This is a genomic window from Nocardioides aurantiacus, from assembly GCF_003752505.1.
Classification (GTDB): Bacteria; Actinomycetota; Actinomycetes; order Propionibacteriales; family Nocardioidaceae; genus Marmoricola; species Marmoricola aurantiacus.
Map to the genome: position 1 here is coordinate 2,719,586 of NZ_RKHO01000001.1, position 55,703 is coordinate 2,775,288.

General features: G+C 68.3%; 58 protein-coding genes and 1 tRNA gene (2 of these 59 running past the window's edge). 27 read left to right on the plus strand and 32 right to left on the minus strand.

The genetic code is table 11. The annotated features are described in order from the left end of the window. From EDD33_RS13150 to EDD33_RS13160, 3 genes are all read right to left on the minus strand, one after another. Window positions 1-131 carry the start of a hypothetical protein gene (locus EDD33_RS13150; protein ID WP_123391407.1) on the minus strand. The gene continues 541 nt to the left of window position 1, outside the view, so the window shows 131 of its 672 coding nt (coding positions 1-131); the start codon lies at window positions 129-131; its stop codon lies beyond the left edge, outside the window. Beyond that, the gene (locus tag EDD33_RS13155; RefSeq protein WP_123391408.1) at window positions 128-1,144 is read right to left on the minus strand and encodes a PRC and DUF2382 domain-containing protein; all 1,017 of its coding nucleotides are present in this window, start codon (window positions 1,142-1,144) and stop codon (window positions 128-130) included. The genes EDD33_RS13150 and EDD33_RS13155 overlap by 4 nt, the downstream gene beginning before the upstream one ends. Before the next feature lie 61 nt (window positions 1,145-1,205). Next, on the minus strand, window positions 1,206-2,042 hold the full coding sequence (locus tag EDD33_RS13160) for a mechanosensitive ion channel family protein (protein ID WP_123391409.1): 837 nt from the start codon (window positions 2,040-2,042) through the stop codon (window positions 1,206-1,208). 274 nt (window positions 2,043-2,316) lie between these two features. Here EDD33_RS13160 and EDD33_RS13165 point away from each other — a divergent pair, with 274 nt between their 5' ends. The 3 genes from EDD33_RS13165 to EDD33_RS13175 all read left to right on the plus strand — a co-directional run bounded on the left by EDD33_RS13165 (window position 2,317) and on the right by EDD33_RS13175 (window position 4,372). Beyond that, window positions 2,317-3,900 (plus strand): phytoene desaturase family protein, encoded by a 1,584-nt coding sequence (locus EDD33_RS13165; RefSeq protein WP_123391411.1) that lies wholly within the window; start codon window positions 2,317-2,319, stop codon window positions 3,898-3,900. Window positions 3,901-3,939: 39 nt separating this feature from the next. After that, window positions 3,940-4,236, plus strand: a complete 297-nt coding sequence (locus EDD33_RS13170) for a putative quinol monooxygenase (protein ID WP_123391412.1) — start codon at window positions 3,940-3,942, stop codon at window positions 4,234-4,236. Window positions 4,237-4,299: 63 nt separating this feature from the next. Next, window positions 4,300-4,372: transfer RNA gene (locus EDD33_RS13175), tRNA-Lys, on the plus strand. A 12-nt stretch (window positions 4,373-4,384) separates the two neighbouring features. On the opposite strand, the gene EDD33_RS13180 is transcribed toward EDD33_RS13175, so the two are convergent. Both EDD33_RS13180 and EDD33_RS13185 read right to left on the minus strand, forming a co-directional pair. Further along, window positions 4,385-5,389: a tyrosine-type recombinase/integrase gene (locus EDD33_RS13180; RefSeq protein WP_246003507.1), complete on the minus strand. Its 1,005-nt coding sequence runs from the start codon at window positions 5,387-5,389 to the stop codon at window positions 4,385-4,387. Between the two features lie 228 nt (window positions 5,390-5,617). After that, on the minus strand, window positions 5,618-5,821 hold the full coding sequence (locus EDD33_RS13185; protein ID WP_123393408.1) for a helix-turn-helix transcriptional regulator: 204 nt from the start codon (window positions 5,819-5,821) through the stop codon (window positions 5,618-5,620). A 275-nt stretch (window positions 5,822-6,096) separates the two neighbouring features. Here EDD33_RS13185 and EDD33_RS13190 point away from each other — a divergent pair, with 275 nt between their 5' ends. The 5 genes from EDD33_RS13190 to EDD33_RS13210 all read left to right on the plus strand — a co-directional run bounded on the left by EDD33_RS13190 (window position 6,097) and on the right by EDD33_RS13210 (window position 9,608). Continuing rightward, window positions 6,097-6,477 carry an ArsR/SmtB family transcription factor gene (locus tag EDD33_RS13190; protein ID WP_211332705.1) on the plus strand — a complete coding sequence of 127 codons (381 nt, stop codon included), beginning with the start codon at window positions 6,097-6,099 and terminating at the stop codon, window positions 6,475-6,477. Next, entirely contained in the window at window positions 6,474-7,277 is an 804-nt protein-coding gene (locus EDD33_RS13195; protein WP_342773619.1) for a cation diffusion facilitator family transporter, read from the plus strand. Before EDD33_RS13190 ends, EDD33_RS13195 begins: the two co-directional genes overlap by 4 nt. After that, a complete protein-coding gene (locus EDD33_RS13200) occupies window positions 7,261-8,220 on the plus strand; it encodes a cation diffusion facilitator family transporter (RefSeq protein WP_425463851.1) in 960 nt (319 codons plus the stop codon). Before EDD33_RS13195 ends, EDD33_RS13200 begins: the two co-directional genes overlap by 17 nt. A 61-nt stretch (window positions 8,221-8,281) precedes the next feature. Beyond that, window positions 8,282-8,953 carry a DsbA family protein gene (locus EDD33_RS13205; RefSeq protein ID WP_123391417.1) on the plus strand — a complete coding sequence of 224 codons (672 nt, stop codon included), beginning with the start codon at window positions 8,282-8,284 and terminating at the stop codon, window positions 8,951-8,953. Further along, a complete protein-coding gene (locus EDD33_RS13210) occupies window positions 8,934-9,608 on the plus strand; it encodes a vitamin K epoxide reductase family protein (RefSeq protein ID WP_123391418.1) in 675 nt (224 codons plus the stop codon). The genes EDD33_RS13205 and EDD33_RS13210 overlap by 20 nt, the downstream gene beginning before the upstream one ends. Before the next feature lie 91 nt (window positions 9,609-9,699). Here EDD33_RS13210 and EDD33_RS13215 read toward each other — a convergent pair whose 3' ends face one another. From EDD33_RS13215 to EDD33_RS13235, 5 genes are read right to left on the minus strand one after another with little or no spacing between them, the layout of a single operon-like run. Beyond that, window positions 9,700-11,064 carry a replication initiator gene (locus EDD33_RS13215; protein ID WP_342773620.1) on the minus strand — a complete coding sequence of 455 codons (1,365 nt, stop codon included), beginning with the start codon at window positions 11,062-11,064 and terminating at the stop codon, window positions 9,700-9,702. Continuing rightward, the gene (locus tag EDD33_RS13220) at window positions 11,061-12,428 is read right to left on the minus strand and encodes an FtsK/SpoIIIE domain-containing protein (protein ID WP_123391420.1); all 1,368 of its coding nucleotides are present in this window, start codon (window positions 12,426-12,428) and stop codon (window positions 11,061-11,063) included. The genes EDD33_RS13215 and EDD33_RS13220 overlap by 4 nt, the downstream gene beginning before the upstream one ends. Then, window positions 12,425-12,685 (minus strand): hypothetical protein, encoded by a 261-nt coding sequence (locus tag EDD33_RS13225; protein ID WP_148077085.1) that lies wholly within the window; start codon window positions 12,683-12,685, stop codon window positions 12,425-12,427. The genes EDD33_RS13220 and EDD33_RS13225 overlap by 4 nt, the downstream gene beginning before the upstream one ends. Before the next feature lie 4 nt (window positions 12,686-12,689). Next, window positions 12,690-12,998 (minus strand): hypothetical protein, encoded by a 309-nt coding sequence (locus tag EDD33_RS13230; RefSeq protein ID WP_123391423.1) that lies wholly within the window; start codon window positions 12,996-12,998, stop codon window positions 12,690-12,692. Between the two features lies 1 nt (window position 12,999). Next, the gene (locus EDD33_RS13235) at window positions 13,000-13,431 is read right to left on the minus strand and encodes a plasmid replication, integration and excision activator (protein WP_123391424.1); all 432 of its coding nucleotides are present in this window, start codon (window positions 13,429-13,431) and stop codon (window positions 13,000-13,002) included. A 387-nt stretch (window positions 13,432-13,818) separates the two neighbouring features. Between EDD33_RS13235 and EDD33_RS13240 the strand changes: the two genes are divergently transcribed. Further along, on the plus strand, window positions 13,819-15,516 hold the full coding sequence (locus tag EDD33_RS13240; protein ID WP_123391425.1) for an AIPR family protein: 1,698 nt from the start codon (window positions 13,819-13,821) through the stop codon (window positions 15,514-15,516). A gap of 193 nt (window positions 15,517-15,709) precedes the next feature. On the opposite strand, the gene EDD33_RS13245 is transcribed toward EDD33_RS13240, so the two are convergent. After that, window positions 15,710-16,402: a DUF4145 domain-containing protein gene (locus tag EDD33_RS13245; protein WP_123391426.1), complete on the minus strand. Its 693-nt coding sequence runs from the start codon at window positions 16,400-16,402 to the stop codon at window positions 15,710-15,712. A 467-nt stretch (window positions 16,403-16,869) separates the two neighbouring features. Between EDD33_RS13245 and EDD33_RS13250 the strand changes: the two genes are divergently transcribed. Further along, entirely contained in the window at window positions 16,870-18,795 is a 1,926-nt protein-coding gene (locus EDD33_RS13250; protein ID WP_246003675.1) for an AAA family ATPase, read from the plus strand. 127 nt (window positions 18,796-18,922) lie between these two features. On the opposite strand, the gene EDD33_RS13255 is transcribed toward EDD33_RS13250, so the two are convergent. The 6 genes from EDD33_RS13255 to EDD33_RS13280 form a co-directional block, all read right to left on the minus strand. Continuing rightward, a complete protein-coding gene (locus tag EDD33_RS13255; RefSeq protein ID WP_148077086.1) occupies window positions 18,923-19,192 on the minus strand; it encodes a hypothetical protein in 270 nt (89 codons plus the stop codon). Further along, complete coding sequence (locus tag EDD33_RS13260) at window positions 19,189-20,610, minus strand: peptidoglycan DD-metalloendopeptidase family protein (protein WP_211332541.1); 1,422 nt, start codon at window positions 20,608-20,610, stop codon at window positions 19,189-19,191. Before EDD33_RS13260 ends, EDD33_RS13255 begins: the two co-directional genes overlap by 4 nt. 473 nt (window positions 20,611-21,083) lie before the next feature. Continuing rightward, the gene (locus EDD33_RS13265; RefSeq protein WP_123391431.1) at window positions 21,084-23,018 is read right to left on the minus strand and encodes a DMT family transporter; all 1,935 of its coding nucleotides are present in this window, start codon (window positions 23,016-23,018) and stop codon (window positions 21,084-21,086) included. Next, the gene (locus EDD33_RS13270; protein WP_123391432.1) at window positions 23,015-25,534 is read right to left on the minus strand and encodes an ATP-binding protein; all 2,520 of its coding nucleotides are present in this window, start codon (window positions 25,532-25,534) and stop codon (window positions 23,015-23,017) included. The genes EDD33_RS13265 and EDD33_RS13270 overlap by 4 nt, the downstream gene beginning before the upstream one ends. Next, the gene (locus EDD33_RS13275) at window positions 25,518-25,883 is read right to left on the minus strand and encodes a hypothetical protein (protein ID WP_148077088.1); all 366 of its coding nucleotides are present in this window, start codon (window positions 25,881-25,883) and stop codon (window positions 25,518-25,520) included. Before EDD33_RS13275 ends, EDD33_RS13270 begins: the two co-directional genes overlap by 17 nt. Before the next feature lie 9 nt (window positions 25,884-25,892). Beyond that, window positions 25,893-26,156 carry a hypothetical protein gene (locus EDD33_RS13280; RefSeq protein WP_123391434.1) on the minus strand — a complete coding sequence of 88 codons (264 nt, stop codon included), beginning with the start codon at window positions 26,154-26,156 and terminating at the stop codon, window positions 25,893-25,895. Window positions 26,157-26,593: 437 nt separating this feature from the next. On the opposite strand from EDD33_RS13280, the gene EDD33_RS13285 reads away from it, so the two are divergent. Next, window positions 26,594-27,349 (plus strand): MerR family transcriptional regulator, encoded by a 756-nt coding sequence (locus EDD33_RS13285; protein ID WP_123391435.1) that lies wholly within the window; start codon window positions 26,594-26,596, stop codon window positions 27,347-27,349. A gap of 12 nt (window positions 27,350-27,361) precedes the next feature. Then, window positions 27,362-27,835 (plus strand): NUDIX hydrolase, encoded by a 474-nt coding sequence (locus EDD33_RS13290; RefSeq protein ID WP_123391436.1) that lies wholly within the window; start codon window positions 27,362-27,364, stop codon window positions 27,833-27,835. Here EDD33_RS13290 and EDD33_RS13295 read toward each other — a convergent pair. The 4 genes from EDD33_RS13295 to EDD33_RS13310 form a co-directional block, all read right to left on the minus strand. Then, the gene (locus tag EDD33_RS13295; RefSeq protein WP_211332542.1) at window positions 27,823-28,374 is read right to left on the minus strand and encodes an HD domain-containing protein; all 552 of its coding nucleotides are present in this window, start codon (window positions 28,372-28,374) and stop codon (window positions 27,823-27,825) included. The two genes, EDD33_RS13290 and EDD33_RS13295, sit on opposite strands and share 13 nt — an antisense overlap. Window positions 28,375-28,422: 48 nt before the next feature. Then, window positions 28,423-28,968 (minus strand): TlpA disulfide reductase family protein, encoded by a 546-nt coding sequence (locus EDD33_RS13300; protein ID WP_123391437.1) that lies wholly within the window; start codon window positions 28,966-28,968, stop codon window positions 28,423-28,425. Between the two features lie 216 nt (window positions 28,969-29,184). Beyond that, window positions 29,185-30,153, minus strand: a complete 969-nt coding sequence (locus EDD33_RS13305) for a M56 family metallopeptidase (protein ID WP_170169818.1) — start codon at window positions 30,151-30,153, stop codon at window positions 29,185-29,187. Between the two features lie 26 nt (window positions 30,154-30,179). Further along, on the minus strand, window positions 30,180-30,563 hold the full coding sequence (locus EDD33_RS13310) for a BlaI/MecI/CopY family transcriptional regulator (protein ID WP_123391440.1): 384 nt from the start codon (window positions 30,561-30,563) through the stop codon (window positions 30,180-30,182). A gap of 115 nt (window positions 30,564-30,678) precedes the next feature. Between EDD33_RS13310 and EDD33_RS13315 the strand changes: the two genes are divergently transcribed. The 6 genes from EDD33_RS13315 to ccsB all read left to right on the plus strand — a co-directional run bounded on the left by EDD33_RS13315 (window position 30,679) and on the right by ccsB (window position 36,649). After that, the gene (locus EDD33_RS13315) at window positions 30,679-31,335 is read left to right on the plus strand and encodes a thioredoxin-like domain-containing protein (RefSeq protein WP_123391441.1); all 657 of its coding nucleotides are present in this window, start codon (window positions 30,679-30,681) and stop codon (window positions 31,333-31,335) included. Between the two features lie 98 nt (window positions 31,336-31,433). Further along, window positions 31,434-32,018, plus strand: coding sequence for a DUF305 domain-containing protein (locus EDD33_RS13320; RefSeq protein WP_211332543.1), 585 nt, complete (start codon window positions 31,434-31,436; stop codon window positions 32,016-32,018). 129 nt (window positions 32,019-32,147) lie between these two features. Then, window positions 32,148-32,750, plus strand: a complete 603-nt coding sequence (locus EDD33_RS13325) for a copper resistance CopC family protein (protein ID WP_170169819.1) — start codon at window positions 32,148-32,150, stop codon at window positions 32,748-32,750. Beyond that, window positions 32,747-34,756, plus strand: a complete 2,010-nt coding sequence (locus tag EDD33_RS13330; RefSeq protein WP_123391443.1) for a bifunctional copper resistance protein CopD/cytochrome c oxidase assembly protein — start codon at window positions 32,747-32,749, stop codon at window positions 34,754-34,756. Before EDD33_RS13325 ends, EDD33_RS13330 begins: the two co-directional genes overlap by 4 nt. Continuing rightward, window positions 34,753-35,520, plus strand: coding sequence for a M23 family metallopeptidase (locus EDD33_RS19800; RefSeq protein WP_170169820.1), 768 nt, complete (start codon window positions 34,753-34,755; stop codon window positions 35,518-35,520). The genes EDD33_RS13330 and EDD33_RS19800 overlap by 4 nt, the downstream gene beginning before the upstream one ends. Before the next feature lie 79 nt (window positions 35,521-35,599). Beyond that, the gene (ccsB, locus tag EDD33_RS13340) at window positions 35,600-36,649 is read left to right on the plus strand and encodes a c-type cytochrome biogenesis protein CcsB (protein ID WP_123391446.1); all 1,050 of its coding nucleotides are present in this window, start codon (window positions 35,600-35,602) and stop codon (window positions 36,647-36,649) included. A gap of 145 nt (window positions 36,650-36,794) precedes the next feature. Here ccsB and EDD33_RS13345 read toward each other — a convergent pair whose 3' ends face one another. The 4 genes from EDD33_RS13345 to EDD33_RS13360 all read right to left on the minus strand — a co-directional run bounded on the left by EDD33_RS13345 (window position 36,795) and on the right by EDD33_RS13360 (window position 39,228). Then, complete coding sequence (locus EDD33_RS13345; protein ID WP_123391447.1) at window positions 36,795-37,868, minus strand: cation diffusion facilitator family transporter; 1,074 nt, start codon at window positions 37,866-37,868, stop codon at window positions 36,795-36,797. Next, window positions 37,868-38,236, minus strand: a complete 369-nt coding sequence (locus EDD33_RS13350; RefSeq protein ID WP_246003508.1) for an ArsR/SmtB family transcription factor — start codon at window positions 38,234-38,236, stop codon at window positions 37,868-37,870. Before EDD33_RS13350 ends, EDD33_RS13345 begins: the two co-directional genes overlap by 1 nt. Window positions 38,237-38,314: 78 nt before the next feature. Further along, a complete protein-coding gene (locus EDD33_RS13355; RefSeq protein ID WP_246003509.1) occupies window positions 38,315-38,944 on the minus strand; it encodes a maleylpyruvate isomerase family mycothiol-dependent enzyme in 630 nt (209 codons plus the stop codon). 68 nt (window positions 38,945-39,012) lie between these two features. Continuing rightward, window positions 39,013-39,228, minus strand: coding sequence for a hypothetical protein (locus EDD33_RS13360; protein WP_123391448.1), 216 nt, complete (start codon window positions 39,226-39,228; stop codon window positions 39,013-39,015). A gap of 62 nt (window positions 39,229-39,290) precedes the next feature. Here EDD33_RS13360 and EDD33_RS13365 point away from each other — a divergent pair, with 62 nt between their 5' ends. The 4 genes from EDD33_RS13365 (at window position 39,291) to EDD33_RS13380 (ending at window position 43,371) form a co-directional block, all read left to right on the plus strand. Continuing rightward, a complete protein-coding gene (locus tag EDD33_RS13365) occupies window positions 39,291-39,791 on the plus strand; it encodes a hypothetical protein (RefSeq protein ID WP_170169821.1) in 501 nt (166 codons plus the stop codon). Window positions 39,792-39,894: 103 nt separating this feature from the next. Then, window positions 39,895-40,449: a DUF305 domain-containing protein gene (locus tag EDD33_RS13370; RefSeq protein ID WP_123391450.1), complete on the plus strand. Its 555-nt coding sequence runs from the start codon at window positions 39,895-39,897 to the stop codon at window positions 40,447-40,449. 212 nt (window positions 40,450-40,661) lie between these two features. Then, window positions 40,662-40,907 carry a DUF2933 domain-containing protein gene (locus tag EDD33_RS13375; RefSeq protein WP_123391451.1) on the plus strand — a complete coding sequence of 82 codons (246 nt, stop codon included), beginning with the start codon at window positions 40,662-40,664 and terminating at the stop codon, window positions 40,905-40,907. Window positions 40,908-41,007: 100 nt separating this feature from the next. Then, window positions 41,008-43,371, plus strand: coding sequence for a heavy metal translocating P-type ATPase (locus EDD33_RS13380; protein WP_246003510.1), 2,364 nt, complete (start codon window positions 41,008-41,010; stop codon window positions 43,369-43,371). Between the two features lie 224 nt (window positions 43,372-43,595). Here EDD33_RS13380 and EDD33_RS13385 read toward each other — a convergent pair whose 3' ends face one another. The 5 genes from EDD33_RS13385 to EDD33_RS13405 all read right to left on the minus strand — a co-directional run bounded on the left by EDD33_RS13385 (window position 43,596) and on the right by EDD33_RS13405 (window position 47,480). Beyond that, the gene (locus tag EDD33_RS13385; RefSeq protein WP_123391454.1) at window positions 43,596-44,255 is read right to left on the minus strand and encodes a hypothetical protein; all 660 of its coding nucleotides are present in this window, start codon (window positions 44,253-44,255) and stop codon (window positions 43,596-43,598) included. A 6-nt stretch (window positions 44,256-44,261) separates the two neighbouring features. Continuing rightward, complete coding sequence (locus EDD33_RS13390) at window positions 44,262-45,002, minus strand: ATP-grasp domain-containing protein (RefSeq protein WP_123391455.1); 741 nt, start codon at window positions 45,000-45,002, stop codon at window positions 44,262-44,264. Window positions 45,003-45,004: 2 nt separating this feature from the next. After that, window positions 45,005-45,427, minus strand: a complete 423-nt coding sequence (locus EDD33_RS13395) for a glycoside hydrolase family 18 protein (protein WP_123391456.1) — start codon at window positions 45,425-45,427, stop codon at window positions 45,005-45,007. Between the two features lie 737 nt (window positions 45,428-46,164). Next, complete coding sequence (locus tag EDD33_RS13400; RefSeq protein ID WP_148077091.1) at window positions 46,165-47,094, minus strand: M56 family metallopeptidase; 930 nt, start codon at window positions 47,092-47,094, stop codon at window positions 46,165-46,167. Window positions 47,095-47,102: 8 nt separating this feature from the next. Then, the gene (locus EDD33_RS13405; protein WP_123391458.1) at window positions 47,103-47,480 is read right to left on the minus strand and encodes a BlaI/MecI/CopY family transcriptional regulator; all 378 of its coding nucleotides are present in this window, start codon (window positions 47,478-47,480) and stop codon (window positions 47,103-47,105) included. Window positions 47,481-47,547: 67 nt separating this feature from the next. Here EDD33_RS13405 and EDD33_RS13410 point away from each other — a divergent pair, with 67 nt between their 5' ends. Further along, window positions 47,548-48,303 (plus strand): N-acetyltransferase, encoded by a 756-nt coding sequence (locus tag EDD33_RS13410; RefSeq protein WP_148077092.1) that lies wholly within the window; start codon window positions 47,548-47,550, stop codon window positions 48,301-48,303. A 1,013-nt stretch (window positions 48,304-49,316) separates the two neighbouring features. Here EDD33_RS13410 and EDD33_RS20090 read toward each other — a convergent pair. Next, the gene (locus EDD33_RS20090) at window positions 49,317-49,460 is read right to left on the minus strand and encodes a hypothetical protein (protein ID WP_170169823.1); all 144 of its coding nucleotides are present in this window, start codon (window positions 49,458-49,460) and stop codon (window positions 49,317-49,319) included. 71 nt (window positions 49,461-49,531) lie between these two features. Beyond that, window positions 49,532-49,990, minus strand: coding sequence for a hypothetical protein (locus tag EDD33_RS13420; RefSeq protein ID WP_123391462.1), 459 nt, complete (start codon window positions 49,988-49,990; stop codon window positions 49,532-49,534). Window positions 49,991-50,132: 142 nt separating this feature from the next. Between EDD33_RS13420 and EDD33_RS13425 the strand changes: the two genes are divergently transcribed. The 4 genes in view from EDD33_RS13425 to EDD33_RS13440 are tightly spaced (at most 50 nt apart) and all read left to right on the plus strand, a layout consistent with a single transcriptional unit that may run on beyond the window. Beyond that, window positions 50,133-51,143, plus strand: a complete 1,011-nt coding sequence (locus EDD33_RS13425) for an iron ABC transporter substrate-binding protein (protein WP_123391463.1) — start codon at window positions 50,133-50,135, stop codon at window positions 51,141-51,143. 50 nt (window positions 51,144-51,193) lie between these two features. Beyond that, window positions 51,194-52,699 carry an ABC transporter permease gene (locus tag EDD33_RS13430; protein WP_246003511.1) on the plus strand — a complete coding sequence of 502 codons (1,506 nt, stop codon included), beginning with the start codon at window positions 51,194-51,196 and terminating at the stop codon, window positions 52,697-52,699. After that, on the plus strand, window positions 52,696-53,721 hold the full coding sequence (locus EDD33_RS13435) for an ABC transporter ATP-binding protein (protein WP_123391464.1): 1,026 nt from the start codon (window positions 52,696-52,698) through the stop codon (window positions 53,719-53,721). Before EDD33_RS13430 ends, EDD33_RS13435 begins: the two co-directional genes overlap by 4 nt. After that, on the plus strand, window positions 53,718-55,703 hold the 5' portion of the coding sequence (locus tag EDD33_RS13440) for an AMP-binding protein (RefSeq protein ID WP_123391465.1). 600 nt of this gene lie beyond the right edge of the window; 1,986 of the gene's 2,586 nt are visible here — the first part of the coding sequence; it begins with the start codon at window positions 53,718-53,720; its stop codon lies beyond the right edge, outside the window. Before EDD33_RS13435 ends, EDD33_RS13440 begins: the two co-directional genes overlap by 4 nt.

Below are 55,703 nucleotides of genomic sequence, written 5' to 3' on the forward strand. Positions count from 1 at the left end.
ACCTCCTTGCGGTCGGGGGTGACGACGTCGCGGTCCCGCGAGCGGTCGGGGTGACCCGGGTCGCGGTCGGCGTCGAGGGTGTGGGCCCCGTCGTCGTCGCGGCCGGAGGTGGTGCGGTGGGAGTCCCTCATCGACGGTCCTCGCCCTCGCCCGTGGTGCCGCGCGTGCCGGCGGCGTCGGTGTCGATCTGCTCCTTGCGGACCTGCTCGTCGACGGTCTGGTCCTCGGTCACCGTCTCCTTGCCGAGGCGCACGCGCTCGACGGGGACGGTCTCCTTGTCGACGACGACGCGCTCCTGCTTCAGCTCGACCTCGTGCTCCTCCTCGGTGATGCCACCACCGGAGACGGCGTCGCCGCGGTTGGCGTCGGTGATCGGCTCGCGCTCGACCCGCACCTCCTCGTGGCTCACGGGCACGGTCTGGGTGACGTTCTCGGTCACGACGTACTTGCGCAGCCGCGCCTTGCCGGCGGACTCGGTCTGCTTGCCGACCTGGACGCGCTCCTCGGAGCGGGTCATGGCGTCGTCGGTGTTCGGACCGGAGGTGTCGTGGCCGGCACCGCGGGTGTCGTCACGGATGCCGTCGTGGTCACGGATGCCGTCGTGGTCACGGATGCCGTCGTGGTCACGGATGCCGTCGTGGTCACGGACCCCGTCGTGGTCACGGACGCCGTCGCGGTCGCCGTCGTGGTCGCGGCCCACGGCGCCGCCCGCGACACCGGCGGCGGTGCCGGTCGTACGGGTGGTGTCGGTGTCGTGACGGGTGTCGTGACCGGTGTCGCGACCCGTGGTGCGACCGGTGGTGGTGCCGGAGTCGTCGCCGACGCTGGAGACGCCGTAGTAGGTGAAGAGCTCCTGCTCCTGCTCCACGTCGAGGTGGCCGTTCTCGTCGTCGACGCGGGGGGCGTCCTTGACCTTGTCCTTGTCGTGGGGCACGACGATGTCGTCACCCTGGACCTCGGCGCCCGACAGCGGCACGAAGCTCTCGGCGCCGCCGAAGAGACCGGTCTTGACGGTGACCCACTCGGGGCGGCCCGACTCGTCGTCGAGGAAGACCTGCGAGATGGACCCGATCTTCGAGCCGTCCCGGCTGGTCACGTTGCCCTTGTTCTTCAGCAGGTTCTGGGCCTGGTCGGTGCTGATCATGTGGTTCTCCCTGGTGGTGGTGCGGATGGATGGGTGGTGCGGGTGGTGCGGGTGGTGCGGGTCAGTACCGGGGACGCCCGTCGGCGTCGTCGGCGGGACCGTCGTACGGCTCGGAGTAGGTCTCGGTGGGTGCAGCGTCGACGAAGCCCGTGGAGGACCCGCCGTTCGTGCCGCGGTCGGAGACCTGGTCGCGGGCCCGCTGGGCCTGCTCACGCACGCTCGGGGCGGACGCGGCGTGCTCGCGCAGGCGGGGCGCCTCGGCCTCGGCGTTGCTGAGGTAGCGCTCCCACCGGTGCTGCATCGGCTTGATGAGCCCGCCGCCCGCACCGACGATGATCACGCCGGCGACGGTCGCGAGGATGGCGACGAGGACCGGGGTGGTGACCGTGGTGGCGACGCCGACCTGGTCGAGCGCGGCGATGACGCCGAGGAACAGGATGAAGACGCTCGCGGCGTTGGCGAGGAACGTGCCGTAGGACAGCCCGCCGAGCGTGTTCTGGATGAGGCCCTTGACCGCGGCGGCGACCGCAGCGGCGACCACGACGATCACGATGGCGACCACGAGGCTGGGCAGGAAGGTGATGATCTGCGTCAGCAGGTCGGAGATCGGGTTGGGGCCGAAGACGCCGAACGCCATCTGGAGCACGAACAGCACCAGGGCGTAGTAGACGATCTTGGCGACGATGTCGCTGGCGTCCAGCGAGGACTGGGCCAGCGCGCGCTTCACGCCGCCCCGCTCGACGGCGCGGTCGAAGCCGACCTTCTCGAGCAGGCCGGAGAGGGCCTTGCTGATCAGCTTGGCCACGATCAGGCCGATGACCAGGATCAGCAGGAAGGCGACGAGCTTGGGGACGAACTCGGCGATCGTGCTGAGTCCGTCGTTGAGTGCGGTCTTCATGGATCTCCTTGCGGGGGTGCGACCTGCCCGGGGGCAGGACGACGCGACCTACCGGCACGGTCTGTGCGCGACAGGTTGACCCGGGGCCGGCGGGCGACCGGCGCAGCGGGATCGAGGGGGTGTGAAGGACTCGCCAGGCCCGTGACCTGCGGCTCGTGCGAGTTGGTGCTCCCCCCGGTGCCCGACGGCGTACGACGTAAACCTGGGGTCACCTGGGATTCGAGACTCGGTGTCCCACCCAGGGATCCCCTCCCTCGCCGGTAGGTTGCCGACCATGGGAGCGCAGCGATCGACGTACGACGTGGTGGTGGTCGGGGGCGGGCACAACGGACTGACCGCCGCGGCCTACCTGGCCGGCGAGGGCCTCTCGGTCCTGGTCCTCGAGCGGCTGGGCCACACCGGCGGGGCGGCGGTGAGCGCGCAGGCGTTCCCCGGCCTCGGCGCCCGGCTCTCGCGCTACTCCTACCTGGTCTCGCTGATGCCCGAGCAGGTGGCGCGCGACCTCGACCTGCCGCTGGAGCTGCGCTCGCGCCGCACCGCGTCGTACTCCCCCACGGTGCGCGGCGGCCGCCCCGTGGGCCTCTTTGTCGAGCACGAGGAGGGCGAGGCGACGCGACGCTCGTTCGCCGAGCTGACCGGCGGCGAGGAGGAGTACGCCGCGTGGCAGCGCTTCTACCGCGAGGTGGGCGACCTCGCCCGCGTCGTCGCCCCGACCCTCACCGAGCCGCTGCCGACCGCGCGCGCGCTCCGCGAGCAGGTGGACCCCGCAGTCTGGGACGACATCGTCGCCCGGCCGCTGGGCGAGGCGATCGAGCAGCGCTTCGCCGACGACCTGGTGCGCGGGGTCGTGGCCACCGACGCCCTCATCGGGACCTTCGCCTCGCTCAGCGACCCGTCGCTGGTGCAGAACCGGTGCTTCCTCTACCACCTGATCGGCAACGGCACCGGCGAGTGGAAGGTGCCGGTCGGCGGGATGGGCGCGGTCACCACCGCCCTGGCCCGCACGGCGACCGCACGGGGCGCCGAGATCCTGACCAGCGCCGGCGTCAGCGCGATCCGTCCCGGCACCGAGGGCGCCGCTTCCGAGGTGGTCTTCCACGACGGCGAGCGTGAGCACGTCGTGACCGCCGGCCGGGTGCTGGCGAACGTGGCGCCGTGGGTGCTGCGCATCCTGCTCGGCGAGGAGGACACCTCCGGTGACAAGCCCTCGGGCGCGCAGCTGAAGATCAACTTCCTGCTCTCCCGGCTCCCCCGGCTGCGCACCGGCCACGACGCCGTCGAGGCGTTCGCCGGCACGCTGCACGTCGCGGAGGAGTACTCCGCCCTCGAGCGCTCCTGGGCCGAGGCAGCCGCCGGCGAGGTGCCGTCCTCTCCCCCGGGCGAGTTCTACTGCCACTCGCTCACCGACCCCTCGATCCTCGGCGAGGACCTCGCCGGCCGGGGCGTCCACACGCTCACCTACTTCGGGCTGCACATGCCGACGCCGCTGTTCGAGACCGACCGGGCGGCCGCACGCGAGGAGGCCGTACGCCGCGCGATCGCCGCGGTCGACGTGCACCTGGACGAGCCGCTGATGGACTGCGTGCTGCGCGGGCCCGACGGGCAGCCGTGCCTGGAGGCGAAGGTGCCGCAGGACGTCGAGGACGACCTGGCCATGCCCGGCGGCCACATCTTCCACGGCGACCTGGAGTGGCCCTGGGCCCCCGACCGCGCCGCGCTCGACACCCCCGCCCAGCGCTGGGGCGTGGCCACCGAGCACGACGCGGTGCTGCTGTGCGGCTCCGGTGCACGCCGCGGCGGAGCGGTCAGCGGGCTCGGCGGCCACAACGCCGCCCGGGCGGTGCTCGAGGAGCGCTAGGTTGAGGCTCCCCTCACCCCCCTCACTCCGGGAGCACCCATGAGCGTCCACGTCGTCGCCGTCATCACCGCCCGGCCCGGAGCCGAGGACGCGGTCCGCGCCGCGCTCGAGGCGCTCGTGCCCCCGACCCGCGCCGAGGCCGGGTGCCTGGCCTACGAGCTGTCGGAGTCGCTGGCCAGCCCCGGCACCTTCGTCACCGTCGAGGAGTGGAGCGACCCCTCCGACCTCGACACCCACCTCGCCACCGACCACGTCCAGGCCGCCCTGGGTGCCGTCGGCGAGCAGCTGGCCGCCCCTCCCGCCATCCACCCGCTGCGCCCGATCCCGGTCGGCTGAGCACCGGGGACCACCCGTTTTGCTGGGCGGCCCCCCGGGTTGGTAACGTTCCTCTCGCTTCACGCGCCAGTAGCTCAATTGGCAGAGCAGCTGACTCTTAATCAGCGGGTTCGGGGTTCAAGTCCCTGCTGGCGCACAAAGACCAAGGTCAGGTCCCTCCGGGGACCTGGCCTTCGTCGTTCCCCATTGTTTTGCCATTACTTACGCCCAGCGGAGCGATGTCCCGTAACCCGGCCTCCAGCGCGAGGGCCGCCGGGGATCCCACCGATCGCCGCGCCAGGTAGACGTCCTGGGTCATCGAGATGCGGCTGTGGCCGAGGTGGTCTGCGATCAACCGGGCCGAGAGCGCCGCCTCGTCGAGGATGGTTGCGGCCGTCTTGCGGAACGTGTGCGAGGTGACCCAGGGCATCCCGGCGGCTTCCCGCGCCTCGCGCAGCTCGCGACGGACGTTGGCAGGATCGCGGAAGCCACCGAAGATGTCAGGAAACAGCGGCTGGTCCAGGCGAGCCCCGGTCATGAACCGCCGCTGCAGCACGGCTACTGCCGAAGGCGGCAGGTCGAGCAGCCGCTCCCCCGCGCTGGTCTTGGTGCCCTTGCGGAGCAATCCCTCGCCGCGTACCCGGACCAGGGTGCTCGTCACATGGACCGTGCCCGCCTGCAAGTCGACGTCGGACCACACCGTGGCCAGCGCCTCGCCGATGCGCACCCCGGTGGCGAGCATGAAGAACACCAGCTCAGGCAGGTCTCGACGGCGGGCTTTGGCATCATCGACCAGCCACGTCAGCAGCTGCACGCGCTCCTGCTCCCCCAGCGCTCGAGGCTGGCGGCGCGCCCCGCTTTCCACACGCTCGACCTCGCGTACCGGGTTGGCGACCACGGCCCCATGGCGGACGGCCTGACCCATGACGCCCGAGATGACCGACCGAGCCGTCTTGGCCGTGGCCGGACTGATGTTCGTCTTGATGCCAAAGATCACCTTGTCAGCCAGCGGGGTGGTGATCTCGCCCAGACGAACCTCGCCCATCGCCGGCAGCACGTGGAGCCTCAGCTGCCGGCGGTAAATCTCGACGGTGGAGGGAGACCTGCGACCGTCGGCCACCATCGACTCGACCTTCTCGAGCCAGAGGTCGGCCGCCTCAGCGAAGCGCGACATGCCAGTGAGGTCGCCCCGACGTCCCGCTTGCGAGCGCTGCTGCAGCTTGGTGCGAAGCGCCTGAGACGCCTGGGTGGACGTCCTACCGCTGGCTTCGACCAGACGAGTCACTCCGTCGAAGTCTCGGTAGTACGCCCGCGCGCGGAACCGATTGGTGCCCTTCCCTCCGACGGGCTCCGTCCTGATGAGGCCTGACGACCCCAGTGGCAGCGGTTTCCGGCCCATGACTCACGACGCGCGCGACGACTGCTCGGCAACCCACGCGCGCACCTCCTCCGGTCGGTAGCGCACCTTGTTTCCCAGGCGGTATCCCGGCGGTCCGTAGCCCCGGCTGCGCCAGCCGTACATCGTGGCGACCGCCAGACCGAGGTATGCAGCGGCCTGATTCACGGACCACAACGGCTCGAACCGGCTCGGTGACTCGGTCGGCATGAACAACACCCCTCAACGGCTCGACACCGGGTTACATCACCCGGAAGTCATGGAACCGCTCCGCCTGCGACCATCACACCCCCAGACGAAGACGTCTGGACGCGTCCGTCACAGATCACCAGGAGCATGGGCAGGTCCAGTGTGCCCGCTTGCCGACGTGGCAACAGCCGGACCGAGCGCGGCGGCTGCTCGGGTGCGCAAAGGGTCCGAGACCGAGCCATCGAGCATGTCCACTTGCTCATAGAACGCCGCCTCGATAACATCGCCGCATGTCGATGACAACTACCTCCCGGCAGCAACATGCAATCGGCGAGGCGGCAGCACTGAACCCCGCGGCATGCCTGTTCCACGGCTTCAGCGACCCCCACCGGCTTGCCATTCTCCAGCACCTGAGCCTGGGTGAGCACCGGGTCGTGGACCTGGTCGCTCACCTGGGGCTCGCACAAAGCACCGTGTCGAAGCACCTGGCCTGCTTGAAGGACTGCGGACTCGTGTCGTCCCGGCCGCAGGGTCGGGCGTCGATGTTCTCCCTCAATCACACCGACGCACTCATGGACCTCTTGTCCGCGGCCGAGCGGCTGCTCGCCCTGACCGGGGACGCGGTCACATTGTGCGCCAACCACGGCACCACGTCGCACGGGGACGAGGTCCAGTGACGGCCGCGCAGGTGCGCGCGGCGACGCCACTCACCGCAACGGAACGAGCGCGGCTCGGTCGCCGGGCGCAATTACTCGCCGGGGCGTCGGTGACGTACAACGTCATCGAGGCTGTGGTTGCCATCACCGCCGGCGTGGTCGCTGGTTCCGTCGCCCTGGTCGGGTTCGGTCTGGACTCGATCGTGGAGGTGTCGAGCGGTCTCATCATCCTGTGGCAGTTCCGACACAAGATGCCTGAGACGCGGGAGAAGCAGGCGCTTCGCCTGATGGCATTCTCGTTCTTCGCTCTCGCCGCCTACGTCACGCTCGAGTCAGTCCGGGCGCTACTGGGCGACGGAGAGCCGGACGTGTCCCGGGTCGGCATCGTCCTGGCCGCCGCGTCGCTGGTCATCATGCCGTTCCTCTCGTGGGCACAACGACGGACCGGACGCGCACTGAGCTCCGGCGCGGTCATCGCCGACTCCACCCAGACGCTGCTCTGCACCTACCTGTCGGCAGTCCTCCTTCTCGGACTGGTGCTGAACGCCACCCTGGGCTGGTCCTGGGCTGACCCGATCGCGGGTTTGGTCATCGCCGCTGTCGCGGTCAAGGAGGGCCGTGAGGCGTGGCGCGGAGAAGCGTGCGGCTGCGGTGCCCCGGGCGGGCTCGCTAGCGAGGAGGACGGCTGCGGTTGCGGCGACGGATGCAGCGACTCCTGCTGCGCGCTCCCGTCGTACACGGATGCCCTCGGCTCTGCAACAGCTCACCAGGGTCAGCCGCTGCTGACCACCACCCAGACCCTCGATGGAGAAGACCGATGACCGCTGCCTTGCTGTTGAACGCCTGGATCGTGGCCTGATGGGCGCCGGCCACAGCCACGGTGGCGGGCACGCGAGTGGTCGGCATCGGTGGCGGCTCGCGGTCGCGTTCGGCCTCGTGGCCACGTTCTTCGTGGTCGAGCTGACCTTCGGACTCCTCTCGGGGTCACTGGCGCTGCTCTCTGATGCTGGGCACATGGCGGCCGACGTGGTCGCCCTCGGTGCCGCCCTGGTGGCGACCCGCATCGCGACGCGGAAGGACACGACCGGGCGGCGGACCTACGGCTCGTACCGGGCCGAGGTGTTCGCCTCGGGGCTCACGGTCCTGCTGATGCTCGGCGTGGCTGTGTACGTGGTCATCGAGGCCATCGGGCGTATCGGTGAGACCGTCACGGTCGAGACCGGACCCATGATGATCGTCGGCGGCATCGGCCTGCTGATCAACATCATCTCGATGGTGCTGCTGCGCGGCGGGGCCTCGGAGAGCATCAACGTCAAGGGCGCCTACCTCGAAGTGGTCGCCGACGCTGCCGGGTCCGTCGGCGTCATCGTCGCGGGACTCCTCGTCGTCCTCACCGGCGAGGGCTTCTGGGACACCGTGGTTGCGCTCGCCATCGGCGCGTTCGTCGCCGTCCGCGCCGTCATGCTCGGGCGCGAGGTCCTCGCCATCCTCGGCCAGCACGTCCCCGCCGGGACCGACGTCGACGACGTCACGACCGACCTGTGCGCCATCGATGGCATCGCCAGTGTCCACGATCTGCACATCTGGACCCTCACCTCTGGCATGCACGTCGCCACCGCACACCTGGTCGCGGACTCCGTCGAAGTGGGGCCGTCGGTGTTGAACGAGGCCCGTACGGTCCTCAGCAGAGACCACGGCATCGAGCATGCCACCCTCCAAGTCGAACCCTCAGCACAGCCCGGCTGTGACGCCCTCGACTGGTGAACCTGCCGACGACCCACCGCCGACGAGCAACTGGAGACCTCCGTTGAGCAAGCAAGCCAAGATGTCTGTCGCCATCTTCGCGGCGTTCGCGCTCGTCGTGGTCGGACTTCTGGCCGTGGTCGGCAGCCGCGACACTCCGGCCAAGCCCGCCCCGGCGGCCGGCTCCGCAGAAGGAACCGGCACGGCTCCAGGCGACGGAGGGGCGCAGCTGGTGCGCGCCGACAGCCACGTCCTGGGCGAGAAGGCCGGCACCGGGGTGGAGTTCGTGGAGTTCCTCGACTTCGAGTGCGAGGGGTGTCGTGCCGCCTATCCGGCGGTCGAGCAGCTGCGGGAGGACTACGCCGGGCGGGTGACGTTCGTGGCTCGCTACTTCCCGATGCCGGGCCACTTCAACGCCGAACGTGCCGCCCGCACCGTTGAAGCAGCCGCCCAGCAGGGCCAGTTCGAAGCGATGTACTCGCGCATGTACGAGACCCAGGAGCAGTGGGGCGAGCAGCAGGTGCCGCTCGACGACCTCTTCCGAGGGTTTGCCGAGGACCTCGGCCTCGACATGACCAAGTTCGACCGCGACTACGCCGACCCCGCGACCGCCGCGCGCATCAAGAAGGACCAGGCCGACGGCCTCGCCCTCGGCGTCCAGGGCACACCCACGTTCTTCATCAACGGCCAGCAGATCCAGCCCCGCGACTACACCGACCTCACCGACGCGCTCGATGTCGCCCTCGCCGAGTAGCGCGGCAGACGCGGCTCAGCACACCCGGACAGCCCACGGTCACGCCCCCGACAGGTCGCCCCTACGGGAACCGTTCCCGCGACTCCTGCCGTGGCTCCTCCTCGTCGGAGGCCTGCTCGGTGCCGGCGCAGCGTTCGTCCTCACGGTCGAGAAGATCGCGCTCATCACCGATCCGGAGTTCATCCCCTCCTGCAGCCTCAACCCGGTCCTCAACTGTGGGTCGATCATGAAGACCGACCAGGCCGAACTGCTTGGGTTCCCCAATCCGCTGATCGGGCTCGCCACCTTTCCCGTCCTTGCCGCCACCGGGGCGCTGCTCCTGGCCCGAGTCCGGCTACCGCGCTGGTACTGGCTCGGACTCCAAGCTGGGGCCACGCTTGCCGTGGTGTTCGTCGGCTGGCTCATCTTCCAGAGCCTCTACCGCATCGGCGCCCTCTGCCCGTACTGCATGGTCGTCTGGGCCATCGTCATCCCTGTGTTCTGGTACCTCACCCTGTCCAACCTCGCTACCGGGCGCCTCGGGGTCGCTGGCACCGGCACGCCGATCCGGATGCTCGTCACGAACCACGCCGTCGCACTCACCCTGATCACCACCGTGATCGCCGCCCTGGTCACGCACAGGTTCTGGGACTACTGGTCGTCACTCATCACCTGACTGATGCCTCGCCGCACGTTGGACTCGAGGTGGTTCGGCGGCGTACCAATGCTCCAGACCTCGTCGTGGAGAGGCTGCCGCGTTCGTCGTGCTACGCGGCGACTGGTCCCGCCCTGGGGTGAGGAAGCGACGTCGCAAGTCCACGCCCGACGTAGACGAAGCTCGAGACGACCTCAAATCCCGCAGGCACCGCATCCTCAGCCAACAGACGCACGTCCCAGGCCGACGCGTCCTCGCTGCGTCCACCTCGATGTAGTCGCCGGGCGAGTCGCAACTGACCGAACGTCACGGAATAGGCCCGCGACTTGGTGATCGGGTGTCCCCGGTAGCCCAGCGTGGCGAGGCATCGGCGCATGCGGGCGTAGTCCTCGTGCTCCCGGCTCAGCCTGTAGGCGGTGCGGACGATGTTTACGGCATGAGGACGAGCACCGGCTGCGCGAGCCTGGCCCGGAGTCGCCACCCGGGCGGGGAGCCCGAAGTCCTCGGTGGTCTTGGTCAGGTACTTCGCGAGGTACGCCGCCACCTGCTCCGGGTGGACGACGCGTCCACACCGATCGGAGTCTCTGGCTGCGGTGTCGACGATCGAGCGCAGGTCGACCTGCGTTCCCCAGGCCAGTCGTCTCGTGGCTCCGTCTCGCAGCGGCTCGGAGTCGATCGCCACACGGCTGGCGGCAATGACGACGGCGTGCTCCAGCTCGGCGGTCCCCAGGTGCAGTCCGCACGCCGGGCCGTCGGGGCCCTCGGGGCCGTCGAGACGGATGGGCGCGTGGAGGTGCACGACTCCACGGGCCTGGAACTCGACCACCTTCGAGTACGAGATGCGGCAGGCCTTGCGAAACTCAGCAACCCGGAGATCGACCGCCTTGGCGAGCTCGCGCTGCAGCGCGATGCAGAAACGTCTCCAGAGCTCCGGGGCGTGCCACTGCCACAGCACATGCCCGACGTAGTCGTAGCAGTCCTCGCACAGTGGCTCCCCCAGTTGTCTGTCGTCTCTGGCGTGCCGCCGGGTGCACCACAAGGGCCGGTCGTGCGGGCACCTCGGCCGGTCGCGGCGCGCGCGGCAGGTACCGCCTCCGCGGGCGCCGTGCACCGGACCGAAAGAGGGCGCGGTCAACGTGAGGAAGGTGCAGGGGCGTCTGGCGACATCGGCGGGCACCCCCTTGCCGCCGGCGAGGCCGCACAGCAGCAGGTGCCAGGCGTCGCCCTTGTACTCCCGAGAACAACTCGGGCACAATCGCGCCCGCCGGTCGCCGCACCGCACGTACACCTGACCATCGAGCTCGTTGGCCGAGTCGTAGAGCGTCGTGACCTCCCCGGTGCGGGTGTCGACCAGGTTGCGCTGCCCGCGCAGTCGCACGGGTTGCACACATCCGCGCGCGCGGCGCTCGGCGTCGAGCCGGTATGCCTCGCGGTGCCTTGACGCGACAAGCGCCGCGGGCGGACCCGACCGCGTCATCTCGTCTCCGTTGCACGGCCAGGACGTCGGTTTCGTCCCGCGCTCTCGACGCGCACCGGGAGCACGGACAGCGTCGTCGGCGTCGCGAACTCTGCGGCCGTCTCGCGGATCAGGTCGTCCGACGCGTAGCCGGCCCGCACCTTGACCGGCGGCCCCCCGGACTCCGGCACGACGTAACCCGTGCCGGGCAGTTCGCGTGACAGGCGGTGGCAGTGGGCACCCGCCTGCACTGCTGCCTCACCCAGGACCATGGTCGACTCCGAGTCGTCCTTGAGCCGAAGGCCCACCATCTGCGTGAACAGCCCCCGTGTTGGTACGACGTCCTTGCGCGGGTCCTGCAAGCAGGCCAGCACGACGAACCCGGGCGCCCTCCCCTGCGAGAGCAGGATGCTCAGCGCCACCTCGCCGCGACGTTGGAGCTCCCGATCCGTCGAGTACGCCGTCAGGGCCGCCAGCTCGTCGATGACGACGACGTGAAGTGGCTCGGTCTCGGATGCCTGGTGGCTGCGGACGCGGCCGGCATATTGACGGGTCCTCGCCTGTAGCCAGTCGACCAGCAGCTCGAGCGATGCGACGGCCTCCGCCTGGGATGTCGCGAGCGTCGTGAAGAAGCCGCGACCCATCAGGATCTCCATGCCGCCCTTGAGGTCGATGCCATGCAGCTGGACGCGGCCGTCTCTCACGGCCGGGGCGAGGCCGAAGACGAACGACCACAGGACCGACCCCTTCCCGGACCCGGAGCACCCGGCAACCAGGGTGTGGGGGCCGATGGGGAGGGCCCAGTCGGACCCGTCCCACTGCCGTCCCACGATCACCGCATCGTCCGAACCGTGCGCGGGAACGTTCGCAGCAAAGGGGAGGTCCAGGACGTCAGCGAAGGCCAACGAGATGCGGACGTCGCGGACGCCGTCGGGCTCGATCCGGATCTGCGTGGCTCCCACGCAGGAGCGCAGGGCTTCGGCCCTCTCCTCGAACTCGGTGACGGTCTGGCCGCTCGCCAGCCGTGACCGGATCACCAGCCGTGGCCAGCGGGCCAGGACTCGGAGCAGTGGCCGATCGTTCGTGAGCCCACATGCGTCCAGGGACTCCCCCCAGCATCGTCTGACAGCGCCTGCTCGGCAACGCCCGACGACGGGCCCAGCCGCGCGCCAGTAGCCGAGCGGCCAGCGGAGCATCCAGATCCGCACCGAGATCGCCACGGATGCCGCCAGAGCGACCGTCACGGGCGCGAGAGCCCATGCAATCCACGCCAGGGCAAGAGCAACGACGACGTGGCCGGGGAACCGCCCTGTCAACCGGGTCAGGAGAACCACCCAGAAGCGGGCCTCGGACCACGCCGTCGCTGCCGTCTTGGGGAGGGTCATGCCACGCGGTGCTCGCCGGTCCGGAACCGGCCCACCGTGGCGTCGAGGATGTCGATGCCCTCACCGAGGGTCGACCGAGCGACCCCCAGCACCTCGTGCAGGTCCGGGTCCGGAGCGTCAGCGAGACCACGACACAGTCGAGCCAGCTCGTCGTACGCCCCCTTCAAAGACGCGGACCACCGTGCCAGCTCGGCCACGGCCTCGTCGTCCGACGAGGCGTCGAGGAAGCGGAACCACTCGTGCTGTGAACCGGCCACCACGTCACTCACCCCCGGCGACGACCACGGTGAGGACGAGTCCCGCCGTCTCTGCGGTCCACCCGGTGGGGCTCTGGCTGATGAACTCGACCTCGTCCTCGCCGTACAGCAGCCGCCGGCGCAGCTTGCGCTTGGGCATCTCGCCGTCGACGTGAACGGTCACGGCCGGCAGCCCACCGCCCTCGGTGGGCGGAACCACCTCGATCCGGGCGACGTCCTGCTGGCGGCCCAGGAGGTCCGCGACCCGTCCAAGCACATCGGCGAGGTCACCGAGCACCCAGCTGCCCCACTCCACGTCCCAGCCCACCGACATGTCAGGCCACCGCCTTGTCGGCCCGCTGTGACGAGCCGCCGGCAGCGGGTGCGCTCGGCGTCGTCACCTCCGACGCACGCAGGGACCACGCGATGCGGGAGAAGTTGCCACTGTCCTCGACGTACGCCGTCGCGGTCATGCCCGTGAAGCGCACCGGCCGGAACGGCAGCTCGCCCTCGTGGCGCTCGAGCACCGGCATCACCTTGGCGCTGACCTTGACGGTCATCGTGCGGTTGTTCTTCCGGGCGTCCGGGTCGGCGTCCACGACGTCGACCGCCCAGACGGGGAAGCCCGAGTCGGGGTCGGCCGCCTGGACGGCGTTCTCGCGGGTGGATCGGTCGTAGTCACGGACCGGCGAGATCTCGCCGACCATGTAGGCACCGAGCGGGAAGACGATGTCGAACTCGACGGGCAGCTTGCGCGGAATGGCCATGGTTCCTCCTGGGGTCGATTGCTGACTGCAAATCAACCGGGATGCGCAGGACACTCACACCACCTGTTCGGGACGCGACGAAACGTCTCGCATCGCCCCAGCGGAGCGTGCTGCGCACGCCCATCCCGCCCACAAAGACGTTGCATTGCGACTTCAGGCTCGTCGGCCGCTCGCCCGAGGGCCTGGATGCCCCCCTTCCCCCCCGGAACTGGCGGGCGAAGAGGGCCCTTCTCGTCGCGCGCACGCTCACGGCTGATCGTGACTCTGCGTAACCTTGGTTTGTTGGCTCCTCCAGGCTCGAGGCGGCTTATGTTTACGCCTCAGGAGATCGACCCGCGCACGTGACTGGGATCAATTCATTCTTACCCGCCCTTTGAGAGGACTGAAGTGGAGCTGCAAGAGCGTCAGGTTCGTAGGCGGCTGGAGGAAGACTTCGAATCCCACATCGACCTGTCCGACTATCAGCAGCATTCGGAGAGTGAACAGGCAAAGGCACGCACCACTCGGGCCTTGGCGGCCTTGACCGTGGCGGCGCGCGCAATGGTCTCTGTTGACGAGGCGTGCGCATCCGTGGTCGATGAGAGTAATGACCAGGGAATCGATGCGATCGGGATTTCGGCCGCGCGTCGTGAGGTTTACGTCGTTCAGACCAAGACGTCCGTTGGTGGCCCCAGTCCGACCGAAGTTATGAAGTTCGTGCACGGCATTCGCTGCCTTCTCGACTGGGATTGGGATGCGTTGGGCCCAAAGGCTCGTCGGCGTCGCGGTGAGATAGAAGAGGTGCTTGCCGATGCTCGAGTCATAGCCATCTTTAGTTACTTAGGCGCGCAAGGACCAAACGAGGATGCGTCTCGCCTGAGCAATCAGTTGACCGAAGACGTAAACGCGGCGGGCGATATCCTCGAGTTTCACTATGAAGGTCTGCGAGAGAACTTCGAACGCAGGAACATTGCCAGCGGCCTGTCGTCACCTGACTCCGAGCTGACTTTTGACCGGTGGATCACAATGAGCGACTACAGGTCGGAGATCATGGGAATAGTTTCCGGTGAGCAGCTAGCAACTCTGACAGAACAATTTAGTGAACTACTGTTTGATAAAAACATCCGCGCGATCCTTCGGTCCACCGAAACAAACGAAGTTCTCGACGAAACCCTACGCGACTCGCCGTCAGACTTCTGGTACTACAATAACGGCATTACCATTGTTGCAAACTCGATCGGGTGCTCTCGCACCAATCCGAGGTCCTCTAACGAGACCTTCTCGTTGAAAGGCTTAAGCGTCGTCAATGGGGCACAGACTTGCGGTGCCCTTTCGCGAGCATTCCGCAGTAACTTGCCGTTAGATGACGTTCATGTCACGGTCCGCGTCATCTCGACCGCAGAGCACCCCGAGGACTTTGAGAAACAGGTCACCCGCTACACCAATACCCAGAACCAAGTCAGCAACCGCGAGTTTGTCGCGTTGGATCCATATCAGCAGGAGCTGAGTGACCTCCTCTTGGCTGAAAAGGTTCAGTACTCGTTCCGCACCGGACAGGCGCTCGACGACGAAGAGTATGACTTTGCGTTCGATCTCGAGGAGGCCACCCGAGCGCTGAGCTGCTGGTCTGGCGTGGCCAACGCGACGCGAGCCAAGCGCGAGATCGGTCGCATGTGGGCAGACCTCAGTGCAAGTCCGTATCTCGAACTTTTTCCTCGTGATTTGAATGCGGCGATCATGTACAACTCTGTGCGCTTTTGGCGCTCATTCCGTGACTCGTACAATTCCGCCGGCCGAGAGCGGGAGCATCGGGCGAAGAATATCGTCAAGAACTCTGAGTTCATGGCGTCTGCGCTCTTTATGCAGTGGGCGCGGGGAAATGCCGCCGAGTTTACGAACATCGACTGGGATGTTGCAGCTTTCATGGCTGGTTGCACGGATCAGGTTCGTGTCCTAGCGGAGTGCGTAGTTGCACGTCACGAACGGGAGAATCCAGGCGGCTTTGCTATGTCGTTCTTCAAGAACCAGCAAAAGGTCGAAACTTTTGCTCGGGCGGTCCGTGCTGATTTTCTGCAGGAGCTCCAGTCGTCGTCGGGCACCTCTTAGACCTTCTGCCAGCCTTCGGGGCGTGCGTTGCTCCTCCAACGCAGCGATATGACATTCCTCGGCAGCGCCCGGGTAGGGCTGCCTGCGGCTGCGCTTTCCCATCGAACGGCGAAGTTAGACAGAGAACAGGCCTCCAATGCAACTAGCGTGCCATGGTGTCGAGTCAGAGCCGGATCTAAATACCCTGGGCGGGCTAGTCATCTCCGAGCAACCCCTGGTCGCGGAGCAATTGCGCAGGCATCTCGTACTCGTGTCTGATTAGATGCCGGACGAACTTGCTCAGCCCCACCGCTTCCGCACCTGTGACATCGTCGTAATCCTCAGGGTGAGCGCCTTCGTTACCCAGTTGGTTCAGATGGTCTGCCCACTCCCAAAGGGACTTGTGGAGGTCGCCGTCGGCCTTCATGTGTTTGAGAGCGCTCTTGAGGTGACGCTCGCCCCGCGCTTTCTCGCTCCCCTTGTCTTTTACGAACAGGCTCAGTGAAGACCGGAACATCACAGCAGCGGCACGGAAAGCGTTGATGCTCAGGCATCTCATTCCCTCGTCGTAGGCAGAAGCCACGCCCACATTTACCTGCCTGTCGAGAACCCCGGCTCCGGGCGGTGGGTACCAGTGCAAGCCCTGTCCAGCGGGATCGGTGACACTGAGAACGGCGTTTCCACACCCGTCGCAGCGCAGTATTGCGCAGACGTGGGTGGCCTTGTAACCAGCATGATGATCGGTTGGGATCGAGCGCAACCATCTTTGGCTGTCCTCAATCTTGAAGTTGGACACACGTCCGCACCAGGGGCAGGGGCCGCTGGGGTCGTACTCGGTCGGGAGGCTGTCAGGGTCGGTACGGTGCTGGGTGCTTCCGACGAACACGTTCCGGGACTGTGATGCCATGGGTACATCGTGTCAGGAGGTGCCGACAGCCCTCGCCGGTTTATTCGTCCGAGGCCACGGGGCCAGGATCAGGAGCCCACGGACTGCCATTGGTGTTGTACTAGCTCCGCCCATGAAGTGGGATTGAGTCATGGATACGAGCGCATGGTCGCAGCGACGTGCGTCTTGCTCGTGCCTATGCGTCACACCACCGCCTGTTCGGGCCCCCGGGACAGGCTCACCCCGCGTGTCAGGACCCGACTGCCGCCGGTGCTTACGCACGTCCGGACGCGCAATCCGGACCAGCTCTGAATCTGGACCGACTTGAACGGTGTTCTCGTCTTTCGGGTTCGGCGATTGCGACACGCCTACCGTCGTCGTTCGAACAACGCCGTCTGTGTTTGTCCCCCCCGCTCGGGCAGTATGACCTCACTCCGGCGATGTCGGAACCGAGGGCGTGAAGCGCTAGGGAGATTGCAGTGAAGCGGATGCGCTGTCGCAGGATCATGTTTGAGGGCTACAAGCGGCTAGCCGACACCTCATGCAATGTCAGCCCTTACCTCCTTGCGTTCGTGGGCCAGAACGAGTCCGGCAAGTCTTCTGTGCTTACCGGGCTGGAGTGGCTCAGTGAGGACGACGAAACCCCTCTGTCGAGCCTCGACAAGTCGCGCGTGAAGCGGAAGGACGCCGGATGGATTGTGGGAGCTGAGTTCGTCCTCGGCGACGATGAGTTAGAAATTCTGGAGCCTCTCGGCTTCGACCACACGCCCACCGGTGTCAGCCTGTTCAAGCAGGCGAACGGATCGCTAACTATGGTGTTCGACAACCCTCGCCGGCCGAAGCGTGACCCAGCTCCCTTCCTGGAAGCGGCTGAGGGGCTGAGGCGTGCGCGAGAGCGGCTTGCTAAGCAAATCTCAGCTACAGACGCGCAGTACAGCGACGAGAAGCGCCAGGATGGTCCCACTACGTGGATTGATCGGATCGCAGAGCGGCTGGATGCTCCTGACAGTGAGTGGGATTCCGACGATCAGGCGGCGACCGAAGCGCTGCACGACTGGCTTGCAGAGACGCCCGCGGGCAGGAAGAACCCCCGCGATTCGAAGGCAGCCAGCCTCATTCGTTCCGCCGCCATGATCGGCAGCCGCGAACACCCGAACGATGTAGGGATCGACTTGCTGCGCGAGCGAGTACCTGCCTTCTTGCTCTTCCGCGAGGACGACCGGATCCTGCCAACGGTTACACCAGTTGACCGACAGAGCCGCTCGCACATGCCGTCGGCGGTTGCGAACCTTCTCGCGGTCGCCGGGGTCGACATCACCGCGGTTTGGAGGGCCCACTCCGACCAGGACTCAGGTGAGAAGAAGACGCTGCTGGACCTTGGCAACCGACGACTCGACTCGTTCTTCGGACAGGCGTGGAACCAGTCCAACATCTCCGTGAACATCGATGTCGACGAGACAGGGCTGCGCACCCATGTCGTCGACATGGACACGAGGCGCTTCACGAGGATCGAGGAGCGCAGCGAAGGTCTACGCGCGTTTGTGACGCTGGCTCTGTTTCTCGGATCGCAAGCGTTGGAGATCCCTCCGATCCTCCTTATCGACGAGGCCGAACTGCACCTTCACTCAGACGCCCAGGCCGACCTGGTGGGCGGACTTCTAAAGCAGATCAACGCGACTCAGGTCTGGTACACGACGCACTCGCCCGCGTGCCTACCCAGCGACCTTGGCACCGGTATCCGCCTGCTCGAACGGCACGACGAGAAGAGCGAGATCAAGACTCATTTCTGGACTAACAATGAGCCTGGTTTTGGGCCGCTCCTCTACGCCATGGGGGCGGGCGCTGCCGCCTTCTCGCGGTGTCGCCGGGCTGTGCTCGGCGAAGGAGCGTCCGAGATGATCCTGCTGCCAACCCTCATTCGAGCCGCGACCGGGTTAGATGACCTCGCCTATCAGGTGGCACCAGGGCTTTCGCACGCCCAAGGCCACGGCTTTGATGTCGAAGAGGTGGCTGCGCGGGTCATTTACCTGACTGACGGCGACAAGGCGGGGTCTGCCTACCTGACCGTCCTGCGGGCTCGCGACGTTCCCGAGGCCCGCCTCAAGTCGTTGCCAAGGGGCACCTCAATCGAGGACCTGCTCGACCGCGACTTTCTCCTGGAGGTCATCGACGCCGTGCTTCCACTTGGCGCACCGCGTCCAACAGCCCGAGCCTTCAAGGCATCCCAAACGGCAGGGCGCTCCATCACACAGTGGTCGAAGGCCAACCACGTTGCGCTTGGCAAGGTAGCGATTGCCTATGAGGTGGTGGGTCGCGCTCCCGACATCCGACTTGCTCCGGGAGCTCCCGAGACGTTGCAAGCCCTGCACGCTGAGTTCATGGATGCGTTCGAGGCTGGCGAACGAACCAGTTGAGCCCGGCGGGTCCGAGGCCCCACGTCCGCTCGATGGTCCGCGTCCAGTACTTGCCGCGCGCGTCATTTCACCGCGTGGGTGACGCGCTCTGTAGCGTTCCGCCGACCAAACATCTGCGCCGTGGACATCAGTCGACCCATACAAGTCGAAGCGGGTAAGCCGTCCGCATAGGCGGGTAGCCAGTGAACATCCAGCGGAAGTAGTCCTCCTCTGTTGCGACCTCGACCACCGGACCGTCTTCCTGCATCAATACCTCGCTGAGTGCGCGGACGTCGTAGACGAACCCGTCGGGCAGCGACAGGATCACACGCCTCCCACGCAACGTTCTTGCCTCTGCGGCTGGACGCGGCGCACGGGCCGGTGGGCGGCCGAAGTAGGGCAGCTGTTCGTCGCTCACGACGTCCGCCCCAGACCGACTCGGGCGACCACGAGCGGGTGGTCGCTGACCTGGCTGCGACTCGTAGCCCAGTCGACCGTGTAGCCGAGCCAGCGCGCATGTCGGTTGCCGAAGATCCAGTCGATGCCTAGACGCTTGGGCAGCCGACACTCTGTGGCATGCGAACCACCTGCCGGCGTCGACAGCACCTGCCCCTTCGTCAGGCCGCAGAACGCCGGGATGCGTTCGTTCATGTCTCCCAAGAGAAACGCCGGCACGTCGTACCGGTCAGTGACGGCTCGCATGGTGGCGAGCTCGCGCCGTACGGCCTCGGCCCGGTGGCGAGGCGCGGCAGGGCCGCCGATGCTCGCGGCGTTGTGCACGCTGAAGAAGATGGCCTCTTGGCCCGATGCGACATGACGCAAGCGCACTAGAGGCATGTCCTTGATGCGCCCCTTCCACGACGGCACCGGCACCGTATCGGCGCTGACGAAGGTCCACCGGTCACGGCGCCAGGCGACGGAGATCTCGGTGCTGCTGGGCGGCACGTAGATCGCGTACCTGTCCCCCGCCGTTCTGGTCAGCACGTCGTACTGCGCACGTTGCAGCTCCTGGAACCCCACGACGTCGACCTCGTAGCTGTCGAGCATCCCTATGGCCCGGCTCATCCGACTGACTCCGGACGCCCAGTGCGCCTTGTTGCCGCGGGGCCCGGTGTGCGAGTGACCCAGGACGTTGAAGCTGGCGAGCACGAAGTCGGAACCACCGGTCGCGGGACGTGCGGCGACGGACTGCACCTGGGGGGCCGTCTCACCCACGTGGCGGCTCAGCCACTCGCTGGGGTCAACGGGGTCCTCGTAGATCGACCCACCCCGCGGGTGCACCTCGAAGTGCAGGTGGCAGCCGGTCGAGTTGCCGAGCGTGCCCACCTCGCCGATCTGCTGCCCCGCGCGTACGACGGCCCCGTCCGACACCAGCACGCGCTGCATGTGCGCGTACCAGGTCGTCAGCGCCCCCTCCCCCGTGCTCACCTTCACCAGCCATCGTCCGGCCCACCCCTGGTCGGTCTCGATCACCACCCGACCCGAGGTGGCGGCCAGCACCGGCGTCCCGCAGGACAGGGAGAAGTCCGTTCCGGTGTGACCACGTGCCCACCTCCCACCGCTCGACCCGAAGTTGCGACGGTCGCTACCAGCAGTGCGGGTGGACACCGGTGTCGTGACCCGCCCGTCGACGACGTCGGTCGTCGAGCAGTCGGCGCTCGTGGTGGCCGCGTTCGACACGTCCGCGCCACCCAGCTGCCCGATGAGACGGACGGCAAGCGCCTCGTCGTCGGCGTACGCATCGGGGTACGCCGAGCGCTGCACGGCCTGCGCGGCGCGGGTCACCGGCATGGCCTGCCACCCCGGCACCTGCCGCAGCTTCTCGTAGAACTTCACCGCCGACGTGGCGGGATCCATGAGCTCGGACATCGACCCCCACCACGGCCACTGCTGCTGGAACAGCCCGATGGAACCGTGGTCGCTCCCCACGGCCTGGTGCGGGAGCTCGAGCGATCGCCCGACGCCGCGCTGGTCGGCACTGAGATCTCCCCCGAGCCCATCGTTGGCGTAGTTGAGGAACCGCGACTCCTGCGACGCGGTGGCGAGCGCGACGACCTGGCCTCGCTGACTGATGCCCATCCGGCGCCCGACAGCCACGATGGTCGCGGCGTTGCGGGTCTGCTCCGGGGAGAGTCCGGCGGCGGGTGCACTGCTGCCCACCTCGGCCGAGACCTGCGTCAGGTCACCGCAGCCACCCTGGGCGACCTCGCTCCTCCCGCCCGTCATGGCCGCCACCATGAGCAGCGGCGGGCCCAGCAGCAGTCCCGTCGCCAGCGCAGTGCCTGCGGTCCACCTCATCCCAGCCCCGGTCACCGAGCACCTGCCTGGTTGTCCGCTCCCTCGTGTTCGTGCTTCTCCGTGGGGCGGTAGATCGGGTAGACGGCCTCGCCGTCGTACCACTCGGGCTCGATCGGGGGCGGCGGCACTCCTCGCGACATGGGCCGCGGCACGAAGCCCTCGGGCAGCTCGCGGACCGGGGGTGAGGCCGATGGAGCGTCAAGCACGCCCGCCACTCGTGCGGTGCTGCGAGCGGGAGGTCGCGGCTGCTCCGTCGGGGCGCGTGTGTCAGGTGCCCGTCGCGACGTCGCGGCAGCCGCGTCATCGGTTAACTTCCGCTGGGCCGGGACCACCGGGGGTGCGGACATGGCCTCGGCTCGTGGCACTGGGTCGTCCGCAGTGTCCTTCGCACCAGAGCTCGCAGCGGCCGCAGCAGCCCCGGCCGACGCACCACCGGTGAGCGCAGCGGTCGAGGCCACGACGAGCTGCCTGCCCCGCTGCTTGGCGCGCCGTCCCACGCGGCCGAACGAGTCATTGACCGACCCGAGGTGGTTTCCATTGGGGTTGACCATCGAGCCGAGACGCCGGAACGGTCGTAGCGCCTGCCACATCACGAAGGTGAACAGCGGCATCAGCACCAGACCGAGCCAGGCCGGCGATCCGCTGCCAGGGTTGAACAGGATGCCGAGCACCGCGACGGTCACGCCCGCGCCGACACCGAAGAGGATCGCGTTGACGACGGCGGCCGCCACCGTGCGACCGATGCCCGTCACGAGGCCGCTCGCGGCCGGGAAGAGCCCCAGTACGGCGAAGGCCGGGAAGAGCATGACGGCCAGGCGCACGATCATGAAGCAGCCCAGCATGAGCAGCGCCGCCAGCAGCAGGAACGGCAGCGACAGGCAGGTGGCGACCGCGGAGAGCAGCGCATAACCCACGCGGGTCTCCGACCTCGTCCCACGCAGGTTCTCGTAGGCCTCGGGGTCGCGCTCCTTGATCTGGTCGGCGACCTCCATCCAGCGTTCCTGCTTCGCCTCGAAGATCTCCTTCGCACGCTCGGGGTCGCTCTCTGCCGCCGCCGCCTCGCGCCAGGTCAACGCCTGCGCCTTGAACAGGTCGGGCCCGAACTTCACCGCCGTGGCGCTGTCGGCGTCACCCAACGTCCCCGCGAGCCACGCGCGGTACATGATCGTCTCCTGCACCTGGGAGGCCACGGCCATGCCCGGGTCAGTGGTCGTCGGGTCCCCGTCGAGTCGGCCCACCACTTCGCCCACGGTGGAGGTCACGGTCGCGTCGGCGACCTGCCCCGCGGCCACCGGCCACCGGAACAGCACCGTGGCGAGCACCAGGACCAGCAGGGCCCAGGCGGCGGCCGTCGCCGTCGACGAGAACGCCCGTCGCCGGGCCATGGCGATCATCGACAGGCCCAGGACGCCGAGGACGACCGGCGCCCAGTTGGCGAAGAGGCTGTCGTGGAGCGCGGTCGACACCCGCGCCACCACAGGGTCGAACCCGCCGAGGAAGGACGGCTTGAAGGCCACCTGGGTCAGCGAGCCCGTGAGGGCCGTCAGGGCGACCGGGATCTGCGTCACCCAGTTGCTGACTGCCGTGCCGATGACAGCGTCGGGCTGTCGCAGGGCGTCGGGTCCGCAGCCGAGGTCGTAGGTGTGCCAGCGGAGTCCGGCATACCCGTACTGCTCGAAGATCGTGGTGCTCGAGCCCTCCGCGAACGGATCCGCGGCAGGAGGCAGTTGCGCCGGCTCACGGGTGAAGAGGCCGGCCACCCCCATGCCCGGAGATTCAGGCGACGGAGCGTCCTTGCAATCGCTCACGCCCGGCAGGTCGGGCAGTGGCACCTGCGGCAGCAGCGGGTCAGGAACCGCGGGGTCGTCGACGGCGGAGGCCGGCGCACCGCCGAGCACCAGCAGACCGACGATCACCAGTACGGCGCACCGCAGCAGCCGCCTCATGCCACCCGCTCCGAGGCCCGTGCTCCCGGCCCGTCGCGACCGGCAGTGGTGTTGAGGGCACCCAGAAGACCGGGGTTGGCGGACAGGTCGACGCCGACCTTGTCGACGTTGCCGTCCACGTCGCGCATCACGAACTCACGGTTGGCCTGGCCGCCTCGTCCCGACGAGAGCGAGGCAAGTGCCCGTTCGTAGCCGACCCCCGTCGAGACACGGAGCATCCGCAACGCGTCGCGCGCCGCCTCCTCGTCCTCGATGCGTCCGACGAACGCGGCCGACATGAAGTTGGCGACGTCCATCCCGAGCACGTCGGCCGGGTTCTGCGACGACGCCAGGACGCAGGTGTTCCACTTCCGCGAGTCGCGGCCCAGACGGGTGAACAGCGCGCGACCGGCCGACCACTCCCCCAGGAAGTGGGTCTCGTCCAGCGCGACGAGCTTGCGACTCTGCATGTCGCGCCCGTAGACGGCGCGCGTCGCGTACCAGGCCGCGAGGTGCAGCAGGGGCACCGCCATCTGCTCCGACGTCGACCAGTGCTCGCGCGGAACGGTCCGGGGCGGCAGGACCAGGCCCGGCATCGTCAGCACCGTCAAGGTCGCCTGCATGCGTGCCGCCGTCGGCTCGACTCCGGGGAAGAAGAGTCGGGACAACGGGAGCTCCGCCATGTCGCGCAGGTAGTTGGCGACGACACGACCGTGCGGGTCCTCCAACGACTCGAGGATGCGGACCACGTCCCACAGCGACGACGACCGCTCACCTCCGGTCGCGCGGACCGCGTCGGAGACCACCAGCGACGTCTGGGGCAACGCGTTGACCGATGGCGGAAGGAGCATCTTGATGACGTCCATCGCCAGCAGCTTGCGGTCCTGGGAGGCCATCACCACTGCCTCGTGGAACGCCTCCTCGGTCGCGAAGCCCTCGCGTTGCGGGGCAGCCACCACGTCGAACGGGTTGAGCGTCCCGTTGGCTGCTGCGGTCAGGTCGATGTGCTCGCCGTGCTCCGCCAGCTCGGGCAGGTCCACCAGGCGCGACAGCGGACCCGACGGGTCGAGCACGACCGACGGGATGCCGCGGCGGGCTGCCTCGTAGGTCAGCTGGCCGAGCAGCACGCTCTTGCCCGCTCCGAGACCACCCACGACCGGGACGAGCCCGGAGGTCTCGCGCACCTCGGTCGCGTAGTGCGTGTCGAACATGACCGCTCGCCGCGATGCTCCGGTGGTGCAGCCGATGTAGGGGCCGCGGCGGTCGCCGAGGCGGCTCGAAGCAGTCGGAACTCCCGCCGCGACGTACATGGCCGGCAGCCGACGACGGTGCGCTGCCGTCGAGACCGGCTCCCCCGGGATGAACTCCCGCAGCAGGCCGTACTGGCCGCGCGGGTGCTCGATGGTGACCCGACGCGAGCGGTACGACGTGACGACCTGGCGCGCTCGCTCGAGGCAGGCCTCCTCCGTCGGGCCGGTGACTGCGAGCCGGAACCACCCGTGCACCCGGGCTGCGGTGACGTCCGCACCGCGGGTCATCTGGTCCTCGACCTGGCGGGCCTGGTCGGCCTGTCGCCCCAGGGCGAGTGGCTCGTCGAGGTCGTGCTCGGAGTAGTGCCGCTGCATGTCGCGGACGACGAGGAGCTTGCGCTGGATCGCACGCCGCGCCTCCACCCCGGAGAGCACGTCGAACTGGCACGACCACTCGACGGGGAACGGGAGCCGGTCGGTGTGCGACAGCCAGGGGTCCAGTGCCGGGTCGGGCGCGTCGATCTCCTCGAGTCGGCCCACCGACAGCACGGCGGCATGGCGCACGGTGGGCTCGCGCATCCCGCGGCTGGTCAGTCGGATCGTCCGGTCGAGCGGGCCGGCGGCGTACTCGATCTCGTCCTCGAACGCGTGCAGGTCGTCGGCATCCCAGTCGGTGCCCGAGGACGGGCTCAGCACAGCAGGAGCCGGCATGCCCACACCGACGGAGCGACGTACCAGCCACTCCATCTCGGATGCGGTCGCCGGCCTGCCGTCGAGCCCGGGCAGCCCCACGGTCTCGGTGACCTGCTCGCGCTTGGTCAGCAGGCGGGCGTGCTCGACGTTGCCGGGGTGGCGCCACAGGGCGCCGATCATCCGGTGGGTGGCCGCCCGGTTGCCCAGCCGGACCCCGAGGAACACGTCCTTGTCGCCCAGCGTCTGGTGGCGCAGGTGCTTCTGCATCGTCACCATGTGTTCCGACCACGGCTCGACGCCGTCGGTCCCCAGCGGGGCGGGCGTGAGGTCGTGAAGCTTCCGCGCCCAGTCGGCGGCGGGGTACGGCCGCGAGGTCACGCGGAGGTGGATGCGGTGACCGGCCAGCCAGGCCAGCCCGTCACCTATGCCGTACAGCAGCTGCTCCCGCTGCCGGTCCGATCTGAACGCCCACGGCTGCGTCGGCAACACGAACCAGGCCCACGCTTCGTGCGCCGTGAAGCACAGGTTGTCCTCGATGTTCCGCAGCGCGAGCACCGACCGCGTCGCGGGATCGGACTCAGGACGCCGCAGCATGGTGGCTCCTCGAACGAATCTGGGTGGCAGAGACCCGGACGGGCCGACCTGCCTTGCGGGCGCGAGGCGTACGCATCTCGATGCGCACTAGGTGGACGACGCTCGCGAGCGGACGCTCGTGGTCGATCACCCCGGTCAGGGCATACGTCGCCAGGATGGTCAGCACCACCTCCCACACCGGAGGGATGCTGATGCTCATCGGCAGCACAGCCTCGACCAACAGCACGGTGACGAACAGCGTCAGCCAGATGCCGTACGCCGAGTAGCGGGCCGACCACGGCAGGGTCATGCCCTGCGGGCCGAGCCACACCGCGTCGACGCGGTAGACCTCGTCGTCGGGACGGATCACCACGACGGCTCAGCCCCGGAAGACGAAGGTCGCGATGTTGCCGGCGAACCCGTAGAACAACGCCGCGCCGGCGATGACGACGCACCCCAGCATGATGTTGGTGACGGTCATGGCGTTCTGACTCATCTGACCCTTGCGTGCGCTGGCGATGATGCCGATCCCGACGACCAGCAAGACGAGCGGGATGATGTTCTGCACCGCCCACTGCACGACGCCTTCGGAGTTGAAGTCTGGCGCGGCCATGACGGTGATCTGGGCAAGCAAGGTGTTCATCGGATGACCTCCCGAGAAGGCCCGACGAGACAGCAGCGACGAGGCCGCCTCTCCCGAACGAGCGCGGTGTGACTGAAGTAGTGGCACAGCAACACAAGTCGCCCTGAAGCGGAAGATGGGATTCCACAACCTGTGGACAACGACGTCCGTAGGCGGGTCACAGAAGTGATTTGAGCGCATTCCTGTTGCCGCTTGTTAAGCATTTTCCGAATTCGCGTGTCGTGCATTCGCCAATCAGAACGTGCCGGTCAGCACGCCGGGACCACTCGCTCAGGACGTCTCCAAAGCGTCCATTACGAAACCCGGTATGCCGTCGCCGTCACGTTATCGAGCCCGTGGCGAGACAGTTGTCCACAATTCGTCGCTACCCCTGGCGCGGGACGTCTGCGGACGTCTACTTTCTCGAAAACGTCCCAGGACGTACTCGGGAGAATCCAATGAGCAATGAACGACTCCGCACCCAGATGTCGACGCGCCGGGTGACCACCCTCGACGTCGCGACCGCCCTCCAGGTCGACCCCAAGACCGTCGAGCGCTGGGTCGCCACGGGCCGCGTCCCGCACCAACGGCACCGGCTGGCGACAGCTGAGCTGCTGGGAGTGGAGGAGACCTACCTGTGGCCGCAGCTGCTCGCCGGCGACGGCAACCGGGGTTCCGGCACCTCAGAAGTGGTGGCCGTCTACCCGCATCGAGGCGCGGTGCCCGGTGAGCTGTGGGACCGTCTCGTCGACCAGGCCCAGTCCGACGTGAGCGTCCTCGTCTACTCCGGTCTCTTCCTGCTGGACACGCACCCCGACCTGCCACGCAGCCTTGCGACGCGCGCTGCGCGCGGCATGCGCGCTCGCTTCCTCTACGGGGACCCCGACTCCCCCACCGTCGCGTGGCGGGGTGAGGAAGAGGGCATTGGCGAGAACCTCGCCGCCCGGATCCGACTCGCCCTCACCTACATGGGACCCGCCATGGGTGTTGACGGCATCGAGATCCGGCAGCACGAGAGCATCCTCTACAACTCGCTCTACCGTTTTGATGACGAGCTGCTGGTCAACACCCACGTGATGGGCTCACCCGCACCGTCCAACCCTGTCCTCCACCTCCGTCGCGTCGAGGGCGGGCATCTCTTTGACCACTACCTGCGGTCCTTCGAGCGGGTGTGGGTCGAAGCCGCACCCGTCGAGCGAGCAACAGCATCGTGACAGCCTGATCCCATGGGCAAGCGTGTCGACTACATCAACGATCCGGCGGCTCCGCGGGCCAATAGCGTCGTGCCGTCAGTCGTGGCCATCGTCCAGGACGAGGAGGGCCGGGTGCTGCTGATCCACAAGACCGACAACGACCTGTGGGCGCTACCGGGCGGCGGCCACGAGGTTGGCGAGTCCATCGCCGACACCGTCATCCGAGAGGTCAAGGAAGAGACGGGGTACGACGTCGAGGTCGACGACCTGGTCGGCACCTACACCGACCCGGGGCACGTGATGGCCTACGAAGACGGCGAGGTGCGCCAGCAGTTCTCGATCGCCTTCCGTGCCCACGTGGTCGGTGGGGGCGCTCGGACCAGCAGCGAGAGCAGGGCAGTCGAGTGGGTCGCGCCCGGGCAGGTAGCCGAGCTGGCCATGCACCCGTCCATGGCCATGCGACTGCGGCACGGCCTGGAAGACGCCCCCGCCCCCTACATCGGTTGACCTATGTCCGCGGACGCTCGGGATGTAGCCCGCTCGAGGTACGCACGGCTCCGCAGGACGGAACGGTGCACGGCATGCCCCGAGGGGTAGCGCGCGAAGATCTCGGACAGCCGCTCCTCTACCGAGATTGCCGCGCCGTCGGGCGATGTCGTGAGGTCAGCCAGGATCAGCAGATCGAGCAGACGCTGCGGTGGCCGGTCGAAGGCTGCCAGCTCGTCGGCCAGACCGCGCTCGTCCGCTTCGTACTCCGCGCCGGTGTGGAACGCGACCAGGCAGACGACCATCGCGGGGAAGCCGAGTGTCCTGAGGTGCATGGCGCCGTCGATGGCATGCATGCCGGTCTGCCGCAGCTCCGGGTCGTACCCGATGTCGTGAACCAGTGCTGCCGGGACCAGATGGCGGCCGGGGTCGGACGTGGCGCGTCGCACCTCTTGCGCCCGTCGAGCCACAGCAAGTGTGTGATCCAACCTGGGTGGCATCGAGCGCAAGTGCGTCGCAGCCAGGCCGAGAGCCCAGCCTGCCAGCTCCGTGGGCGACATGCTCTTACCGTACGAGAGCGCCGCGATGCGATGCACCGAGAACCCGCCTCAGCGCCGCACGTCCTCCACCAGGTCGACCAACGTGCGACGGCTCGGGACCTCCCCCAGGATGCTGGCTGCGACTCGGCCCTTCTCGTCGAGCACGACCGTGCTGGGAATCGCACTGGGGTTCAGCGTGCCGGCAAATGCCAGCAATGTACGACCCGACGGGTCGAAGAGGGAGGGATAGGGCACGTCGTACCGACGCTGGAATGCCAGCCCCTGGTCCTGGCTTGCGTCCCGCGTATTGATCCCGATGAAGGCGACGTCCTGCTTCCCGAGCTCACGGGCTGCATCTCTCAAGATGGGAGCTTCCTTGCGACACGGCGGGCACCAGGAGCCCCAGACGTTCAGGACGATGACGCGCCCCTTGTAGTCGTCGAGCGCCAGTTGCTTGCCTTCCAGCGTTTGACCCTCGACCGCGCCAGGTGTCGTGCGCTCCGCCACGGGCAGGCGGGTGATGATGCCCCGTCCATCGACATACCCCTTGTCACCCGTGGTCGGCGCCTCCGCGCACGCCGAGAGCGCCAGGGGGGCGAGTAGCCACAGCCCCATCAGGGCGAGCAGATTACGTGTCCCAAATCGTCGGGGGCCCGAGGCTGAACTCCGCCCCACTGCGTCGAGAGCGAACCGTTGGCGCAGGCCAGGCGGCAAGCATCGAACAGCGGCTGAGCCATCGGTCCTCTGCATGTTTCGCCACATCCTTCGAAGTTTTGAGGGCGGCCGATGGCAAGCACCGGCTGCGTTACACGTCGAGGCCCGGGCTGCTCGCTAGCAGCTCGGCGGTGAGAACCCCGCACAGTGGTCGAGACCGAGCGGCATCAATGCTGGCGCCAGTGCCAGGACGAGCGGCAGCGCGAGCATCAACAGGGGGCCGCTGATGACGGCCGCGTGCAGGTGGGGTGAGAGAGCGGCGGTCGGTTCGAGCAGGCGCTGCGCTCGCTGCAGCGTGTTCGCGCCATGAGCTCCCATCGCTCCCGCCGGGGGCTGTGCTGTTCCGAGTCTCATCAGGGCCATCGCCAAGGGGCGGCGTGGACCTGCGCGGTCGTCAGCCTGCATCTCGGCGAGCCGGGTGATCTGATCGGCAGCAACACGGAACAGGCTGAAGCCCAGGAAAGCCCGCTCCAGCGCGCGCGCTGCACCGATCGCCAGGTCATGCCGCGTCTCGAGGTGGGCCCGTTCGTGCCGCAACACGCCAGCCAGCTCGGCATCGCTCAGACAGTGGACAGCGGCGCTCGTAACGATGACCTCCGACGCCTTCGCAGGCTGACTTGACCGGGAGCCCGGCAGCGACCAACCACGCCGACCCGGGAGGCAGTAGACGAGCGGCACGTCGTGCTCGACCTCGACGTACTGCCCTTCGTTGTGCCTCCTGCCAAGAACGGCGACGAGGTCCCGGAGGTGACGTCGCCGTTGACCGACATCGACGGACACTGCGACGAACGCAAACGCGAGCCGGAGCACGATGACAACGGCAGCACCGCCGCCGACGAGCGCGAGCCCTGTTCCGAGCGGAGTCTCGTAACGCTCCCGCAGATGGACCTCGCAGGCCCGCACCAGCTCGGCCAGGTCGACGCTGAGGTGACTGAGGGGCAGGATCAACGTGAACCCGGCGAGCAAGAGAGCCGCGGCAACCGACAGGGACAAGGCCTGCCAGGCCCAGATCGCCAACCCGGGACCACGGGTGGTCCAACGGGCGGAGACGAGCCAGCGCTGCGCAGCGATGGTGCTCAGCCCCACGAAGGCCAACAGGCTCAACGCCGCTGTCACGGAGCTGACCGATCCGGCCGGCCGGGAGCTTCCGTCTCAGCGAGCAGCTTGCGCAACTGGGCCGCCTCGTCGGTGCTCATGTTCTCGACGAACCGCATCAGCGCTACGTCTCGGTTGGCCGACTCGGCGAGCGCCTGCCCCATGAGCTCGGCCACGCGGTCTTCCCGTGATCGGGTGGGGCTGTACGAGAAGGCGCGACCCTGCTTCGTACGCACCACCATGCCCTTTTTGGTCAGGTGGTCCAGCACCGTCATGGCAGTCGTGTAGGCAATGCTGCGTTCAGCCTGCAGCTCGGTCATTACCTCACGGACGGTCATCGGTCCGGGGGCGTCCCACAGCCGCTGCATGACGACGGCTTCGAGGCTTCCTAGTCGCTGCACAGGGCCAGTCTTCCCGTTCTCTCAGGTCGTAGTTCGCTCAACGCTACTACGATGCTGCATAGTAGTTGGCTGGCACGAAGTTGTCCCGTCCATCTTCCACCACCTGCGAGGAACCATGACGCCGTCGACCAGTGATGGTGCGAGCAAGCGAGAGCGCCGCGACCGTCTACAACAGATGCAACGCGACCAGTCGCGTCAAGAGCGTCGGCGAGCGCTTCTCGTCTGGGTGCCTGTCGGACTGGTTCTTCTCTCGCTCGTGGCTGGCGTGGGGGTAGGTCTTCGCGATGCGTCGGAGGAGCAGTCAGCCGGGGCTGACCTCAAGGCCGTGAAGTCGTACGAGGCGGAGTCCGACCACGTCACCGAGCCGGTGGACTACGAGCAGATGCCGCCCGCTGGCGGTCCGCACAACCCGATCTGGCTCAACTGCGGGACGTATGGAACCGCGGTGCCCAACGAGAACGCCGTCCACTCCATGGAGCACGGGGCGACGTGGGTGACGTACGACCCCGACCTCCCCGACGAGGACGTAGACGTGCTCAAGAAGGCGATGCCGGACTCCTACGGGGTGCTGTCACCCTACGAAGGCCTCGAGAACCCGGTCACGGCGTCGGCGTGGGGCAAGCAGTTGGTCCTCGATGACGTGAACGATCCTCGCCTGAAGGGGTTCATCTCGAAGTACACGCAGAGCCCCGATGCTCCAGAGCCCGGCGCTTCCTGTTCCGGCGGATCCGACGGGTCCCTACCACTCGACACGGCCGCCCAGTCCCAGTGAACAGGTCGATCAGGGCCGCCAACCCGCTTCCGCGAGGACCGCTAGCGCATCGTGCCCGAGCTCGGGCGTTCGTCCTGGGCGTCGTCGTCGCTGCCGTGGTGGCGTCGGTGATTGCTGCGATCTTCTTCGTGCGAGAGCGTCCACCCGCGTCGGACAGTCCCGAGGCTGGTTTCGCGCGCGACATGCAGGTCCACCACGCCCAGGCAGTCGAGATGTCCCTCATCGTGCGAGACAAGAGTGACGACCCCGAGGTGCGCGCGCTGGCGTACGACATAGCAACCAGTCAGCAGCAACAGATCGGTCAGATGGCGGCCTGGCTGCAGCTCTGGGACCTGCCTGCGTCGAGTGAGCAGCCACAGATGTCCTGGATGAGGGGGGCCGAGGGGGACGGCCAGCCGATGCAGATGCCCACCGATGGGCGAATGCCTGGGTTGGCCAGCCCGGAGCAGCTGGATCAACTGCGGCAGGCGAAGCCAGGCCAGGGAGAGGCACTGTTCCTCGAGCTGATGATCGAGCACCACAAGGCCGGCGCGGCCATGGCCCGGGCGGCGTACGTCAGGACCGACGAGCCTGCGGTGCGCAGCCTGTCCTCGGCAATCGTGACCTCCCAGATGGCAGAGGTCAGGGCGATGGAGGGCCTCCTCGACTCTCGGCGCCCCGCGACTGTTGACCAGGAGCGTTGAGCGACGAGCCGAGCGAGGACCTCCGAACGCAGGTCGCCCCGCCGACGGATACGTCGTGTGACCGGGCGGGCTGACTCCCACATCACGAGGAAGAGAATCCCCATGCAGAGACCGACGCACGGACGCCACATGCGCACGGCGTTCTCCCTTGTCACGCTCGTGACCGCCTATCTCATGCTGAGCGTCGCCCCAGCGACGGCCCACGCTGGGTTGACCAGCTCGGACCCGCGAGCGGGCCAGCGCCTTACATCGGCGCCCGAACAAGTCCGTCTCGAGTTCAACGAACCCATCGATCCCGAGTTCGCCAATGTCCGCATCGCCGTCAACGGGACGTTCTCTTCCGCCTCCGTCGAGGTGGCTGCGGGTGTGGTGACCGCAACGCCGCCAGAACGCGCCGTGCAGCGGGGAACTGACGCACGCTGGACCGTTGCCTACCGGGTGGTGTCCGAGGACGGGCATCCCGTCGTCGGGACCGTGAAGTTCGTGGTGGCCGCCGCTGGAGACGCAGTGCCCTCATCTGCCGCTGACAACGGGTCTGCGACCAGCTCCCCCACAGATGTTGCCTCTTCGCGAACCTCTCCGACTGATGAACCGGCCGCTGATGACGGGGGCGACGGGCCACCGATCGGCCAGATCATCATCGACGTGTTCCTCGTCGTGCTAGCGCTGTCCGCCCTTATCGGAACCACGCTCTGGGTCGCCCGCGGGCGCAAACGAGACCAGGGCCAGTGACCCGGAGCACCGCAGTCCGTGCCGCGGCATTGGTCGTCTCGACGTGCCTTGTCGCGGTCGGGCTGCTCTCGGTCGGGGGGCGAACGGTCGTCGATGCGACCGTCGGCCTTCCAGATCCGGGGCTGACGACGCGCGTGGGGCTCGCCAGCGCGCGCGGGTTGCGGGACCTCGCGGCTGCCCTGACTGTGGGCGGGCTGGTGGTGGTCGCATCCATGCTTCCTGGCTCCGACCCCCAGCGGGCGTTGGTCGTCGGCAGCCTGCGCGGCCGGATCGTCGTTTGGCTGACGAAGGCATCGCTGGTGTGGGCAGCAGCAAGCCTGGCAGTCGTCGCCTTCACCTACTCGGACCTTGCGGGTCGTCCACTGTGGGACCCGATCGTCTACAGCCGGATCTGGTACTTCGCCATCGAGTTCGAGCTGGGCCGCCTGCTGCTGCTGAGTGCTGTGCTGGTCGCTGCCACGACCGCCATGCTCAAGCTCACGCGCTCCATGGTCGGTGTCGGAGCCAGCGTCGTGCTGGCCGGCGTCGCATTGTGGCCCCTGGCCTTGACGGGTCACGCGTCCGGATCGTCGAGCCACGACCTGGGCGTCAACATGCTGTTCTTCCACCTGGTGGCCATCACTGTCTGGTTCGGCGGGCTCGCGACCGTCGCCGTGTGGCGGAGCTCCCTGGCAGATGCGCTCCCCGAGGTGGTCGGTCGTTACTCCCGGGTTGCCGGCGTCTGCATCGTCGTGGTCGCCGTCTCCGGCCTGGTATCGGCCGGACTGCGACTGGGCTGGGAGCCCCTCGTCACGACCGGGTACGGGTCCATGGTCGTGCTCAAGGTACTCGCGCTCATCGCCCTCGGCGCTCTTGGTTACGTCCATCGGAGACGTGTGCTGCCGCGCCTGACCCACAGCCGCGTCGAGGAGTTCCGTCGCCTCGTCGCCGTCGAGCTCGTGCTGATGGGTGCAGCGGTCGGAGTGGGCGTCGCCCTGGGCCAGACCGCTCCCCCCGTACCGCAGACGGAGTCCGTCGATCGAGTGGAGGCGCTGCTGGGTGGAGCGATACCACCCGAACTGACGCCGGGCCGGTGGCTGTGGTCGTGGGAATCGGACTCGTGGTGGCTGCCCGTGGCCGTCGTAGCCGCCAGCCTCTACGTGGGCGCAGTCAGAAGGCTTGCACGCCGTGGCGACCACTGGCCCCTGCGGCGCACGGCCTCCTGGATCGTGGGCTGCGCGCTCCTGGTGTGGGCCACCAGCGGGGCGCCCGGGGCGTACGCCGAAGTGTTGTTCAGCATGCACATGGTCCAGCACATGACGCTCGCCACCGGTGTCCCAGTGTTCCTTGCCCTCGGCGGTCCTGTGACGCTCGCGTTGCGCGCCCTTGCGCGACGTCAGGACGGGTCGTTGGGCCCGCGCGAATGGCTCCTGCTGGTGGTCCACACGCCGATGCTGCGGCTCCTCGGCCACCCCGCAGTAGCAGCCGCCCTCTTCATCGTCTCGCTGGTTGCCTTCTACTACTCCGGGCTGCTCGAGCTTTCCCTCCGCAGCCACACCGCGCACATCGTCATGGTGGCTCACTTCATCGCCACCGGTTACCTGTTCGCGAATGGTGTGGTGGGCATCGATCCGGGGCCGGCCCGGCCGATCTATCCCTACCGGGTGCTCATCGTGATGGTCACGTTCGGCTTCCACGCGCTGTTCTCGGTCTCGCTCATGAGCAGCACACAGATCCTGGCTGGATCGTGGTTCAAGTCGCTTGGTCGCACGTGGGGTCCGTCGCTCGCCGACGACCAGTACCTCGGAGCCTCGATCGGCTGGGCACTCGGCGATTACCCACTCGCCGTCCTCGCCGCAGCACTGATCTGGGCTTGGGTGCGCTCCGACCGACGCGAGGCCGCCCGGATCGATCGCCGCCACGATCGGGACGGCGGCGCCGAGATGGCGGCCTACAACGAATACCTGCAGTCCTTGGCACAACACCATCCACCCGAGGATCTGCCCGCTCGAAGGAGTCGCCTGTGAATCAACTACTTGATCGCGTTCGGCGCCAGCTCGTCCTGCAGCGCCAACCGCTCGTCAGGCGGGCAGCGTCGCTGACACTGGTGGTCGGGGGCGCGGCGGTGCTCGTCGGCGCCGGACAGGACGATCGACACCACGTTGCCGCGCGAGCAACCGCTTGGCAGAGTGCCGTGGCAGACACCGACAAGCCGATCGAGACCAACCCCCGCGCCCGAGCGCTCAGTCGTGACGCATCACGGACGGAGCGACGCGACGCGGAAGACGTGAGGCTGTCGCGCGCCGCGCAACGTGCCCGCCTCACCCGGGAGTCGGCACTGCGTCGAGACGCCCGCCGAGCCTCCGATCATGCTCGAGCCCTGGAGCGACGGGCCGCCTGGACTATGCCGCTGACGAGCTTTCGCACCACCAGTACGTTCGGGCTCTCCAGCTCGCTCTGGAGCAGCACCCACACCGGGCTGGACCTGGCCGCACCGGAGGGAACGGCTATTCGCTCGATCGCTGCCGGCACCGTGCAAGAGGCCGGGTCGGCAGGCGCCTACGGCAACCGAACGATCGTCCGGACCGACGACGGATTGGATGTCTGGTACTGCCACCAGTCACGGATCGACGTCGATGCTGGCGACCGTGTCACGGCCGGTCAGCGCATCGGGGCAGTGGGATCCACGGGGAACGTGACCGGGCCCCATCTCCACCTAGAGATCCGGCCCGGCGGGGGCGACCCGGTCGACCCGGCGGCCACCCTCGCAAGGCGTGGGCTCCAGTTCTGACCCGACCTCATCTCTGAGTACTACGTCGCATAGTATTTCAAAGTCGCGTCGCGCTGGCTCCCAATCTTGGTGGTGTTGCATGAACACACTGCAGTACGAGCTCATCAGTAACCAGGCTGTAGCCGCATGCGGAGCTGCGTACTTCTTGGCGCTCATCCTCAACATCGCCTGGTGGGCCGCCACCCGGCGGGAGCACGCCAGCGCTCCAGCGCTAGAAGCGGCGACGTCAGGCGCTCGGGCAGGCATCGGGTCACCGCCTCGCCCAGCGAGTCCGGCGCCTGACACCGGTCCTGGGGCCCGGACCGCGGGCCGACGGATCGAACACGTCGGCCTGGCCGTCACCGTGGCGGCGTGCGTACTGCACCTCGCCGCTGTACTGACCCGAGCGCTCGCGAACGACCCGGTCCGGGTGCCCTGGGGCAACATGTATGAGTTCACGCTGACGAGCAGCTTCGTCGCCGTGCTGGGGTTCTTGGTGCTGTACCGACGACACCAGTTGTCCTGGCTGGCTCCTGTCGTCAACGGGTTCGCCGTCGTGACGCTGATGATCAACGTGCTGTTCCTCTATGAAGTGCCGGTGTCGCTGCAGGACTCCCTGCAGTCGCCGTGGCTGGTCATTCACGTAGTCGCCGCGGTCATCGCCACGGGAGCCTTCACGCTGGGCTCGATGTGCTCCGTCTTGTACCTCGTGAAGTTGCGGTGGCTATCTCACAACAGCACGGGAGACGAGCGCACCGGCTACCTGGCGCGAGTGCCCGACCTGGTGACACTGGACCGGATCGCCTACCGCCTGCACGCCTTCGGTTTTCCGATATGGACGTTCGCGGCGCTCATCTCGGGACCGATCTGGGCCTACTACGCCTGGGGTCGTTACTGGGGGTGGGATCCCAAGGAGGTCTGGGCGTTCATCACGTGGGTGGTGTACGCCGGCTACCTCCACGCTCGCGCCACGGCCGGGTGGAAGGGTCGCAACTCAGCTGTCATTGCCCTGGTCGGGCTAGCCACCTTGCTCTTCAACTTCATCGGCATCAACTTCTTCTTCGGCAACGGCAGCCAGCACTCGTACGCTGCTCCCGCGCTCCTGCCCGCGGCAGCGGCACCTGCGAGCGCAGGGTCAGGCCACGGGTGAGTCCGTGGCAAGAGCGAGGTCGGGCCTGTCCAGCCTCCGCGCCCGATGAAAAGGCGTCAGGACGTGCCGTTAGGCGCAGACTCCGCCGCAGCGAGCTCGCCGGTCGCGGCATTAGGTCGTAAGCCGCCGGCTAGGCGGTGAGTCCTCACAGCGACCCGTCTAGGTGACGATCCAGGACCTCGTGGTGGTCCACGCCGGGTGCTTCGCGAGGGCTGAAGTGGATGGTGACCGCTGCCAGCTTCGGGATCTCGTGCAGCAGACGGTGGTGCGCGTCGGTGGCGATGTCGTGGGCGGTGACGAGGTCGAGGTGCTCGGCGACGACGATCCCGGCCTCGGCGGTGATGCGGTGATCGATCCAGCGGAGCCGGAGGTGCTCGGTGTCCAGGACGCCGGGGGTCGCAGCAAGGGTGGCGGTGGCCTCGTGGGTGAGCTCGGGGTCCACGGCGTCCATCAGGCGGCGGTAGATGTCGGTCGCGGCCCCGCGCAGGACGGCGAGGATGGCGACGGTGATGAGGAGCCCGATGAGGGGGTCGGCGAGCGGGAACCCGGCGAGCACCCCGAGCGCACCGCCCACCACCGCGAGCGAGGTGAACCCGTCGGTGCGAGCGTGGAGACCGTCCGCGACGAGAGCGGCTGACCCGATCTTGCGGCCCACGCGGATGCGGTAGGAGGCGACGAGCTCGTTGCCTGCAAACCCGATGATCCCTGCCGCCACGACGACCCAGGGGTAGGTCAGCGGGGCGGGGTCGATGAGGCGGCGGACCGACTCGTAACCTGCGACGGCGGCGGATGCGGCGATCATGAGCACGATGAAGATCCCGGCGAGGTCCTCGGCGCGTCCGTAGCCGTAGGTGTACCGGTCGTTGGGACGGCGACGACTCAGGGCGAATGCGATCCACAACGGGACCGCCGTGAGGGCGTCGGAGAAGTTATGGATGGTGTCGGCCAGGAGCGCGACTGACCCGGTCACCACCACCAGTACCGCTTGTGCGATGGCAGTGACCCCGAGCACGACGAGGCTGATCTTGACCGCTCGGATGCCCTCGGCGCTGGCTTCGAGGGCAGAGTCGACGGAATCAGCGGCGTCGTGGCTGTGCGGCTTGAACAGGTCGGCGAGGAAGCCTCTCAGCCCGCTGTGGTGAACATGCCCGTCGTGCCCCTGGTCGTCGTGGTGAGCGATATCGCCAGGCTGGTGGTGGTCGTCGTGTTCGGCGGGCATCAGTTCGGTCCTCCTCGGTGTTGGGCGCCGGCGGGCTCGGTGGCAGGCAAGTGGTGCAGCGGAACCCCTGGCCCGGCGTGCTCTGCGTTGTGGAGGGCGTCGGCCACGAGCTGGTGGACGTGGTTGTTGGCGAGCCGGTAGTAGACGTAGCTGCCTTGCCGCCGCGTGGTCACCAGGCGCGCCATACGCAGCTTCGCCAGGTGTTGTGAGACCAGCGCCTGGGGTTTGGATACGGCATCGGTGAGGTCACCGACGGGGGCTTCCCCGCCGGCGAGGACCCACAGGAGCTTGATGCGGGTCGCGTCAGCGAGCATCCGGAACACCTCGACGGCAAGGTCGACCTGCTCCTCGTCGGGTAGCCGCGGCAACCCTGCCGACCTATATGCGCTTATGCGCACATAGTGACACAGCCCCCTGCCGCGTCCCTTCCGGGCGGCGGGGGTCGGTCAGCGGATGCGGCCACTCAACGTGGGAAGGCCCTCGCCGCCCAACTCATCCAACGCATCCACGCGACCGGCGACTGCCATGAGCAGCGCTTCTCCGGGGCCGCACACATCGAGGCCTTCACCTCTGGTCCAGTCGACGTCAGTGGCGATCAGCCGCAGTCCTCGGCTGTTGTTCTTCGACGGCAGGGTGGGTGCGCTGAGCGAAAAGTCCAGGACGGGGACGAGCCGGTGCTCGGGAATGACGCGTGGCTGGCCGAGTGCGCGCCGGATGTCCTGGTGGTGGATCGTGCCGTCCGTCAGCGCGATGCCGCCCTTGAAACCGGCCGAGAGTCCGCGCGGGCGGCGATTGCGGGCGACAAGGTCGATGATCTGGTCGGCGTCGAGTTGTCGGTACCTGGCGAGGACGACCTCGTTGACCTTACTGGGGCGCAACCCGCCACGGGCGAATGCCCCCACGGTCTGGGTCCTGGACAGCTCGTCGTAGCTGACGACGTGGGTGGCGACGTCACGCACGCGCCAGCCTGCACATAGTGACTGGGCTTCCCACTGGGCGGCGGTCAGTTCGCGCAACAGGGCAAGAAGGTCGGCTCGCTCTTCTTCAGCGACCGACATCAGGTTGGGCTTGCTCACGACACCTCCGATGGGTTCCGACAGGCAAGGGCCTGCCCCGAGCCCGAATGGTGACTACCAGGATGGCCCTAGACGACCGGGCGGTCATCCTGGCGCCATTCTGCGATTGCGACGCGGCACTTCTCCGCCTGCTCGGCGTCATCGGGCAGGTGGAGGTTGACCGTCATCGAGTTCGGCACGTCGACCCACCGGGCAAAGGTGAGGGTGCCGCCGTTGCGGCGCAGCGCATGGATGAGGGGACCGAGGTCGCGTCCGGGCTCGGGGGCAAAGTTCTCCACAGCCATGGGCGGCAGCGTAAGCCCAGAGTCAACGCTCGGATGCAGGTGTGACACCTAGACTCGGGGCTGTGGATGGTCACATTGGGCGTCGAACTGCAGCGCGTCGCGCGCTGTGGGTGGCAAGCCTGCTGTTGACGCTCGCGGGGCTGTTCGGTATGCACGGCCTTGGCAACCACGCTGCTAACACCCACGGCAGTCACGCCACCGGATCGGCGGCACCGGCTGCCGCCGCCGACGTCATGGCGATGCCGAGCATGGACGCCGGCCTGAGCGACCCTTCGCACGCCGTGGCAGATGTAGCCGGTGGCGCGGTTGCGGCCGTGACGTTGCCCGTGATGGTGGAGGCGTCTGCGCCGTGGGAGCCCACGGGCGGCGGGATGCTGATGGGTGCCGCCGGGATGTGCATGGCGGTGCTGTTGCTCTCGCTCATCGCGATGGCCGTCTACCTGCACGCCAGTCGGTCGCGCCCGGTCGCGTTCCTGACCGCCCGCCCTACGTCTGCCCCGGCGACTCCGGGGCGTGACCCGGACCCGCCGTCCTTGTTCGTTCTGTCGATTCAGCGCTGCTGAGGGACGCCAGCGCGGACCCGCCGATAAAGCTCAGCGGGCGGTTCCGTGGCTTGCCCCTGCCCTCACACCGTTCGGACAGAACCAAGTACAGGAGAACCCACCCATGAAGCGACTTTTCAGCGCGCTCGCGCTGACCCTCATCGCCGTCCTCACCCTCGCCGCCTGCGGCAGCGGAAGCAGCGGCGGCAGTAGTAGCAGTGACTTCAACGACGCGGACGTGACGTTCGTCCAGGACATGATCCCGCACCACAAGCAGGCCGTACAGATGTCGAAGATGGCTGCCACGAACGCCTCAGCGCCAGAGGTGAAGGACCTGGCGAAGGAGATCGACGCGGCTCAGGGGCCTGAGATCGAGACCATGCAGGGCTGGCTCAAGGACTGGGACAAGTCCCAGGGCGGCTCGATGGGCGGCATGGGCGAGGGCGGCATGTCGGGAATGATGAGCGGCGGCGAGATGAAGTCCCTTCGTGCAGCGAAGGGTGCCGCGTTCGACCAGATGTTCCTGAACATGATGATCGCCCATCACACCGGCGCGATCGAGATGGCACAGGCCGAGCAGAAAGACGGCAAGAACGCCGACGCGAAGGCGCTCGCCGAAGACATCGAGCAAGCTCAGACCGACGAGATCGCCCTGATGAACAAGATCCTCGACTCCTGACCCTGCACCACCACGCACCGCACCGCGGCCACTCGACCCTTGCTGGGCGGGTGGCCGCAGTGCGTCCCCCTCGGGGGTGTCTGACCCCGTCACTCGTGGGGAAGGGTCCCGTCTGGTCAGGACCTGCGGCTCTCCCCGGTCTGCGACGAACGTTCGAGACTGGGCGCAAGGCAGCACTGTGTTGCCGCAACCAGGGGAGTCGAGTCGTCGAGATGAGCGCAAACAAGTACCTGCCGTACGCGGCTGCGGCGGTTGTCGTCGCCGGGATCGCTGTGTGGGCCGGTGCCCCGGCCTACCTCCTTCTCGTGCTCATCTGCCCGGTAGCCATGTTGTTCATGATGGCGTCGATGAGCGGCGGCAACGCCCAGCGCGACACCGGTTCCGGCGACATGCGACCAGGGTCGGACACCGCTACGCCGACCCCTGACGCTGCGCCCGAGCGCATCGACCAACCCTAGACGCGCCGTCCCGTCGACGGCCTCGCTCGGGCCGGGCGGTCGGATGGATTCAGGACTTCTGGCCCTTGACTCGATACCCCCTGGGGGTATGGTTATGGGTATGAGCCACACCCACCTGCCGCCGACCGCGCCCGCTCCTCACGCTGTGGTCGACCCGGTGTGTGGAATGCAGGTCGACCCCGCCGCCACCGACCACCACGCCGTCCAAGACGGGTACACGTTCCACTTCTGCTCAGCCCTCTGCCAGGGCAAGTTCACGGCCAACCCCGACCAGTTCCTCAACGGGGACATCGCCTCGGAGGCAGGGCACCCGAGCCACAGCGTGACGCCGAGCAACGAGCGGTCGGGCTCGGCGGACGTCGAGTACACGTGCCCGATGCACCCGGAGATCCGTCAGATGGGTCCCGGCCCCTGCCCCATCTGCGGGATGGCGTTGGAACCCGTCACCGTCACCGCGGACACCGGTCCGAGCGCGGAGCTGACCGACATGACCCGCCGGTTCTGGATCTCGCTGATCCTGAGCGTGCCGGTGATCGTGCTGGAGATGGGCGGTCACCTGGTCCCTGCCCTGCACGACGTGATCTCCCCGAAGGCGTCGGTGTGGACCCAGCTCGTCCTGGCGACCCCGGTTGTGCTTTGGGGCGGCTGGCCGTTCTTCCAGCGCGGTTGGGTCTCGGTCCGGACGATGAAGCTGAACATGTTCACGCTCATCGCGATGGGCACCGGCGTGGCCTGGCTGTTTAGCGTCATCGCCACCCTCGCCCCCGGGATCTTCCCCGACGCGTTCCGCGAGATGGGCACCGTGGACGTCTACTTCGAGGCCGCCGCCGTCATCACCGTCCTCGTCCTGCTCGGACAGGTCCTCGAGCTTCGTGCCCGCGAGCAGACCTCGGGTGCGATCAAGGCGCTGCTCGACCTCAGCCCGAAGACCGCGCACCGACTCAACACCGGCGGCTCCGAGGACGAGGTGGGCCTCGAGGAGGTGCAGATCGGTGACCGGCTGCGGGTCCGTCCCGGCGAGAAGGTCCCGGTCGACGGGACCGTCGCCACGGGCCGGTCCTCGGTCGACGAGTCGCTGGTGACCGGAGAGTCGATGCCGGTCACCAAGACCGGCGGCGACACCGTCATCGGCGGCACCCTGAACCAGACCGGAGCCCTGGTCGTGACCGCCGAGAAGGTCGGCCGCGACACCATGTTGGCCCGCATCGTGCAGATGGTCGCCGATGCCCAACGTTCCCGTGCCCCGATCCAGCGGATGGCTGACCGGGTCGCAGGCTGGTTCGTCCCCGCTGTCCTCGCCATTGCGGTGGTCGCGTTCGCGGTGTGGGCGCTCGTGGGTCCCGACCCGCGCCTCGCGCACGCCCTGATCGTCGCGGTCGCCGTGGTCATCATCGCCTGCCCGTGTGCCCTGGGCCTGGCGACGCCGGTGTCGATCATGGTCGGCGTAGGACGCGGAGCAGGGCTCGGTGTCTTGATCAAGAACGCCGAAGCGCTGGAGATCATGGAGAAGGTCGACACCCTCGTCGTTGACAAGACCGGCACCCTCACCGAAGGCGCACCCTCCGTCACCAACATCGTCACCGTTGGGTTCACCGAACATCACGTCCTGCGGCTCGCCGCAGCGGTCGAACGGGCCTCCGAGCACCCCCTCGCCCGCGCCGTCGTCAACGCCGCCGAGCAGGCGAACCTCACGCTGCCCGAAGTGACCAACTTCGACTCACCCATCGGCAAGGGCGTCATCGGGACCGTCGACGGCCACCGGGTCGTGATCGGGTCCGCCACGTTCCTCACCAGCCACGGGCTTGACACCTCTGCGTTGACCGAGCAGGCGGACCAGCTCCGTGGTGACGGGGCGACCGCCGTGTTCGTCGGCATCGACCACCAGGTCGCAGCCATTCTCGCCATTGCCGACCCCGTCAAGGCCACCACCCCAGCCGCCCTCAAGGCATTGCAGGCCGAGGGCATCGAGGTCGTGATGCTGACCGGCGACAACGCCGTCACCGCACAGGCCGTGGCCCGCGACCTGGGCATCGACCGGGTCGAGGCCGATGTCCTCCCCGACCACAAGAGCGACATCGTCAAGACGCTGCGCGCCGAAGGACGCGTGGTCGCAATGGCCGGGGACGGCGTCAACGACGCACCCGCCCTCGCCGCAGCCGACGTCGGTCTCGCGATGAGCTCTGGCACCGACGTCGCCATGGAGTCCGCCGGAGTCACCCTCCTGCGCGGCGACCTGACCGGCATCGCCACCGCCCGCACCCTGTCCAAGGCCACCATGTCGAACATCCGGCAGAACCTCGTGTTCGCGTTCATCTACAACGTCGCCGGCATCCCCATCGCCGCCGGGGTGCTCTACCCCGCCACCGGCTGGCTCCTCTCCCCCGTCATCGCCGCAGCAGCCATGGCCCTTTCCTCGGTCTCCGTCATTACCAACGCACTTCGCCTCAAGAGCAAGCGTCTCTGACCGAGCACACGTCTGTGTGATTCACCCGTGGAGGTGTCCGCGGGCCATTCGTCGCACGCCAGCAAGACTGCCCCAAGTCACTGCACTCCGTCTTGCCGTGAACTCACGCGAATGCGATGACGTGGCGGTTCAGGGTCTTCGCGCTCGCGAACGTGGGATCACCACTACCAAGTTCGTGAACACGCTTACCTCTTCACACCCGGGCAGCTGAGCCGCCGCTACGGCTACGAGTCAGGCAGTGTCGGGCGCATGAACAGCAACGTCCGCCCACGCCGCAGCGCCCGGACGGTGGCCGGGGCCAGAGTCCGCAGCGTCAGCAGGGGATGCCGCTCGCCGGGCTCCAGCGCGTCGAGCTTGACCGCGGCCCGCACCGCGGCGGCTTGCTCGTGCCACCTGGCCACGTCGGGGGCCACCACCATCGCGTGCCAGGCGATCCCGGAGACATCGATCGTGGCGACCACGCGGTCCCCGACGGCGGGCACACGCCCCCACCGGAGGAAACCGGGGACCGCAGCGGCTCGGTCGAGCCCACGCACGCGCACGACCCGCCCCACCCGGTCGCACACGCCCTGCACCTGGCCCGCGACCTGGGAGTCGTAATGCGCCCAATCAAGCCGCAGAGGCGCGGAGCTGCCATCGTCGAGGTACTGCTCGAGCGCTGCGTCGACGATGTCGATCCGGTGCAGCCATGAGTCGAAAGTAGGGTTGCCGCCCGCGAGGCGCGCCGCCACCTCGACCAAGCAGGGGCCGTCGTCGTCAACGATGCACTCCAGGTGGAACGGTGTACGCCGCACCCCGCTGGCCTCGAGCACGTGGCGGGCGTAGCCGGCCACCACGTCGAACTCCGGCTCGTGGGTGCGCACCACGCGCTGGGCGACCTCCACGTTGGATCAGCCGTTGATCTCCGAGCGCACGTACGCCCCGACGCGGGTGACGTCGATATGGCCGCGGGCATTGACCTGCCCGTTGACGAAGTACTCCTCCCCGTCGAGTCGCTCCTCCAGGAGCATCGGCCGGCCGTGTCCCTCCATGTGATCGGCGATCTCGGCGTCCGGGGTCGTGCGCTGGAAGAAGCCGATGGTCGAGTTGCCGTAGCCGTCGTTGGGCTTCAGCACGACTCGGTCCAGGTCCAGCTCGGACATTGCGGCGCGGGTCTGCGCGAGGTCAGCCACCAGGGCCGTGCGATTGATTCGCGGACCTCCCGGTACCCGAGCGAGCCTCTCCTTGAGAGCGCTCTTGTCACGAAACAGGGGCAGAACCTCTGGCTGCGCCCATGAGAGCCCCAGCAGGCTGGCGAGAGATGCGCAGGGGGCGACGGCCGGCTCCAGGTGGGGCACCACCGCCGCGACGTCGTGTCGTGCGGACAGCAGGTCGGCCGCACGGCGTATTCCGGAATGGTCCAGAGCGACGTCGTAGTGCGCCGAGACCGCATCGGTGCGTAGAGCAGGAAAGGCCCAGGCGTCAGAGCGTCGGGCGCGGCTGGTCCAGAGGCACACCGTACCGAGGCCTCGGGCCCGGGCCGCCTCGAGGAACGCGACCGCGTAGTCGTGGGTGGGATCGATGAGCACGATGTCGCGCCGCCCGTCGCCCTGCGCGGCGGGTATCGCCGACCCACCGGTCGCTCCGCTCACCCTCATCCCCGCAGCACTTCACTGAGGCGCTCGGACCATTCACTCGTCCCCGCCCGGCTTGCCTCCCACAGGTAGCCCCCGCGGATGCCGGGGTAGGTGGCTTTGATGCGCTCCACCGCGGTGACGCACTCCTCCACCGTCCAGTACGTGTCCCCGTCGCCGACCATCATGCCGACGCCGATCTTCGACTGCGGGATGCCGTCGGCGACGAGCTGGCCGACCCGGCTGACGGCGACCTCCGGAGTCACAACGTCGTCGTAGAACTGCTGCCCGATCATGTCCAGGGCATCCGCGTCGTTGAGGTGGGTCGCGAGGTGCCGGTACGAGTCGATGTTCGAACCGTTGGGGGCCAAGGTGACGGCGAATCGTGCGCCGCGCAGCTCTTTGAGCCGCGTCGAGATCCACACGACATCGGACTCGGGCATGGGGGTGTCCCCTCGACGTCCCAGTCGATGCCGTCCAGGGGAAGCATCTCGTTCAGCTCCATGATCCCTTGCACGAAGGCCCCGCGGTCGGCGAGGTGGACGTAGCCGTCGGCGCCGCCCACGGACACGACAATGCGCACACCTCGCTCCCGCAGCGCTCGCGCATCGGCGATGAACTGGGCCTGGGTCTGTGAACCCCAACCCACCAGGCGTGGCGTCTCCCCCTGGACGAACGCCAGGTTGACCACGTTGATCTCTGGGGGAAGCGCACCCAGGTCTGGCGATCCTGCCCCGGGAAACATCATGTGGTAGATCGCTTGCGCCTTGGGCGGGAACCCCATGGGTTCGGCGAGTGCGACGCCCTCCGGACCGGAGGCACTGGTCCTGGAACGACCGTCGAGCAGCGACGCCACCAGTACGACAACCGATGCGACAGCCAGCACCACTGCAAAGGGCCAGCGAGCTTTGGCCGAGCGCGCATCCGCCTCGGCGACGACAGCGTGGCCCACGTGTGGGGCCACCCTCCCCGCCTGTGCGCCTGGATCGTCCGGTGAACGGGCGGCCATCAGCGAGACACCGTTGGACGGCGGCTGGTCATCGACCAAGTCCGGCTCATGCTCAGTTTCTACACCATGTAGAAACAAACCGCGCGATGTTCTGCTAGCACCTCACCCCGCCGCGAGTCCTGGCAACAAGTGGGTTCCACATCATCGTGCTCCCGCCAGTAGGGAGCAGGATCAGATGGTGTGCGTGGAGTGTCCGAGAGCCAGACCCGGGAGGGCCATCAACATTGCCGGAACAGCAATCACCCATGCGCTGTACGTCGCGCGGACGAGGCGCTCGCTGTGCGTCACCACGACGTAGCCCGGATCGACGAGCCGCGTGATGCGCCGCCCGGTCGACGACGACCCCATGCCGAGAGCCGTGCGCGGGCCGGCATCGACGGACCCGAGTCGTAGCAACGCGAGGGCGACCGTTCTTGCCCCGCATTGACGTGCGGCCACGTCGTCCGCGTCGAGCTCGACCAACTCGGAGACCAAGGCCGCGAGTGGGGCGAACGCCCCGCACCAACCGAGCCGGCGCGACAGTCCGGTGGCCGCCATCACGAGAATGTGGTGACGCCGCGCGATGTGCGCCCGCTCGTGAGCCAGGGCTGCCGACAGCTCGACGCTGGACAGCGCGCTCATGGCTGCCGTGGTGACCACCACCCCGGGCCCCCGCCCACGAAGGCTCCAGATGCCCGCACGCGACGAAGCGACCACGACGACATCGTTGCCCAGCTCGGGACGGGCCCGTCCGGCTCCTCGGAGCGCGGCGTCGTGCGGGCGAGCCCGCCAGCAGCTAGCGGCAACGTCACCCACCACCAGGAGGACCGCGCCCAGGACAGTCGCGGCCGCCCACCACCACGAGGCGCCTGCCACTACCCCAGCGAAGGACTCGTGCAGCGCACCCATGTCTCCCTGAAGAGCATGGACCAGCGCAAACTCGATGACGTCGTGCGAGACCAGGAGCATGAGCCCAGCAACAGCACCACCAAAACCCAGGACTGCGCATCCCAGCAGCGTCAGTGCACAGATCGGGTCCCGGCGGGCCCAGTCACTGCCCTGGGCCGTACGAGGAACCCACCAGCCCGCAACGACAGCGTGCGCGACCAGAGCGAGCGTCACCCACGTACTCACTCGCGCGACCCGCCATCGCCCTCGGACTCGACTCCCAGAGCATCCAGCAACGCGCGCAGCTCACTTGCCTCGAGCTGACCGGCGAAGCTCAGCAGCGCCGCACTGCGATCGGGCGCTTCCTCCAACACTTGCGACATGAGGTGAGCGGAATACTCGTGCTCGGTAGCCGTCGTGGCGTACCGGTAGCTCCTACCCTCCCGAGACCTCGACACCCACCCCTTGTTGCGCAAGCGCTCGAGGACCGTGATGACGGTGGTGTAGGCAACCGCCTTTCGTTCACCCAGGTCCGCCACGACCTCATGCACCGTTGCGGGCCTATCCGCCTCCCACAGCGAAGTCATCACCCGCGCCTCGAGCTCTCCGAAAGATCGCATGCAGGCACTCTGCCATCGACGACATCGTCCAGCTTAGAAAATCGACGTTACCTGGTAACGTAGAGACGTGGTTGCTGAACCCGTCCGCCGCTCACAGCGACCTAACCATCGGCTGTACATACGGCCTGCCACCACCGACGACCTCGACTTCATGGTCGCCACTCAGATGAAGTCCACCAACGTCGGCACGCCGGGGCTGCTGGGCCGGTCCTACCTGCGGCGCTACTACCGCACGTTCATCTACAACCCGGCTTGCTGGACCCGAGTGGCCTATTGCGATGAGCACCCGGCCGGGTTCATCGTTGGCGTGCTTCGCCCCGCCGAGCGGTCTCGCACCATTCCACCCCGTCAGCGCATCGTGCTTCTCCTGCTCGGGTTGCGAGCACTCGTGATCCACCCCCGCCTGGTCCGCCTCCTGCTCGCGGAAGCCACCCGCAGGGTGCCCTCCAACGCCACCGGCAGCTTCCCCCTCATACTCGCCCGCATTCGGGACCCTTCCCGCGACGGGAGGTCGCGCTACGATGCTCCGCCGGCCACCCTGACCTACCTCACGGTCAGGTTCATCTACGAAGAGCTTGGTATCGGGACCCGTCTTGTCGAGACCTTCGAGGCAGCGGCCCTCTCTCACGATGTGACCACGGCGAACGTGATCGTGCCACCAGGCGACCTACCCGCGGAGGCGTTCTTTCGGATCCGCGGATGGTCACCAGCGCCAGGCTCGGAACCGACGGGCAGCGATTGCGCCCGCCAGCTCACCCGCAACCTCGCTCTCACGGCACCCGCAAGCGGGAGATCCGCGCCGGTCTGGGGTCGGCCGACCTGATGTGACGGCCCCATTCCAGGAGATGGGTCCACGACGACACCTCTGCATCAAGGCTGCTTCACATCGCTCCGCAATGGGACCAAGCTCATGCCTGAGCCCAGCCAACTGCCGCTGGCGACGAGCGCGTTCGCGGTTCAGTCGCGGGCCAACGGCGAGGTTCGACACTCGGGGCGGAACGCCCGCCGCCCAACAAGATCCAGCTGGGCCGACCGTGGCGGGATTTGATTTGACCTAACGGCCAGCGGTCGCAAACGTCAAGCCCGCGTCCATCTGGACGCCGGAATACAAGCAGGTCAGATGCTTGCACGCGAACCCGACGTTACCCAGAAATTGCGCAGCCCGACGCAATAAATGGTGACCAAGTGCGTCACGAGGACGAAACAATTCAAATCACGAACCGCCCCCGCCCTGCGTCTCCGCAGTTCAGAGGCGGTTCATCGGTCGGGCTGACAGGATTTGAACCTGCGACCCCTTGTCCATCTCCAGCGTCTGCATCGACTTTGCTCTGACTTTTACCTGACGCTCTGACCTGCGGAAAGTCTTCATCAGCCCGCGCTCACGCTTGCTACGTCGAGCGGATTCTCAACGGCTCTTGCCGTGATTGATGGTCAATCAATGCGCCACGGCATGACCCATCCACACTATGTCGCGGCGTCAATTCGGAGCGCTCTCACGATACGGGTGGCAGCGCGTACGGGAGCCTCGATGCAGACATTCTCTGCCACGCCACCATGCGCCAGTCCGCGGCTGGTCGGCGGCGCTAATGCCCGCCACTACGCGAGGCCGATGGCCGTAGCAGCCAGCGAGACCGTCAGAAGTGGCACGAACGACGGCCAGCGCCGAGCGGGCGGACGCTTCAGTTCCCTCTTTGTCATCAGGTCATCCGCTGGACCTAGGCGGCCCCCGCGCCTCTCGCAAGCGATACGGCCGTTGTCGCGGTCCAGGGTTTCCGTTGTGCCGCTCAGCGGCCGAGCAGCTACCCTCCGACGCCCACCGAGGGCCGGAGCATCAGCTCACGCGGCGGGCTGACGCCGCCGACGGACAAACCAGGCTGTCACCAGGGCCAACAACGCGAGGAACAGCAGCCAGCCATCGGGGCCCAGGCTGGCGACACTGGTCGCGAGGACCTGTTGAATCCTGGCGGCGGCATCGACCACGGAGTCGGTCGCCTCGGTGCCGGCCAGGACCCGCAGCCCCCACGCACCGTAGTACGTGACGTACGCGCCAGTCAGGACAAGGACTGCGCCACCGACGCGAGGCACCCATCGGCCGGTGCGGCGCAGCCTGGACACCAGGCCGCGGACGCCAACGCAGTGCCGACCGCCACCGTCCCGACGACCAGCCCCATCCCGAGCGCGTGCGCACCGAACAGGACCAGCCCACCCCAGACGTCGGTCCGCAACCCGGAGACGAGGACGGCCAGGAACGGGGCGATGGTGCACGACAGCGACGCGACGGCGTAGCTCGCGCCGAACCCAGCCATCGAGGCGAAACGCCGCCGCAGCGGCGCCGACCGGCGGCCCCCGTCACGGGCCATCGCCAGGCGGGGCAGTCGCAGGGTCCGTCCGGCCAGCAACCAGGCGCCGACGAGGACGATCACTGTTCCGAGAACGACGGTGAACCACGGCAACTGAGCCTGCAGTTGGGACGCGACGGATGCGAGGACGAGACCGAAGACAAGGAACACCCCCGCGAGTCCTGACGACCCCGCGCCCGTGGTGACGGCACCGCCCGGGTGGCCGACGTCGCATGCCGGACGCAAGACGGATGTCCGCCAACGAGACGCGTTGTTCTAAGGTTAGGCAGCCCTAACCCGAAGGATGGTCCCGATGCGTTGCTCACGACGACCGGTCGCCGCTCTGGCGCTCGCCCTCGCCGTTCCCCTGCTCGCCGCCTGCGGGGGTGAGGAGGAGCCGTCGCTGGTGGTCTACAACGCGCAGCACGAAGAGCTCATCGACGTGGTGGCCAAGGAGTTCACCAAGGAGACGGGCATCGAGGTCCAGCTGCGCAACGGCTCCGACCTCGAGCTCGGCAACCAGCTCGCCACCGAGGGGGACGCCTCGCCGGCCGACGTGTTCCTGACGGAGAACTCACCTGCGATGACCCTGGTGGACCAGAAGGGACTCTTCGCCGAGCTCGACGCGAGCACGCTCGACCAGATCCCTGAGCAGTACCGCCCCGCCGACGGGCAGTGGACCGGCTTCGCGGCCCGCTCCACGGTCATGGTCTACAACACCGACCAGGTGTCCAAGGACGAGCTGCCGACATCGATCATGGACCTCGCGAAGCCCGAATGGCGCGACCGGATCTCCTTCTCCCCCACCGGCGCCGACTTCCAGGCCATCGTCAGCGCCGTGCTGGCCACTCAGGGCACCGCGGCCACCCGCGACTGGTTGGCCGGACTGAAGACCAACGGCACCGTGTACGACGGCAACAACGTCGTCCTGGAGTCGGTCAACTCGGGCGAGAAGCCGGCCGGTGTGATCTACCACTACTACTGGTACCGGGACCAGGAGGAGTCGGGCGAGAACAGCGACTCCTCGCAGCTGCACTTCTTCGAGGACGGGGACCCCGGCGCGTTCGTCAGCGTCTCCGGCGCGGGCGTCCTGAAGTCCAGCGACGACGCGAAGGACGCCCAAAAGTTCGTCGAGTACCTCGTCAGCCCGAAGGGGCAGCAGGTCATCGCCGACAGCTACGCCCTGGAGTACACCCTCAACCCCGAGGTCGACCTCGGTCGCGACGTGCGCCCGCTGAGCGACCTGAGCCCGCCCGACGTCGACGTCTCCGAGCTCAGCAGCCCGGAGGTCACCGAGCTGATGCAGGAGGCAGGGTTCCTCTGAGCATCCGGCTGGAGGCCCGTCCATCGCGCGTCGGCAGCGGGCGGCCACCGGTGCTGGTGACACTGGCGGCCGTCCTGGTCGCCCTGCTCGCCGTGGTGCCGCTGGCGTACGTCGTGTGGTCCTCCCTCACCCTCGGCCCGTCCGAGACCTGGCGCCTGCTCGCCCGCCCCCGGGTCGGTGAGCTGCTGGGCAACACCCTGGCGCTGCTGGCGGGCACCATGCTGCTCAGCACGCTGCTTGGGGTGGGGTGCGCGTGGCTGGTCGAGCGCACCGACCTGCCGCGGCCGGGTCTGTGGCACGTGCTCTTCGTCGCGCCGTTGGCGGTGCCAGCGTTCGTCAACAGCTACGGCTGGGTCTCGCTCACCCACGACGTCCAGGGGTACGCCGGGGCGCTGCTGGTCGTCTCGCTCTCCTACCTGCCCCTGGTCTACCTGCCGACCGTGGCCGCGCTGCGCACCCTCGACCCCGCCCTGGAGGAGGTCGCGCACGCGCTGGGCCACGACCGTCGTGCCACCTTCGTCCGCGTCGTGCTCCCCGGGATCGCGCCGGGCGTGCTGGGCGGGGCCCTGCTGGTGGGCCTGCACGTCCTGGCCGAGTTCGGCGCGTTGCAGATGCTGCGCTTCCCGACTCTGACCACGGCCATCTACGACCAGTACCGCTCCGCCTTCAGCAGCTCGTCGGCCAACGTCCTCGCCGGCGTGCTCGTCCTGGGGTGCCTCCTGCTCCTGCTGGCCGAGCTGTCGCTGCGCGGCGACACCGCGCTGTGGCGGGTCGGAAGTGGCAGCGCCCGCCGGGCCGAGCGGGTTCGCCTGGGCAGGTCCCGCCCGGTCGCCCTGGCGGCGTCGAGCCTCCTGGTGGTCCTGTCCCTAGGGGTCCCGCTCGCCAGCCTGGTGCGGTGGCTCGTGGTGGGCTCGTCGACCGCCTTCCCGGTGGGCGAGCTGCTGGGCGCCACCGTGACCACGGCCGCGCTCGGCCTCATGGCTGCCGCGGTGGCGGTGGCCATGGCCCTGCCCGTGGTGTGGCTCGCGGTGCGGCACCGGGGCCGCTGGTCCGACCTGGTGGAGCGAGCAACGTTCACCGCCCACGCCCTGCCCGGCATCGTCGTGGCGCTGGCCCTGGTGGCGGTCTCGATCCGCTCGGTGCGCCCGCTCTACCAGACCCTGCCGCTGCTGCTGGTCGGCTACGCCATCCTCTTCCTGCCCCGCGCCGTGGTCAGCATCCGCAGCAGCCTTGAGCACGCGCAGCCGGTGCTCGACGACGTCGCGGCCAGCCTCGGGACCCGACCGGCGCTGACCCTGGTGCGCGTCACGCTGCCGCTGCTGCGCGATGGGCTCGGGGCCGGCGCAGCGCTGGTCTTCCTCGCAGTCTCCACCGAGCTGACCGCCACGCTCCTGCTCGCCCCCATCGGCACCGCCACCCTGGCCACCCAGTTCTGGTCCGCGAGCTCGGCTGCGTCCTACGGTGCGGCCGCGCCGTACGCCCTGCTGCTAGTGCTCGTCTCGCTGCCCGCCACGTGGCTGCTCAGCCGCCAGACCCGAAGGAGGTCCAAGCCATGAGCAGCGTGACCGCGACCGGGGTGCGCATGCGCTTCGGCAGCACCGAGGTGCTCAAGGGCCTCGACCTCCGGGTCGAGGACGGCGAGGTCATGGCGGTCCTCGGGCCCTCCGGCTGCGGCAAGACGACGCTGCTCCGGATCGTCGCCGGGTTCCTGGCCCCCACCGCCGGCGAGATCCGGCTCGGCGAGGCGATCGTGGCCGACGGCACCACGGTCGTCCCACCGTGGCGGCGACGCGTGGGCTACGTCCCCCAGGAGGGTGCGCTGTTCCCCCACCTCGACGTACGCCGCAACATCCTGTTCGGCCTCCCGCGGCGCGAACGCACCGAGCAGCGGCTCGAGGAGATGCTCGAGCTGGCCGAGCTCCCCCGCGAACTGGCCGGGGCGTTCCCCCGAGAGCTCTCCGGGGGCCAGCAGCAGCGCGTGGCCCTGGCCCGCGCACTGGCGCCCCGCCCGCGCGTCGTGCTGCTCGACGAGCCGTTCTCCTCCCTCGACGCCGCCCTGCGCGCCAGCGCCGGCCGCGAGGTGATGGCCGTGCTGCGCCACGCCGGCTCGACGGGCCTGCTCGTCACCCACGACCAGGCCGAGGCGCTCTCGCTCGCCGACCGGGTCGCGGTGATGGACGCCGGCACTATCCGCCAGGTCGCCCGACCCCAGGAGCTGTACGCCGCACCTTCCGACGTCCGCGTCGGGTCCCTCGTCGGCGAGGCCACCGTGCTGCGCGGCCGGCTCGAGGGCTCGGTGCTGCGGTCCGTGCTGGGCACCACCGTCCTGCCGGCGCCGCCGACCACCGCGGCGGGTGAGGTCAGCTTCCTGGTGCGTCCCGAGCAGGTGCGCCTCGTCGAGGACACCGAGACCAGCGGCATGGTCCGAGATGTGGTCTTCCACGGCCCGTTCGCCGTCGTCCGCGTCGTCATGGTCGACGGCACGGTCGTCACCGTCCGGGTCGCGCCGACCGCGGTGCCCGACCGCGGGACGACGGTCGGGCTGCACCTCGACGGGGTCGCGGGGGTGTTCGCATGACCACGCTGCGGGGCGAGTCCGCGACCGGCATACGCCCGCTCGACCGGTCGCCGCTGGGAGACCTGGCGCGGTTCGGCGACGCGCCAGCGCTCGTCGCGGACGGCCTGGTGCTGAGCCACGCCGACCTCGCCGCGCGGGTCCACGACCGGGCGGGCCTGCTCGGTCGCACGCGGCGACTTGTGCTGCTCGAGTGCCGCAACGACATCGAGACCGTGGTCACCTACCTGGCCGCCCTCGCCGGCCACCACCCCGTGCTGCTCACCGGCCCCGCCTGCCGCCGCGACGACCTGGTCGCCACCTACCGTCCCGGCGTCGTGGCCACTGGCAACCAGCTCGAGGAGCTGTCCGAGCCCGCCCACGACCTCCACCCCGACCTCGCGGTGCTGCTGAGCACCTCGGGATCCACGGGCTCGCCCAAGCTGGTGCGGCTGTCCCGGGACAACCTGCGCAGCAACGCGACCAGCATCGCCGACTACCTGCGACTCACCTCCGACGACCGCGCGGCCACCACCCTGCCGCTGCAGTACTGCTACGGCCTGTCGGTCCTCAACAGCCACCTCCTGGTCGGCGCGAGCGTGCTGCTGACGCAGCGCTCGGTGGTCGAGGAGGAGTTCTGGGCGGAGTTCGGCGACGCGGGCGCCACCTCGTTGGCCGGGGTGCCCCACCACTTCGACCTCCTCGACTCCTCGGGCTTCTCCGACCGAGACCTGCCCCACCTCCGCACCGTCACCCAGGCCGGGGGTCGACTGCCGGCTCCCACCGCACGTCGGTACGCCGAGCTGGGCCGCGAGCGCGGATTCGACCTGATGATGATGTACGGCCAGACCGAGGCCACCGCACGCATCGCCTACCTGCCTCCCCACCTCGCCGCCGAGCGACCCGAGTGCATCGGCATCCCGATCCCCGGTGGTTCGCTGCGCATCGACGGCGACCTCGGCGACGGCGTCGGAGAGCTGGTGTACGACGGCGACAACGTCATGCTCGGGTACGCCGAGCGGGCCGCGGACCTCGCGCTCGGTCGCACCGTGCACGAGCTGCGCACCGGTGACCTGGCCCGCCAGCACGAGGACGGCCTGTTCGAGGTCGTCGGCCGCCGCAGCCGCTTTGTCAAGCTGTTCGGCCTGCGCGTCGACCTCGACCGGTTGGAGCAGCTGGCGGCCGACGCCGGTCTCGAGCTCCTCGCCCTCGGCACCGACGACCGCCTGCACCTGGGCGTCACCAGCCACCGCGACGCCGCGTGGGCCCGCGAGGCGGCCGGTCGGCTCGGCCTCCCGCCCCACGTCGTGGAGACCCACATGCTCGTCTTTCTCCCCCGCACCGCCTCCGGCAAGCCCGACCGTGCCTCGCTGCAGCGCCACGTCGCGGCGGCACCGGCGGTCGCGCCAGCGGCCGGCGACCCCGTCGGTGAGGTCTCGGCGGCCCGGGTTCGCGACCTCTGCGCCCACCTCCTCGGCCGCCCCGACGCCGGCGAGACCGACAGCTTCGTAACGCTCGGAGGTGACTCGCTGTCCTACGTCGAGGTCTCGCTACGCCTCGGACAGCTCCTCGGCAACCTCCCCCGCGACTGGGCCACGCTGTCGATGCAGGAGCTGGCCGCCACGACAGCTGCCCCCCGCCGCCGTCGGTGGCTCCGGGCCGTGGAGACGCCCCTGGTGCTGCGCGCCGCCGCCATCGTGCTGGTGATCGGCACCCACGCCAACCTGCTGACCGTCATGGGCGGGGCCCACGTCTTGCTCGCCCTTGTCGGCTACAACCTCGCCCGGTTCCAGCTCGCGTCACCCGACCAGGCCGGTCGCCGCCGCAGCCTGCTCCGCGCCGCCCGCAACGTGGCCGTCCCCTCCGCATTGTGGATCGCCGGCGTCGGCGCTGTCACCGGCACCTACGACGTGTCGACCGCGCTGCTGCTCAACAACCTCGTCGGGTCCGACACGTGGGACCTGCGCTGGCAGTTCTGGTTCCTCGAGGTCGTGGTGTGGTCACTG

Bases quoted from the DNA above. Each gene is read 5' to 3' on its own strand.
- EDD33_RS13315 (WP_123391441.1), top strand. From the start codon at position 30,679: ATGACGCCGTCGACCAGTGATGGTGCGAGCAAGCGAGAGCGCCGCGAC.
- EDD33_RS13200 (WP_425463851.1), top strand. From the start codon at position 7,261: ATGGAGAAGACCGATGACCGCTGCCTTGCTGTTGAACGCCTGGATCGT.
- EDD33_RS13165 (WP_123391411.1), top strand. From the start codon at position 2,317: ATGGGAGCGCAGCGATCGACGTACGACGTGGTGGTGGTCGGGGGCGGG.
- EDD33_RS13265 (WP_123391431.1), bottom strand. From the start codon at position 23,018: ATGAGGCGGCTGCTGCGGTGCGCCGTACTGGTGATCGTCGGTCTGCTG.
- EDD33_RS13360 (WP_123391448.1), bottom strand. From the start codon at position 39,228: ATGGCTGTGGAGAACTTTGCCCCCGAGCCCGGACGCGACCTCGGTCCC.
- EDD33_RS13235 (WP_123391424.1), bottom strand. From the start codon at position 13,431: ATGGCCATTCCGCGCAAGCTGCCCGTCGAGTTCGACATCGTCTTCCCG.
- EDD33_RS13215 (WP_342773620.1), bottom strand. From the start codon at position 11,064: ATGACGCGGTCGGGTCCGCCCGCGGCGCTTGTCGCGTCAAGGCACCGC.
- EDD33_RS13290 (WP_123391436.1), top strand. From the start codon at position 27,362: ATGGGCAAGCGTGTCGACTACATCAACGATCCGGCGGCTCCGCGGGCC.
- EDD33_RS13395 (WP_123391456.1), bottom strand. From the start codon at position 45,427: ATGCCCGAGTCCGATGTCGTGTGGATCTCGACGCGGCTCAAAGAGCTG.
- EDD33_RS13325 (WP_170169819.1), top strand. From the start codon at position 32,148: ATGCGCACGGCGTTCTCCCTTGTCACGCTCGTGACCGCCTATCTCATG.
- EDD33_RS13375 (WP_123391451.1), top strand. From the start codon at position 40,662: ATGAGCGCAAACAAGTACCTGCCGTACGCGGCTGCGGCGGTTGTCGTC.
- EDD33_RS13230 (WP_123391423.1), bottom strand. From the start codon at position 12,998: ATGTCGGTGGGCTGGGACGTGGAGTGGGGCAGCTGGGTGCTCGGTGAC.
- EDD33_RS13160 (WP_123391409.1), bottom strand. From the start codon at position 2,042: ATGAAGACCGCACTCAACGACGGACTCAGCACGATCGCCGAGTTCGTC.
- EDD33_RS13300 (WP_123391437.1), bottom strand. From the start codon at position 28,968: ATGGGGCTGTGGCTACTCGCCCCCCTGGCGCTCTCGGCGTGCGCGGAG.
- EDD33_RS13285 (WP_123391435.1), top strand. From the start codon at position 26,594: ATGAGCAATGAACGACTCCGCACCCAGATGTCGACGCGCCGGGTGACC.
- EDD33_RS13180 (WP_246003507.1), bottom strand. From the start codon at position 5,389: ATGTCGCGCTTCGCTGAGGCGGCCGACCTCTGGCTCGAGAAGGTCGAG.
- EDD33_RS13250 (WP_246003675.1), top strand. From the start codon at position 16,870: ATGCGCTGTCGCAGGATCATGTTTGAGGGCTACAAGCGGCTAGCCGAC.
- EDD33_RS13295 (WP_211332542.1), bottom strand. From the start codon at position 28,374: ATGTCGCCCACGGAGCTGGCAGGCTGGGCTCTCGGCCTGGCTGCGACG.
- EDD33_RS13190 (WP_211332705.1), top strand. From the start codon at position 6,097: ATGACAACTACCTCCCGGCAGCAACATGCAATCGGCGAGGCGGCAGCA.
- EDD33_RS13435 (WP_123391464.1), top strand. From the start codon at position 52,696: ATGAGCAGCGTGACCGCGACCGGGGTGCGCATGCGCTTCGGCAGCACC.
- EDD33_RS13370 (WP_123391450.1), top strand. From the start codon at position 39,895: ATGAAGCGACTTTTCAGCGCGCTCGCGCTGACCCTCATCGCCGTCCTC.
- EDD33_RS13425 (WP_123391463.1), top strand. From the start codon at position 50,133: ATGCGTTGCTCACGACGACCGGTCGCCGCTCTGGCGCTCGCCCTCGCC.
- EDD33_RS13170 (WP_123391412.1), top strand. From the start codon at position 3,940: ATGAGCGTCCACGTCGTCGCCGTCATCACCGCCCGGCCCGGAGCCGAG.
- EDD33_RS13205 (WP_123391417.1), top strand. From the start codon at position 8,282: ATGTCTGTCGCCATCTTCGCGGCGTTCGCGCTCGTCGTGGTCGGACTT.
- EDD33_RS13245 (WP_123391426.1), bottom strand. From the start codon at position 16,402: ATGGCATCACAGTCCCGGAACGTGTTCGTCGGAAGCACCCAGCACCGT.
- EDD33_RS13280 (WP_123391434.1), bottom strand. From the start codon at position 26,156: ATGAACACCTTGCTTGCCCAGATCACCGTCATGGCCGCGCCAGACTTC.
- EDD33_RS13270 (WP_123391432.1), bottom strand. From the start codon at position 25,534: ATGCTGCGGCGTCCTGAGTCCGATCCCGCGACGCGGTCGGTGCTCGCG.
- EDD33_RS13405 (WP_123391458.1), bottom strand. From the start codon at position 47,480: ATGCGATCTTTCGGAGAGCTCGAGGCGCGGGTGATGACTTCGCTGTGG.
- EDD33_RS13220 (WP_123391420.1), bottom strand. From the start codon at position 12,428: ATGACCCTCCCCAAGACGGCAGCGACGGCGTGGTCCGAGGCCCGCTTC.
- ccsB (WP_123391446.1), top strand. From the start codon at position 35,600: ATGAACACACTGCAGTACGAGCTCATCAGTAACCAGGCTGTAGCCGCA.
- EDD33_RS13345 (WP_123391447.1), bottom strand. From the start codon at position 37,868: ATGCCCGCCGAACACGACGACCACCACCAGCCTGGCGATATCGCTCAC.
- EDD33_RS13155 (WP_123391408.1), bottom strand. From the start codon at position 1,144: ATGATCAGCACCGACCAGGCCCAGAACCTGCTGAAGAACAAGGGCAAC.
- EDD33_RS13185 (WP_123393408.1), bottom strand. From the start codon at position 5,821: ATGCCGACCGAGTCACCGAGCCGGTTCGAGCCGTTGTGGTCCGTGAAT.
- EDD33_RS13380 (WP_246003510.1), top strand. From the start codon at position 41,008: ATGAGCCACACCCACCTGCCGCCGACCGCGCCCGCTCCTCACGCTGTG.
- EDD33_RS13210 (WP_123391418.1), top strand. From the start codon at position 8,934: ATGTCGCCCTCGCCGAGTAGCGCGGCAGACGCGGCTCAGCACACCCGG.